Genomic DNA, 41,948 nt, shown 5'->3' with positions numbered 1-41,948 from the left:
CAGCGGGAGCCCCCTCCGCCCTCCTCTCGCCCCGTCGGCATTGCCCACGCGCCCGCTTCGGCCAACGTTGGCCGAAGACACCTCCAGGTGGCATGCGCCAACGGCCGGCTTAACCGACACCGCCGGGACAGGACACAACGAGGCCGCACCGGCCAAAGAAATGGCGGAAGACCCCTGCCGGGCCTTCCGCCTTGCGCTTCCTGCCGTGACATTGTTCCGAGACCCCAGTCCTCCCATGACAAAAGGCCAGGGACGTCCCGACGTCCCTGGCCCTTGATCGGTTGCCGCCCGGAACGCTAGCGCGTCACAGCAGCGGCACCACCAGAATCGCCACTACCAGCGCCCAGATCAGCGCCCCGAACGAGAAGATGGTGTAGGCACGCGACAGCGTGGTCACCGACTCGTCATGCTGGAACCAGCCGTCCAGGCCGTGATAGATCAGTCCGCCGGAAGCCAGCAGGCCCAGCAGGGCGACCACCACGTTGAGCGCCGGCGACGGCACGAACAGCGACAGCGACGACAGCCAGATGGGGATCGGCGCATACGCCGCCAGGCGGAAGCCGTCGCGGTACTCGAGCGGGTGGTCCCGGCTTTCCACCGACTGGATCAGCCAGCCCATGGCAAACACGCAGCCCCACTCCACCACCAGGAACACCAGCGAAATCCACACCCAGTTCATCAGCGTGGTATCCGGGGCGTATACCGCTCGGTGCCAGGTGGCGGCGTAGAGGATCATCGCCACCGGCAGCAGCGACAACGGCAGCACCACCTTGAAAAAGGTTGCCATCACGGAAGGGTGTTGCCTGGCCAATTCCGGCCAGCCCTCATGCGACGACCAGATCATTTTGGGAGCATTCATCAGATTCACGGCATTCCCTCCGGGTGACAAAAAACTGCACACATTACTTTAAAGCTAATGCAGCAGGTCACAAATTCAAGATCGACTCCGGGAATGCCGCGCCCTAGGTCTGCGACTGCAGATAGTTGGGCAGGCCGATCAGCTTGATCAGCCCCAGCTGCTGCTCCAGCCAATGGGCATGATCCTCCTCGGTGTCGTCCAGTTGGGCCTCCAGCAACTCGCGGCTGACGTAGTCGCCCTCTTGTTCGCACACGGCAATCGCCGCACGCAGCAAGGCCACCGTGTCGTACTCCAGCTTGAGGTCGTTGGCCAGCATGCTCTCGACGTCCTTGCCGATGTTGAGCTTGCCGGGGCTCATGGCCGGGGTGCCTTCGAGAAACAGGATACGGTTGATCAGCCCGGCCGCGTGCCCGGTCTCCTCTTCCATTTCGTGGTTCAGCCGCTCAAACAGCTTGCCGAACCCCCAGTCGTGGTACATGCGCGAGTGGATGAGATACTGGTCGCGCGCCGTGAGTTCACCGGCCAGCTGCTTGTTGAGCGCCGCGATAACGGCCTTGTTGCCTTTCATGGTCGGTCTCCTGAGGTGAGGGAATTCCACCTGCCGCAAGGCGCACCGGCACCCGCGCTCCGAGCGGAGGCAATCCCGTTACCGAAAACGGCACGCAGCGGGCGACGGCAGCAGGCGGCTCGCACGCAACTGCCGCCCAAGGAGTCGGCACGCCGCAGCCCTCCCCCGGAGCGGCGGAAATTCCGCATGCCGGTCTAGTCATGATGCTCAAAACGGTGGTCACAGCTCGGACACTTGGCCGCGGCTTCCACCGTCCAGAACACGTGGGTCACCGTCTTTGACCCGTCCGTGTTGTAGCGCTCGTACAGCGAGCTGCGGCCGTTCACCGACTGGCGCACCAAGGCCCCCCAGCTGCGCGGGTCGTCGGTGATATCGACCCCCGCCGAGGCCGCCGTGGTCGAGGCAACGGTAGTCGTGCTGTCGAGGTGAGCATAGATGATGTTCAACTCTTCGAAGTCATGGGCATTGGGGTGCGTGCTCAGCGTGCTGCCGGCGTTGCTGCCGGTGTTGGAGAAGTAGTCCATGCAGGTGTTCAGCGAGCTGCCGTCGGTGGACTGGTGGTCGAGACCGAAGGTATGCGCCGTCTCCTGGCAGATCACGTGCAGCTTCTCGTTGGGATTGTTGTAGGTCGCCAGGTTGAAGTACGAGTCGTTCATCTTGGCGGTGCCCTGGGTGATGTGGGTGCCGCCGGTGATGTTGATCGAGGCCAGCCCGAGCCAGCCGTTGTAACCGTACTTGCCGTTGCACACCTGGGTGGTGCCGCTGACCATCGAGCACCGTTTCGTCGACTGTCCGGCAACGACGGCGGTGAGCAGCGGGGTCGAGCTCGCCCCGAAACTGGTCGGGCTGTTCCAGTCGCTGGACGCCTGATGGAGATAACTCACCCAGTCCGCCGCGGTCAGGTTGTTGCCGAGCGACAAGGTGAACTGGGCGCTCGTGCGCGCCCAGTGGTAGCCGCCCCAGGAATGGGTCGCCATGGCGGCCCCCGGCAGCGCCGCCAATGCCGACCCCATGGCCAGCCACAACAGTGAACGTCGATACGTCGCGTCGAACATGGTGCTCCCCCGATGGTTTCAGCGACAGCGGCCGGCCCCGTTACCGGGGCGCCGGGCTGGCGCGCATTCTTCCCGGCAAGCCGTTCCGCCGCCGTCGCGGCGATCACGGCTCTCCATGTTCAATAGTTATAGTGGGGTGCCTGCAAAATCCAAACTGCAAGTGCATACCGTGACACGATGCGGCCGTTCCTCTCTTCCTGACACGAGACAGGGCCGCCGCGTGCGTACCCCGGAATGAAAAACCCCCGCCCTCCTCTCGGAGCGGCGGGGGGCATCGTCATTCGCCTTCGGCCAACCTTGGCCGAGGCGTCAACGCATCAGGCCTGAGCCTGGCTCATGCGGCGCAGCACTTCGTCCTTGCCGATCAGCGCCAGCACGGCGTCGACCGACGGCGTCTGCGTGGTGCCGCACACCAGCACGCGCAGCGGCATGCCGAGCTGGCCCATCTTGATGCCTTCGGCGGCGCAGAACGGCTTGAACAGGTGGTGGATCGCCTCGGCGTTCCACTCCGTCAGCGCGGCGAGTTGCTCGGCGAAGCGCGCCATGCGCGCCTTGCTGTCGTCGGCCAGGTGCTTTTCGATGTCGGCGGCGGCCGGCTCGCGCGTCTTGTAGAAGTAATCGCACTCGGCGGCCAGCGCGTTGAGATCCTGCACCCGCTCCTTGACCAGCGCGATGACGTCGCTCAGGCACGGGCCGCAGGACGGATCGATGCCGGCCTCGGCCAGTTTCGGGGCGATCAGTTGCGCCAGGCGCAGGTTGTCAGCGGCCTTGATATGCTGGGCGTTGAGCCACAGAAATTTCTCGTTGTTGAAGCGGCTGGCCGAGGGGCTGACGTCCTTCAGGTCGAACCATTCGACAAACTGTTCCAAGGAGAAGAACTCGTCGTCGCCATGGCCCCAGCCGAGGCGCGCCAGGTAGTTGAGCAGCGCTTCCGGCAGGATGCCCTTGGCGGCGTAGTCGACCACGCTCACCGCGTCGCGGCGCTTCGACATCTTCTGGCCGTCCTCGTTGAGGATCATCGGCAGATGGCCGTACACCGGCAGCGGCGCGTTAAGCGCCTGCAGGATGTTGATCTGGCGCGGGGTGTTGTTGACGTGATCGTCGCCGCGGATGACGTGGGTGATGTTCATGTCCCAGTCGTCCACCACCACGCAGAAGTTGTAGGTCGGGCTGCCGTCCGGGCGGGCGATGATCAGGTCGTCCAGTTCCTCGTTCTGGAATTCGATGCGGCCCTTGACCGCGTCGTCCCACGCCACGCTGCCGGTGAGCGGGGTCTTGAAACGCACCACCGGCGGCACCCCCGCCGGCGGTGCCGGCAGGGTCTTGCCTTGTTCCGGGCGCCAGCGGCGGTCGTAGCGCGGCTTTTCCCCCTTGGCTTCCTGCTCGGCGCGCAGGGCGTCCAGCTCATCCTTGCTGCAGTAGCAGTAATAGGCATGGCCGGAAGCCAGCAATTGCTGGATCACCTCTTTGTAACGGTCGAAGCGCTGGGTCTGGTAGAACGGGCCTTCGTCGTAGTCGAGACCAACCCAGTGCATGCCGTCCAGGATGGCCTTCACCGATTCCGGCGTGGAACGTTCGAGATCGGTGTCTTCGATGCGCAGCACGAAGGTGCCTTGGTTCTTGCGGGCGTAGGCCCAGGAAAACAGCGCGGTGCGCACGCCGCCGATGTGCAGGAAGCCGGTCGGGCTGGGGGCGAAACGGGTACGGATCATGATGGCCAGGGTCTGACGAAAAGACGAAAGCGCTATTGTACGCTGCCCGCAAAAAAGCCCGCAAACGCGGGCTCGATGATAGCGGCAGGCTCTGGCCCCCTCACACGAACGGCACGCCGTCCAGCGCCCCCGCCGGCAGCTTGTCCGCCACCAGCCACAGCGCCATCCCGGCCAACAGGCTCGCCATGATCCAGTTGAACGCCGCCAGCCGGCGCGGCGAGCGCAGGAAGCGCGCCAGCGCCACCCCGCCCCAGGCCCACACCCCGATGCACGGCAGCGCCACCATGAAGGCCACCACGGCGAACAGGCCGCCCGCCTGCCACAGCGGCATGCCGGAGGGCAGGAACAGCAGCGCCAGGTTGACGCCCATCAGCCAGACGTTGGGATTGAGCCAGTTGAACAGCACCCCGCCGGCAAAACCCATCGGTCGCGCCGCGTCGCCGGCTTCACCCGGCTGGCCGGCACGCGTCATCTGCCACGCCAACCACAGTAGGTAGCTGCAGCCGGCCAGTGCCAGCCACAGCTGCAGGTCGGTCATCAGTTCCTTGATATGGCCCAGCGCCACCGCCAGGATGGCGATCTGGCAGGCCAGCCCCAGCGCCATGCCGAGCAGCGCCGGCAGGGTGCGGCTGAAGCCGAAGCGCACGCCGGACGAAGCCAGCACCAGGTTGTTGGGACCGGGGGTGATGGTCATCACCATCAGGTAAAGCGTCAGCGGGACGAAGTTCATGCGGGTTCCAGCAAAAAAACAAGGTTTTTCGATGGAGACATGGTAGCGAGCCCGCCATTACAATAACAGATTCAAAAAAATCGTATTGCAACCATAACAGTTTGGACAATTCCCAACTGTTATGGTCGAGTCAGCCGCCAACTGTACCGCTTGACGTCAACGGAGCCCCCATGAATCACGAGCCGCTCTACCAGCAACTGGTCAACGAATGGATCACGCTGATCCAGAACGGCGTGATGCGCCCGGGCGAGCGCCTGCCCTCGGTGCGCCAGGCCTGCGCCATGCACAAGGTCAGCCCGTCCACCATCCTCGCCGCCTACCGCGCGCTGGAAGACCGTGGCGTGATCGAGGCGCGGCCGCAGTCGGGCTTCTACGTCAAGTCTTCGGCCAACCTGCCGCTGCCGCGCATGCGCCGCCAAAGCACGGCGCTGCCGACCAGCGACGACGTGCTCGACCACATCGAGGCCTTCATGGCGGCGCAGACCGGCGAAGACTTCATCGATCTGTCGCTGGCCAGCCCGCGCGGCAGCGACTTCTACCCCACCGGCCGCGTCAAGCAGATCCTCAACCAGCTGATCCGCCAGCACCCCGAACTCGCCACCGACTACCCCTTCCCGCCCGGCTCGGCACGCCTCAGACGCCAGATCGCCCAGCGTGTGGTGAGCTGGGGCTGCGTGCTGGCGGCCGAGGATATCGTCATCACCAACGGCTGCTCCGAGGCGCTGTCGCTGGCGCTGCGCGCGGTGTGCAAGCCGGGCGACACCGTCGGGCTGGAATCGCCCACCTACTTCGCGCTGGTTCCGCTGCTCAAGAGCCTGGGCTTGTCGGCGATCGAGATCCCCACCCACCCCACCACCGGGCTGTCGCTGGACGCGCTGGAGCTGCTGCTGTCGGAACAGCGCCTCAACGCCATCGTCGCCATGCCCACGGTACACAACCCGCTCGGCTGCAGCATGCCGCTGGAGGCCAAGAAGCGCCTGGCGCAGCTCGTCAACCAGTACCGCGTGCCGCTGATCGAGGACACCCCGCACGCCGAGCTGTTCTACGGCCAGGCGGTGCCGGACGCGGTCAAGGCCTACGACCGCGACGGCTGGGTGCTGCTGTGCTCGAGCTACAGCAAGACGCTGGTGCCGGGCTTTCGCATCGGCTGGATCGCGCCGGGGCGCTACCTGAAGGAAGTCACGCGGCTCAAGGTGGCCAGCACGCTGGGCCAGCCGCGGCTGCTGGAAGAGACGGTGGCGGAATACCTGGAAAGCGGCGGCTACGACCACCACCTGCGCGGCCTGCGCCGCCACTTCATGAGCCAGATGGAACGGCTGCGCGGCATGGTGGCCAGCCACTTCCCGGCCGGCACGCGCGCCACCTCGCCCTCGGGCGGCTGCCTGTTGTGGGTGGAACTGCCCTCCGCCACCGACACCCAGCAGCTGTTCCGCGCCGCGCTGGCCGAGCGCATCACCGTGGCGCCGGGCACCATCTACTCGGCCAAGGGACGCTACCGCCACTGCCTGCGGCTCTCCTGCTGCTACCCGTGGAGCGACGCCTTCGAGCGCGCGCTGGTGCGCGTCGGCGAGCTGGCCGGCCAGAGCCGCAACACGACGGCATGAAAAAAGCCGCCGCCTCGATGGCAGCGGCTTGTTGGCAAAGAACGGCGGCGCTCACACCTTGGCGGGCTTTTTCGCCGGGCGCGGCTCTAGTTTGTTGACCGTCTCCGGCGCGGCGGGAGCCGTTTCGGACGGCGCCAGCTCCGGCGCCTTGCTGCCGCCACTGAGCCAGCGCAGGGCCGACAGCTCGCCGCTGATGCGAGCCTTGTCGGCCGACTTGCAGCTCAGGCACACCGGCTTGCCGTTGCGCTCCCTGAGCGCCACGTCCACGCGCTTGCCGTGCACCGCCACCTGGCGGCTGGACTGCCACGCCAGCAGCACCTGGGCCAGCTGCTTGAACGACGGATCGTCGTACTTGTACGGATTCTTCAGCGCGGTCAGCCACAGCTCGCCGGCGGCATCCTCATTCAACAACACGGTCTGGTAGGCCACCGTCACCGCCGCTCCCGGCGACACGGTGCTGGCCAGCTCGTCGATGTCCTCGTTCTTGAGCCGCACGCAACCGTGGCTGCGGAAGCCCGGCACGCTGGTCGGAACGTTGGTGCCGTGCATGCCGAGCCCCAGCCGCGGGTCGCCAAAGCGCACGAAGGCGTTGCCGAGCGGATTGTCCGGCCCCGGCGGCACCGAGGTCAGCACCGGCTTGCCCTGCTGCTTCATTTCCTCCTGGATCGACTTCGGCACGTACCAGATCGGCTTGGGATAAATGCCGGTCACTGCGTAGGTGCCGGTCGGCGTCTGGGTCAGCATCTTGCCCACCGCCACCGGGTAGGATTTGAGCAGCGTACCGTCGCGATACACGAACAGCCGGGTCTGCGGCAGGTTGATCACCACGTGCAAGCCGCTGCCGTTGATCAGCACATCCGGCGCCGGCACCTGGGCCCGCGCCAACGCCGCAGCCACCAGCATTGCCGCCGCGACAACCCGCTTACTCCTTGCACCCACCATACCCATTCGTTCCATCAATTATCCGGTCGCGCCATTTTAGCAGAAACCCCGCCGTACACCCGCTTGCAAAAAAGCCAGCGCGGCACGGCGTATTTTGCGAAAATTACCGTTTTACCGTTTTGATTTGACACGGAAAACGATGAATCCATCCCAACCAGTCGCCCTGATCGAATCCCTCGACTACGAAGGGCACGGCGTCGCCCATGTAGAGGGCAAGACGATCTTCATCGATGGGGCGCTGCCGTACGAAACCGTCAGCTACAGCTCCTATCGCAAGAAACCCAGTTACGAGAACGCCGACACCTGCGCGGTACTGAAAGAAAGCTTCCTGCGCACCACGCCACGCTGTCCACACTTCGGCGTTTGCGGCGGCTGTTCGATGCAGCACGTCGAATTCTCGGCCCAGGTCGCCATCAAGCAGCGCGTGCTGGAAGACAGCCTCAAGCACATCGGCAAGGTCAGCGCCGAACGCATGCTGACGCCGATCGCCGGCCCGGCCTGGGGCTACCGCCACCGTGCCCGCCTCTCGGCGCGCCTGGTCGAGAAGAAAGGCGGCGTGCTGGTCGGCTTCCACGAGAAACGCTCCAGCTACATCGCCGAGATGAGCGAGTGCCACATCCTGCCGCCGCACATCTCGGCGCTGATCGTGCCGCTGCGCGAAATGATCTACACGCTGTCGATCCGCGACCGCATGCCGCAGATCGAAGTGGCCGTCGGCGAAAAGCTCGACATCCTGGTGTTCCGCAACATGGACGCCATCAGTGCTGCCGACGAGGCCATCCTGCGCCGTTTCTCCGACACCCACTCGCAGCCGGGCCGTCCGCTGCAGATCTGGCTGCAGCCCAAGGGGCCGGACACCTGCTATCCGCTCTACCCGCTCGACGCGCCCAAACTGACCTACACGCTGCGCGACTTCAGCGTCGAGATGCCCTACTACCCCACCGAGTTCACCCAGGTGAACCCGGAGATCAACAACGTCATGGTGACGCGCGCCTTGAGGCTGCTCGACCCGCAGCCCGGCGAGCGCATCGCCGACATGTTCTGCGGCATCGGCAACTTCACCCTGCCGATCGCCCGCTCCGGCGCCGACGTGCACGGCATGGAAGGCAGCGAAGCGCTGGTCAAGCGCGCGGTGGAAAATGCCCGCCACAACCGCCTCGAGCATAAGGTCAGCTACGAGATGGCCAACCTGTTCGACGTCACCGAGGAGAGCTTCGCCGCACTCGGCAAGTTCGACAAGATGCTGGTCGACCCGCCGCGCGACGGCGCCGTGCAGTTGCTCAAGGCCCTCACCGACGACACCGCGCCGCAGCGCATCGTCTACGTCTCGTGCAACCCGGCGACGCTGGCGCGCGACGCCGGAATCCTGGTCAACACCAAGGGCTACACGCTGAAGGCGGCCGGCATCATCAACATGTTCCCGCACACCGCCCACGTCGAGTCGGTGGCCTGGTTCGAGAAGACCGGCCCGTGCAAGTCCAGGAAGGAAATGGACGAGATGGAAGCCGCCGAAACCGCCGCCCGCGAAGCCGCCAAGGCGGCCAAGAAGGCGCGCGAAGCCGAGGCCGCCCGCAAGAAGGCCGAGGAAGAGGCCGAGCGCGCCGCCAAGAAGGAAGCGCGCCGTCAGCACTACCTCGCCAATCAGGCCTACTACGACGCGCGCAACGCGACCAAGAGCGACAGCGAGCAGTAAGCCGGTCACGGCAGCCTCCCGGCGCAACGACGGGTTGGCTGCCGGCCCCTGGGGCGGGCAGCGCCAAGGACCGTGCCGCACTCGCGGCGCGCTTTCACACCGGTCCGGCATTGTTTTGCCGCCACCCCGCCTCAAACGGCTGTTTTGCCCGATAATAGCCATCCTTTAGCGACGCCGATCACCATGAGCCACAAACCCCTCACCGACCGCGACTACCAAAACCTGGCCACCACCCTGGCCCGCTTTCGCGCCCAGCACTGCATGGGCCTGGAGCAGCTCGACGGCTTCTTCGCCGCCCTGCTGTGCGGGCCGGAACCGATCAAGCCGAGCGAGGTGCTGCCGCTGATCCTGGGCGACGCCTTCGACGACGAGACCGCCTTCAGCTCGCAGAAGGCGCTGGAGCAGTTCGTCTCGTTGCTGATGGGCCATTGGCTCGACATCGCCGACACACTGCACTCGGGACGCGAGTTCCACCCCTGGCTGGAGCCGGACGAGCACGGTGTGGTGCACGGCAACGACTGGGCTCAGGGCTTCACCGCCGGCATGGAGCTGATGAACGAGGACTGGGGCTTGCTGTTCGAGGATGAAGAGCAGGCCGAGGCGCTGGTGCCGATCATGGCGCTGGCGTTCGAACACCACCCCGATCCGGAAATGCGCCCCTACGTGGACAATGCCGACGCCGGACAGCGCGAGCAATGGCTTGCCGGCATCTCGCCGGCGGTCGAGGCGATCTACCGCTTCTTTGCCGCCATGCGCCGGCAGATGGAGCAGGAGAGCGTGGCGGCGGAACAGGCAGAGACGGCGAAACCCGCCCAGACCCCGCGCCCGGTACGCCCCGGCAAAAAAAGCAAGGACGGCGGCCGGCGCTGAGCCGGTACGCAACCACGCCACCCGGTCCACCCGGGATGGCGACAGGCCGCCGGCGAGCGGTCCGACATAACCCAAAGAATCACGAGAAATGACGATACAGGAAGCAAGAAGACCGGAGCAGCGACTGCCGCCAACGCTGGCGCGGCGCGCCACGGCGATCATCGAGATGCCGGACGGGGTGCTGGTAGCTGCGACGCGCGGAGGGCGCTACCAGCTGCCGGGGGGCAAGGCCAACCGTGGCGAACTGCGCTCGCAGGCACTAATCCGCGAAGTACGCGAAGAAACCGGCCTGCGCATCAATTCGATGCTGTACCTGTTCGACCACATCACCCCGCACGCCGCGCACAAGGTCTACCTGGCGATCGCCCAGGGCCAGGTCAAGCCGCAGGGCGAAGTCGAGCGCATCGCCCTGGTGACCTCGCCGGACAGCGAGCTCGACCTGATGCACGACGCGCGTGCCATCCTGCGCCGCTACGCCCGCGTGCGCAGCGACACCACCCCCAAGGGCGAGGCCTTGCGCGCCTTTCTCGGGCTGGCGCGCTACATCGCCAAGGTGGAATGAGCAACGCCATCCTGCCCTGGCTGGAACTCGACGAGTTCCGCTTTCACCACATCCTTCCCACCCTGCCCGGGGCCACGCTGGTGCTGTTCGGCCAACCCCATTGCAGCGCCTGCCGGGTGTGGCACGCCAGCCTGCCCCGGCTGGTCCCGCCCCGCATCCGCCAGCTGTGCTACGTCGACATCGCCGTCAGCAGCGCGCTGGCGCACGAATTCGAGCTGTTCCACCTGCCGGCGCTCGCCCTATACGACAACGGCGCGTTTCACACCATGGTGAACGCGCCGTTGGAACGGGCCAAGTTGGCCGAAGCGATTCAGATCGCGTTGGCGTCGCCGCCGTCGGAAGCCCCCTGAGCCGCATCCCCCTGGTTCAGCTCAAGCCCCAGCTCGGGCGGCACCTGCACCCAGTCGAGCGACGCCGCCAGCGACAGCGTAGAGCCCATCAGCATCATCGCCAGCGGCGAGAACAGCAGCACGCCGACCAGCACGCGCAGCCGCGACACCCCGGATACCGCGGTCAGGGCATGCACCAGGATGGTAATGGTGAGCACCGACAACGCGAAGGCCCCGATCAGCGCCGCGTCGTCCGGCAGCCAGCTGGTCAGGGGCTCGAGAATCTGCACGCTGTTGGCCGCCACCACCAGCCCGAACAACGAACCGCTCGGCTTCCACTTGCCCAGGCGCAGCCACAGCCCCATGAACTGGGTGAACAACAGCGTCTCCAGCCAGGTGAACAGCAGGAAGAACGCCACGCGCCCCTCGACGTTGTCACCCAGGCCGTCGGCGCCGGCGCTGGCGATGATACCGAGCGCCGTCAACAACAGCGCCGGCTGCCAGAACGCATACTGGTAGTGCTGTAGCGGCCGGACACGGAAACGCACCAAGTCCAGGGCATCGTCAAAGAGGATACGCATGTCTTAATCGAACACCACGGTTTTGTTGCTGTAGGACAACACGCGATCGTCCAGGTGCCAGCGCACCGCGCGCGACAGCACCACCTTTTCCAGATCCCGCCCCTTCTGCACCAGGTCCTCGACGTCGTCACGGTGCGAGATGCGCGTGACCTCCTGCTCGATGATCGGACCATCGTCCAGCACCTCGGTCACGTAGTGACTGGTGGCGCCGATCAGCTTCACCCCGCGCGCGAACGCACGATGGTAGGGCTTGGCGCCGTCGAACGCCGGCAGGAAACTGTGATGGATATTGATCACACGGTTCGGGAAACGTTCCACGAAACGCTGCGACAGCACCTGCATGTAGCGCGCCAGCACGATCACGTCCACCCCGGCTTCCTCGAGCAAGCGCCACTGCTCCGCCTCGGCCTCTTCCTTGTTGACCTGCGTCACCGGCACCACGTGGTAGGGGATGCCGTTGAATTCGGCCATGCGGCGGCAGTCCTCGTGGTTGGAGATGATCAGCGGAATGTCGCAGTTCAATTCGCCGATGCGCCAGCGGTGCAGCAGGTCGACCAGGCAGTGCTCGTATTTCGAGACGAAGATCGCCATGCGCGGCTTGCGGCTCGACAGCGACACGCGCCAGGTCATGCCGTGCTTGTCGGCAATCGGCTGGAACGCCGCGGCGAAGCTCTCCATCGGCAGCGTGAAGCCGTCGAGGCTCCACTCGATGCGCATCAGAAACAGGTTTTCGCTGACATCCTGATGCTGGTCGGCATGCATGATGTTGGCGTTGTAGGTCATCAGGAAGTTGGCGATGGCCGCCACCAGCCCCTTCTTGTCGGGGCAGCTGATCAGCAGCGTGGCCGAATTCTTGTTATGACTCATTGTTCACTCCCAGAAACGAAAGCCGATGTGCCGGCGGCGGCATTCCGCGCGCCAGGCAACACCGCATGTCTCACGGCAGGGGCAGTGCACGCGAAGGAGATAAACCAGCGCGCCGCACCGTCACGCCGCCGCTACGGCTCGGCGCCCCCTGCCCGCAGACCTCAGGCGTTCAGGTTGGCCGAATCCAGCGTGTTCTGCAGCAGCGTGGCCACGGTCATCGGACCCACCCCGCCCGGCACCGGAGTGATGAAGGCGGCACGTTCGCTGGCGGTGGCGAACTCCACGTCGCCGCACAGCTTGCCGCTGTCGAGGCGGTTGATGCCCACGTCGATCACCACCGCACCCGGCTTGACCCACTCGCCCTTGATGAAGTTGGGGATGCCCACCGCGGCCACCACGATGTCCGCCTCGGATACTTCCTTGGGCAGGTCGGTGGTGGCGCTGTGGCACACCGTCACGGTGGCGCGCGCCAGCAGCATTTCCAGCGCCTGCGGGCGGCCGACGATGTTGGACGCGCCGACGATCACCACCTTCTTGCCCTTCGGATCGATACCGTACTCTTCCAGCAGGGTCATCACGCCGCGCGGGGTACACGGACGCAGCAGCGGCATCTTCACCGCCAGACGGCCCATGTTGTAGGGGTGGAAGCCGTCCACGTCCTTCTTCGGCTCGATGCGCTCGATCACCGACTGCGGATCGATCTGCTTGGGCAGCGGCAGCTGCACCAGGATGCCGTCGATGCTGGCGTCGGCGTTGAGCTGGTCGATGATCCCCAGCAGCTCTTCCTGCGAGGTGGAAGCGGGCAGGTCGTAGGCCACCGAGCGGATGCCGGCCTTCTCGCACGAGCGCTTCTTGTTGCCGACGTACACGCCGGAGGCCGGATCGTCGCCGACCAGGATGACGGCCAGTGCCGGAGCACGCTTGCCCGCCTTGAGGCGTGCATCCACGCCTTCGCGTACGCGCCCGATCAATTTTTCTGCTACTGCTTTGCCATCAATGAGTTGTGCCGTCATGCTCTGTCCCGAAACCAAACCAACCAAAAACGGCATTTTCTCATTTTTCACCCCCTGAGCTCAACGGGTATTGACAGCATTATGCTCGATCCGTATAGTTGCGCTCTCTGTCGTCGGGGTGTAGCGCAGCCTGGTAGCGCACCTGATTTGGGATCAGGGGGTCGAGAGTTCGAATCCCTCCACCCCGACCAGAAACTCCGCGCACTCGGTGCAGGATGCGCCCGTAGCTCAACCGGATAGAGCACCGGCCTTCTAAGCCGGGGGTTACAGGTTCGAGTCCTGTCGGGCGCGCCAGTGGTACAGCAGTAAGACAGTGGTGGATATAGCTCAGTTGGTAGAGTCCCGGATTGTGATTCCGGTTGTCGTGGGTTCGAGTCCCATTATCCACCCCAGTCTTGCAAAAACCGGCCCGAGGGCCGGTTTTTTTGTTGCACGTGCTCCTGCCGGCCGCAGTTTCACTTGTCTCCCCTGCCCCGCTCCGTAATAATTGAATACATTTGTATGTATCCGATTGACTGACAGAGCTTCCACCCCATGACCACCCTGCAGCCGATCAAGCGCCAGACGCTGACGAGTGCCGTAACCGAATCCCTGCGCCAACGCATCCTGTCGGGCGAGTTTGCCGACGGCCAGCAATTGCGCCAGGAAGCGCTTTCCAATGAATACGGCGTGAGCCGGGTGCCTGTGCGCGAGGCGCTGCGCCAGCTCGAGGCCGAAGGCCTGATCCAGATCATCGACCACAAGGGTGCCCTGGTATCCAAACTGTCGCTGGACGACGTGCTGGAACTGCTGGACATCCGCGCCATGCTGGAAAGCTCGCTGCTGCGCGCCGCCATCCCGCGCCAGACCAAGGCCGACCTGGCCATGGCCGCCGACACCCTGAAGCAGTTCGAGATCGCGCTGCAGACCAACGACATCCGCCACTGGGGTGAGCTGAACTCGCGCTTCCACCTGGCCTTGTACCGTGCCGCCAAGCGCCCCAACACGCTGGCGCTGATAGAGCAGTTGCACAACAAGACCGATCGCTACACGCGCATGCAGATCCTGTTCACCCAGACCATGGAACGCGCCCACGCCGAACACACCAAGCTGCTGGAGCTGTGCCAGCAAGGCGCGGCCGAGGAAGCGGCCGAGTTCATCCGCTTCCACATCCTGTCGGCCGGCAACGCGCTGGAAAGCTACCTCAAGAACCAGGGTTCGCCGCGTTAAAAACGCTTCGGCCAACCTTCTAAGGTTGGCCGAACGCGGCAGCAACTCACACAGACTTACTTCATGCCCTTCAGCCTGTCCTCGCGATAGGCATGCACCACTTCTCCCCCCGCCACCTTGCCGATCACCGGCACGGTTTCGTCGATCGCCTCATGACTAGTCGGGCTGAACGGACGCCGGTAGCGCGTGATCACGCCGTCGACCGGCCGTTGCAGCTGCTCCAGCGCCCGTCGGATCGCGGCCCGGTCGGTACTGCCGGCCTGCTGGATCGCCGCCGCCAGCAGCAACATGGCGTCGTAGCCCTGCGCCGCGGAAGGCGGCGACGCAATGCGCCGGCCATGGCTCAGCGCCAGGTAGGCGTCGATGAACGCCTTGCGCCGCCCGCCGGCCCCCTCCGGAATGAAGGTCTGCACCATGCGCGTGCCGTCGGCGTTGGGACCGGCGTTGTCGATGAAATTCGACATCGACAGCGTCCAGCTGCCGATCAGCGGTACCTGCCAGTCCATCCGCGCCATGCCGTTGGCGATTTCCACCAGCTCCGGGCCGATGGCATAGGTCAGAATGACCTGGGCCCCCTGGCGCGCCGCCTTGCGCAATGGCTCGTCCATGTCGCGCTCGTGCAGGTCGAAGCGTTCCACCACCACCGGCCGCACGCCGTAGCGCGCCAGCGCGGCGGTCAGTTCCATCACCCCTTGCTCGCCGTAGCGGGTGGTGTCGGCGAAGATGGCGATGCGGCGATAGCCGGCACGTTCCACCGCCTCGCGCGCGATCAGCCGCGCCTGCACCGTATCGGACAGCGCGACGCGAAACACATAGCCGTCGCGCGCAGGCTGGGTCAGCTTTGCCGCCGTGGCCACCGCAATCACCAGCGGCACACGCGCCTCCTGGTAGAGCCCCACCACCGCTTCGGCCACCGCGGTATTCACCAGGCCGACCGTCGCCACCACCGGCTGACGGATCAGCTCGGCGTTGACGCGCCGGCCGCGCAGCGCGTTGCCGCCGTCGTCGCGCTCGACCAGCTGCAGCGGCCGCCCCAAGACGCCGCCACGGGCGTTGATCTCCTGCGCCGCCAGCCGGATGCCGTTGCGCATGCTGAGTCCCATCGGCGAGGACCCTCCGGTATACGCCCCCGGCACACCGATGCGGATCGGCTCGACGGCGCCGGCCAGCGTCGCCCACAGCAACCCCGCCAGCATCAGAGCGCGCTTCAAAATAGTTGTTTTCATTGTCTCTTTTCTCCGGAGCGCAAGCTTAACGGGGCGCACGCCAATCAACAAGCCCGACGCTGCGGGCTAACCCGTCTTATCTTCGGCGTCGGCTTGGCCTACACTCACGTTCTGTTGCCGGCACCACGCCGGTGGTACAGGACCACCTCGTCCGGACACCTTACGCATGCTTCGTTACCACTCCACCGCCCAGCGCCAGCGCCCGAGCTGGTACCGGCTGTTCCCCAACGCCAGCATCGTGCTGTTCTTCCTGACCATGGCAGTGATGCTGTGGGCGCTCGATTCGCGCGAAGCCGAGCAGCTGCGTACCGCGCTGGCGCGCGACGCGCTGTGGGCGGAACAGACGCTGCAACTCCACCTCGAAGACAATCTCAACCAGCTCACCGAACTCGCGCGCGAAGCGGGGCGCGACGATCTCGACGAAAGCGGCTTCCAGCTCCAGGCGGCGCAATTCATCGGCAACACCCCGGAACTCTTGGCGGTGGTGCGCGCCGACACCGGCATGATCCTGCGCTGGATCGCCCCCTATGAAGACGGCCCGCTGACGCTGGGCGACGGCCTCTCGGGCCCCAGCGCCGACGCCTTCGTCAAGGCGCGCATCGAGAGCCGGCCGGTCTACAGCCGGCCCTACCAGAGCGCGGACGGCCAATGGCGCATCGAATTGCACGTGCCGGTGCTGCGCAACGGCCAGTTTGTCGGCACCATGATCGCCGTGTTCAACACCGGCACGCTGATCCGCCGCCTGCCGCCGTCGTGGTTTGCCGAGAAATACCAGCTCGAGCTGATCGACGCCGAGGGCCGTGACATCGGCCACAACGCCCAGCAGCGCCTGAGCGGCACGCTCTCCGAAAAGCTCGACCTGCCCGGCACCGGGCTCGCCATCATCGCCCGCCCGGTAAAGACGGCGACCAGCCCGAGCCGCGTCCTGCAACTGGGGCTGATCGTCGGCCTGACCCTGCTCACCCTGATGAGCCTGCTCAGCCTCAACCGCCATATCCGCCGCCGCGTCAGCGCCGAAGAAGAGCGCGACCGGGTGTACCGCCTGTCACAGGATCTGCTCGGCATCATCAGCCCGGAGGGCACCCTGCTCGAGGTCAACCCGGCGTTCGAAACCGTGCTCGGCTACTCGCAAGCGCAACTCATCGGCACCTCCTTCCTGAGCTACCTGCACCCCAGCGAGCGCGACATGCTGAAGGAAGGTTTTTTCGACATGCTCGGCGCCGACCAGAGCCATCGCTACGTCGAGACCCGGGTGCTGACGCGCGAGGGCGCCACGCACTGGATCGTGTGGGCGCTGAGCCCGCTGCCGGAGAGCGGCGTGATCTACGTCTCGGGGCGCGACATCACCGCCAAGAAGGAAGCGCAGGAAGCGCTCTGGCAGGAATCCACCTTCCGCAAGGCGATGGAAGATTCGCTGGTGGTGGGGCTGCGCGCCATCGACCTCGAAGGGCGCATCACCTACGTCAACCCGGCCTTCTGCGACATCACCGGCTACCGCGAGCAGGAACTGCTGGGCCAACTGCCGCCCTACCCCTACTGGCGCTCCGGCGAAGCCGCCGAACTGCACCAGCGCCACATGGCGGCCGCGCTGACGGGAAACGCGCCACAGGATGGCCTCGAGACCCAGATCCGGCGCAAGGATGGCAAGGAAATCCACGTCAACCTGCTGATCTCGCCACTCATCGACCACGACGGCCAGCACACCGGCTGGATGACGGCGATGACCGACATCACCGAGCGCCAGGAGGCCAAGCAACGACTAGAGGCCTCGCACGAGCGTTTCGTCACCGTCATCGAGGGCCTGGACGCCGCGGTGGCGGTGGTCGACCCGGCCAGCCACGAGCTGTTGTTCTGCAACCAGCACTACCGACAGTGGTTCGACCCGGACAACGTGCTGGGGCAGGAGGAGAGCGCGAGCTGCTGCGACCTGCGGCTGGCCTTCCTGATGCGCGACGCCGAACGCTCCGAACTGGACCTCCAGTTGCAGCTGGCCAACCCGCCGCGCTGGCTGTCGGCGCGGCGCCGCCAGGTGCGCTGGGTGGACGGCCGACCGACGCTGATGGTGATCCTCACCGACATCACCCAGCAGCACGAGGCGGAGCAGCGCTACGAACAACAGATGGAGAAGTTGCAGGCCACCTCGCGCCTGGTCACCATGGGCGAGATGGCCTCGACCCTGGCCCACGAGCTGAACCAGCCGCTGTCGGCCATCGCCAACTACCAGGCCGGCTGCATCGAACGGCTGCGCCAGGGCCGCGCCAGCGCCGAATCGCTGCTGCCGGTGATGGAAAAGATCACCGCCCAGGCCGAACGCGCCGGCAAGATCGTGCGCCGTGTGCGAGAATTCGTGAAACAGAGCGAACCCGACCGCAAGCCCTGCCAGTTGACGGATATCGTCGAGGCCACGCTCGCCATCGCCGACATCGAGGCGCGCCGCTACGCCGCCACCATCGACCTGCAACTGCCGCCACGCCTGCCGGAAGTCTGCGTCGACCCGATCCTGATCGAGCAGGTGCTGCTCAACCTGATCAAGAACGGTATCGAGGCGATGCAGGACACCGAACCCGCCCGACGCCAGCTCATCGTCAGCGCCGACGTGCTCAATCCGCGTCGGGTCGAGGTCGCCATCGCCGACCGCGGCCACGGCGTGCCGGCGGATCTCAAGGAGCGCCTGTTCGACGCCTTCTTCACCACCAAGAAGGAAGGCATGGGCATGGGGCTCAACATCTGCCGCACCATCATCGAATTCCATCAGGGTCAACTCTGGGTGGAAGACAACCCGGACGGTGGTAGTATTTTCCGCCTGACCCTGCCGGTGACCGAAGCATGAACATGACCAAGCAAGCGCCCATCCATATCATCGATGACGACGAACCGTTCCGCGACTCCCTGCTCTGGCTGCTGGAAAGCCACGACTACCCGGTGGAGTGCCACGGCAGCGCGGAAGCTTTCCTGGGCCGGGTGGTGCCGTCCGGCGTCGGCTGCCTGATCGTGGATATCCGCATGCCCGGCATGAGCGGGCTGGAACTGTTCGAGGAACTGGGCCGGCGCGGCAATCCGTGGCCGGTGATCTTCATTACCGGGCACGGCGACGTGCCGATGGCGGTACAGGCGGTCAAGCGCGGTGCCCACGACTTCCTGGAAAAGCCGTTCAACCAGCAGGCCCTGCTCGACGCCGTGGACAGCGCGCTGGCGGCCTGCCGGCAGCGCCTCGACAGCACCGCCAGCCTCAGCAAGATGGCGGAACGGCTCGATTCGCTCACGGTGCGCGAGCGCGAGGTGCTGGAAAAGGTGATCGAGGGCAAGATGAACAAGGTAATCGCCGACGACCTCGGCATCAGCATCAAAACGGTGGAAGCGCACCGCGGCAAGATGATGGACAAGATGGGCGCGCGCTCGATCGCCGATCTGGTGCAGGCGGTGGTGGCCTATCGCCAGCAGAAGGGCTGACGCCCCATAGAGCCGCTAACAGAACCCTCTTGGCGTTGTTGCGCGGCCTGGCCGTACTACCTTGTACTGTCTGCGGCCGCGCGCCTAGCCAAGACCGCTGCGCTGGGTTTTGTTAGCGACTCTTGATACTCAAGCCGGAGCGCACAAGGCCGCCCGTCACCGGGCGGCCTTGTCGTTTACAGGCGTCTCGCCAGTTGTCGGGCTAGACGCTTTCGCTCCCTCTCAACGCGTCGCGGAAGGAGTGCCCACCCCACCTACACGGCGCACCGCATCCTTGCCCGGCTCCGGAATCGGCTCGATCTTGCCCAACAGGAACACGAAGGCAAACACGCCGATCACCAGCACCACGCCGGCCACCAGGAAGGCGTTGGAGAACGACTGCGTGGCGCCGACGATATAGCCGGTCACGATCGGCGCCACCGCGCCCATCATGTTGTTGGCGAAGTTCATGATGCCACCCACCGTGCCGGTGCCGCCGTGCGGGGCGATCAGCGACGGCAGCGACCAGCCCACCGGCGCCGCGGCGGCCAGGCCGCTCAGCGCGATGGTGATCCAGACGATGGCGACGTAAGGATCGGTGGTGGTGGTGGCGCCGAACACGGCCAGGCCACACAGCATGCCGGCCACCAGCACGCCCTTGCGCACCCGCGTCTCGTCATGCCCCTTGGCGATCAGGTGGTCGATCAGCCAGCCGCCGACCAGGAGATCGGACAGCGTGGCGAACAGCCAGGGGACGGCGGCGAACGTCGCCGACTTGAGGATGCTCATGTGCATCGCCTGCACCAGGTAGCCCGGCAACCAGGTCAGAAACAGGTAGAACACGTAGCCGTAGGCGGCAAAGCCGATCGACAGCCCCCAGATTTTGCGTTGCTTGAGCAGGTAGCCCAGCATGTTGAGCGGACTCTCCTGGCTTACCCCTTCCGGCGTGGCACCACCCTGGACGATGTAGTCGCGCTCGGCCCGGGACAGCTTGCTGTCGGCGCTGGGGTCACGATAGAGCAGGTAGAAGGCCAGGAAGTAGCACAGGCTCAACAGGGCGGACAGGCCAAAGCCCCAGCGCCAGCCGAGATGCACCACGGTCAGGGCGACCAGCGGCACGCCGATCACGTTGGAGAACTTGGCGGCGGCGTCGAACAGCGCAGTCGCCATGGCACGCTCGCGGCGCGGGAACCAGTAGCCGGTGGCCTTCGAGCTGACCGGAAAACCCGGCGCCTCAGCCACCCCCAGCAGGGCACGCGCGGCGAACACGCCACCGAAACCGCCGGCACAGGCGGTCAGCGTGGCGGCGATGCCCCACAGGAACGCCCCCCAGCGCCCAACTTTGGTGACGCCGAAGCGGTCGAGCACCACCCCGGTCGGAATCTGCAGCAAGGCGTAGGCCCAGAAGAAGGCGCTGAACAAGAGGCCGATATCCCCGGTAGTGAGGTGGAATTCCTGCTGCAACTGCGGCGCCGCCACCGACAGGCTGATGCGGTCGAAATAGTTGACCAGCACGCCGATGCCGAGCAGGGCGCCGATGCGCCAGCGGCGCGTCGGCACGCGGGCGGTGGTGTTGTGGGTCGTCATTGTGTTCTCCTCCGTGTAGTTATGACGTGTTTGGGTGCTACTTGCTGTGCAACTGCTCGAGCACGCGATCACGCAAGCTGGCGAGCGGTTGCTGAATGTCACAGACGATGGCCTGCTCGTCCGGCTGCAGCGCCTCCAGGTCGCTGAACTGGCTGTCGATCAGGCTCTGCGGCATGAAATGGGCGGAGCGAGCGGCCATGCGCTCGGCGATCAGGCTGCGCGAGCCGCTCAGGTGGACGAACAGCAGCTCGGGGTCGCCCTCGCGCAAGGCATCGCGATAGCGGCGCTTGAGCGCCGAGCACGCCAGCACCATGCGCTCTCCCCCTGCCCGTCCGCTGGCCAGCCGTGCCGCCAGCACGCCGAGCCAACTGGCGCGGTCGGCATCGGTGAGCGGGATGCCGGCGGACATGCGGGCAATGTTCTCGGCGGGGTGAAAGGCGTCGCCTTCGATGAAAGTGGCGCCGAGGGTTTCGGACAGAGCCTCGCCGAGACTGCTCTTGCCGCAACCGGCAACCCCCATGACCACGATGTTCGGCATTTTCATGTTAGCGCTAACATTTCAGATTGAGAAAAACGCCTGCGGTGAGCGCGGGCGTTGGCTGTTTTTCGGATGTTAGCGCTAACAAATCGAAGCAGGCAAGAATTTGCTTCATGCCGCAGACAGAGTGCGAGCGGGTGTTGCAAAACTGCCCACGCTGGCGCAGGCAGCCGGCACGACTGGAAACGGTTGTCGGCTGCTACGAGCTGGCCCGTGGCATGACGGTGAAACCCAGGTCATGACAGGTTATGGCATCGGCTTCGCCGGCGATGCTCGCCAGCAGCAGCCTGGCCGCTTCGGTGCCGATGCGGTAGCGCGGCGTGGCCACCGTGGTCAGTGGCGGCGTCACCCAGCCGGCGGGTTGCAGATCGTTGAAGCCGGCGATCGCCATACGCTGCGGCACCGCCAGGCCGAGCCGCTGGCAGGCGGCGAGCGCGCCGATGGCGAGGTCGTCGTTGCAGCAGAACACGGCGTCGCAATCGGGATGGGCCTGCAGCAAGCGCGTCAGCGCATCGGCCCCCATCTGCATCGTGGACGGCGCCGGGTCGAGATCTTCCAGTGCCGCGTCGTAGCGGCCGGCGGCGTGCAGCGCCTTGCGGTAGCCGTCCAGGCGCTTGAGCACGCGCTCGTCAAGCTGCGCCCCCATGAAGGCGATGCGCCGGCGCCCGCGCTCCAGCAGGTGGCGGGTGATCGCTTCGCCCGCGTCTTCCTGGGAAAAGCCGACGCAACGGCGACCATCCGCAGTGAGGTCCATCATGTACACCGCAGGAATCCCCTGCCGCTCCAGGGTCTGGGCGAATTCCGGCGGCTGCGACAAACCAGTCACCAGCACCCCGTCCGGCTGGTGCTCGAGGTAGGCGCGCAGCAGCTGCATCTCTTCGCCCGCGCTGTAGTGGGTATTGCCGATCAGCATCTGGTAGCCGGCGGGGCGCAGCACGTCCTCGATGCCGGCCAGGGTGTCGATGAAGACCGTGTTGGTCAGCGAGGGGATCAACACCAGCACGGTCTGCGAGCGCGCCGAGGCGAGCGCGCGTGCCGAGCGGTTGGGCACGTAGCCCAGCCGGTCGACGGCTTCCAGTATCTTGCTGCGGAGGGTATCGGAGACGCGCTCCGGCGAGTACAGCGCGCGCGATACGGTGATCGCGCTGACGCCGACGGCCAGCCCGACATCGTGCATGGTGACGCCGCTTCCGGAGCGTAGGCGCGGTTTTCTAGACATGGTTGAACGGCTTGATTCGGTGAACGGGAGGCGGCGCGGCCGCCTTGCCGTGGCAGTGTATCAAACCACACTGCCGCCGCCCTATGCCTTTTGGCTGCGGCCCGCCCCGGCGGCGCCTGCCGCTTCACGGGTCACTTTGGGAAGAGTCAAAAAAAACCCGGCCAAATGACCGGGTTAAGCAGAGTGCACACGACTTTACAATTCAGCAATACACGAAATGGGCGCGCTTGACGTTGCAGAGCAGCTCGTAGGCGATGGTGCCGGCCTGCGCCGCCACCTCGTTGACGTTGACGCTGTCGCCCCACAGTTCGACCTCGCTGCCGATGCCGGCAGCCGGCAAGTCGGTCAGATCGACGGTGATCATGTCCATCGACACGCGGCCGATGATGCGCGAGCGCACGCCGTCGATCGCCACCGGGCTGCCGGTGGAGGCCAGCCGCGGGTAGCCGTCGGCGTAGCCGCAGGCGATCAGGCCGACGCGGGTCGGACGCTCGGTTACGAAGGTGGCGCCGTAGCCCACCGGCTCGCCGGCAGTGAGTTCGCGCACACCGAACACCCGGCTGGTGAGACGCATCACCGGCTTGAGCGCGGCGTCCTGTGCGTAGCCGGCCGGCAGCGGGGTGGCACCGTACAGCATGATGCCGGGACGGCCCCAGTCGCGCCGGGTGCGCTCGTGCACCATGATGGCGGCGGAGTTGGCCACGCTGACTTCGCCCGGCAGACCGGCGCAGGCGGCATCGAAGGTTTCCATCTGCTGCGCAGTGGCAGACAGCGCCGGTTCGTCGGCGCGGGCGAAGTGGGTCATCTTGACGATGCCGTCCACCTTGCCGCTTTCGGCCAACCTTTGGTAGGCGGCCGCGTAGTCCTGCGGGAAGAAACCGGCACGATGCATGCCGGAGTCCATTTTCAGCCACACCCGGTAGGGCTTGGCGGGTTGGCTGGCGAGCAGCATGTCGAGCTGCTGCTGGCTCTGCACCACCAGCCACAGGCCATGCTGCTCCACCTCGCGCAATTCGGCCGCCTCGAACACCCCTTCCAGCAGCAGGATGGGCAGGGTCAGGCCGGCTTCGCGCAATTGCAGCGCCTCTTCCAGGCAGGCCACGGCGTAGCCGTCGGCGATGTCGGCCACGGCCTGGGCGCAACGTACCGCGCCGTGGCCGTAGGCGTTGGCCTTGACCACGGCCAGCGCGCGGCCGCCGTGCTGGCGGCGTGCCAGTTCATAGTTATGACGGAAGTGCTCGAGTCGGATCGAGGCAATCAACGGACGCATGCGAACCTCAGTGGCTGGTGACGATACGGGCGGTCGGTACCACCAGCTTTTCGCCGCCTTTGGCGTAACGCTGCATGGACAGGCCGTCGACGCTGATTTCCGGCTTCACGCCGATGATCAGGTCGGCCAGTACCTTGCCGGAACCGGCGCTCATGGTCCAGCCCAGGGTGCCGTGGCCGGTGTTGAGCGAGAGGTTGGCGAAGCGGCTGCCGCCGATGATCGGCGTGCCGTCCGGCGTCATCGGGCGCAGGCCGGTCCAGAATTCGGCCGCCGGGATGTTGCCGCCTTCGGGGAACAGATCGCCCACCACCATTTCCAGCGTTTCGCGGCGGCGCGGGTTCAGGCTCAGGTCGTAGCCGGACAGTTCGGCCATGCCGCCGACACGGATGCGGTTGTCGAAGCGGGTGATCGCCACCTTGTAGGTTTCGTCCATCACGGTGGACACCGGGGCGGCACTGGCGTTGGTGATCGGCACCGTCAGCGAGTAACCCTTGACCGGGTAGACCGGGATGTCGATATCCAGCGTCTTCAACAGATCGCGCGAGTAGCTGCCGAGCGCCACCACGTAGTGGTCGGCACGGTGTTCCACGCCGTTGGCGCGCACGCCGGTGATCTTCTTGCCGTCGTGCTGGATGGCGTCGATGGTCTGACCGAACAGGAACTTCACGCCCTTGGCGCGCGCCAGTTCGGCCAGACGGGAGGTGAACAGCTGGCAGTCGCCGGTTTCATCGTTGGGCAGCTGCAAGCCGCCAACGATCTTTTCCTTGACCCGTCCCAGCGCCGGCTCGGCCTTGACGCAACCCTCGCGGTCGAGCACGTTGAACGGCACGCCGGTTTCCTTCAGCACGGCGATGTCCTTGGCCATGCCGTCGAGCTGGTACTGGGTGCGGAACACCTGCAGCGTGCCCATTTCGCGGCCTTCGTAGGCCAGCCCGGTCTCGGCGCGCAGTTCCTTGATCTTGTCGCGGCTATACTCGGCGAGTCGCACCATGCGAGATTTGTTGGTGGCGTAGGCGGCTTCGGTGCAGTTGGCAAGCATTTTGCTCATCCACTGCCACTGGTACAGGCTGCCGTCCGGCTTGAAGGCCAGCGGGGCGTGACGCTGGAACAGCCACTTGATGGCTTTCTGCGGAATGCCCGGTGCGGCCCACGGGGCGGAATAACCCGGAGAAATCTGGCCTGCGTTGCCGAAGCTGGTTTCCAGTGCGACGCCGTCCTGGCGCTCGATCACGGTCACATCGCAGCCAGCCTTGGCCAGATACCATGCAGTGGAAACACCCAGGACACCACCGCCCAGCACGATAACCTTCATGTTCTCTACACTCCCGAGGTAGGGTTTGAACGTTTAGTGATTTCCGGTAGTATATTTACTTTAAGGCAGTTTTATTTACTGTTTTTTTACAAAAAAACAAATAAATTCAACAAAATATAGACAATGCACAGGAAATTATGAGAGACAAACAAGTAGTGGAGCGCCCGCTCGACAAGATCGACTTGAGGATACTGAAATACCTGCAAAACAACGGCCGCATGTCGATGACCGAACTGGCCGACAAGGTCGGCCTGTCGACCACGCCCTGTACCGAACGGGTACGCAAACTGGAGCGTGACGGCATAATTGAAGGTTACTACGCCCGCCTGAATCCGCAAGCGATGAACTCCTCGCTGTTGGTATTCGTCGAAATCAAGCTGGCCGCCAAGTCCGGCGACATCTTCGACTCCTTCCGCCGCGAGGTGCAGAAGCTGCCGGAGGTGATGGAGTGCCACCTGGTGTCCGGCGAGTACGATTACCTGCTCAAGGCGCGCATCTCGGACATGTCGATGTACCGCAAACTGCTGGGCGACATCCTGCTCAAGCTGCCGCACGCCAACGAGTCGCGCAGCTACGTGGTGATGGAAGAGGTCAAGGAAACGTTGGCGCTGCCCATCCCCGACTGACCTGACCGCCATGGCATCGGTGAAACGATGCCGACGCACCAAAACAGAACGCACCAAATGAAGTCACGTGCACCATGACGTGATCTCATTTGGTGCGATTTGACTTGAGTCGCCGTGAAATTCTCTCGTCGCGACGCCTTCCTATCCCCTCCCATCGTCCCGATACGCCAATCCGGTGCAGGCATGCCCCGTCATGCATCACGTGCACCATGAATTGGCACTGCTTTTGCTACAAGGCGAAGCACAAAAATATCTTTGGGACCGTTCATGACTCACTCCTCGACTTCCGACGTGCTGTTCCTGCTGCTGGGGGCGGTGATGATCCTGGCCATGCACGCCGGCTTCGCCTTCCTCGAACTGGGGACGGTACGCAAGAAAAACCAGGTCAACGCGCTGGTGAAGATCCTCACCGACTTCGCCGTCTCCGCCATCGCCTACTTCTTCATCGGCTACGGCGTGGCCTACGGCGTGCACTTCTTCCAGCCCGCCAGCGTGCTAGGCGCCGAAAGCGGCTACGGCCTGGTAAAGTTCTTCTTCCTGCTCACCTTTGCCGCCGCCATCCCGGCCATCGTCTCCGGCGGCATCGCCGAGCGCGCCAAGTTCCATCCGCAGTCGGCCGCGACCTTCCTGCTGGTGGGCTTCGTCTACCCGTTCTTCGAGGGCATCGCCTGGAACAACCACTACGGTGTGCAGGACTGGCTGACGCACGCCTTCGGCCAACCTTTCCATGACTTCGCTGGCTCGGTGGTGGTGCACGCCGTGGGTGGCTGGATCGGGCTCGCCGCCGTGCTGAACCTGGGAGCACGCCGTGGCCGCTACAGCAAGGAAGGCCGCATCGCCGCGCACCCGCCGTCCAGCATCCCGTTCCTGGCGCTGGGCGCCTGGATCCTGATCGTCGGCTGGTTCGGCTTCAACGTGATGAGCGCGCAGAAGCTGGAAGGCATTTCCGGCCTGGTGGCGATCAACTCGCTGATGGCCATGGTGGGCGGCACGCTCACCGCAATGTGGCTCGGCAAGAACGACCCCGGCTTCATCCACAACGGCCCCTTGGCCGGACTGGTGGCGGTGTGCGCCGGTTCCGACCTGATGCACCCGGCCGGCGCCCTGGTGGTGGGCGCCATCGCCGGCGCGCTGTTCGTCCAGCTCTTCACACTGACGCAGAACCGCTGGAAGATCGACGACGTGCTGGGCGTATGGCCACTGCACGGCCTGTGCGGCGCCTGGGGCGGCATCGCCGCCGGCCTGTTCGGCCAACCCTGGCTGGGCGGCGCCGGCCATGTCAGCCTGATGTCGCAGCTGATCGGCACGCTGGGCGGCATCGCCGTCGGCTTCGGTGGCGGCTACCTGGTGTACGGCCTGCTCAAGCGCAGCGTCGGCATCCGCCTGAGCGAGGAAGAAGAGTTCAACGGCGCCGATTTGTCCATCCACCAGATCACCGCCACGCCGGAGCGCGAGAGCAACTGGTAGGTGCGGCCCGGCAACGTTCCGGCAAAGACAAGAGCAACACCAGCGAAAAGCCCACCTGAAGGTGGGCTTTTTGCCAATCGTGACACCGCCGTCCTGGCCGTTCAGCTGTGGTTGATATCCAGTAGCTCCTGCAATTGGCGCAGTGTCGAGTCATCCTTCACCACATGCTGCAGCCATTCTTCCAGGCTCATTTCCGCCCAGCGTGCAGCACGCTCGGCCAGCAACGCCACCGGGCTGTGCGGTTCGTTGTGACGAAAGTAACGGGCGACCTCGGTCAACATCTGTACCGCCTGCTGGCGGCTACGGACTTGGCCGTCGAAAGTGGGCTCCGGTGCCGTCACTGATGGAGTTGTCGGAATGGCAGAAGGCATGGCGGTGTTCTCCGGCAGCGCGGTATGGGAAGGCGCGGCGCTGGGGGTAGCGACCGCCGCAGCGCCGCCCAGTTGCTGGCGGTAACGCAGCACCAGCTCCTGGCAGGCGTAAATGGCGTTGCGCACCTCGGCAAGACTCGGTGCTTCATCGCCGAAACGCTCATCGAGTCGCTTGTCCAATGCCTCGCAGGCACTCAGCGACGCCAACAGCAGCTCGGCCTGGCTGGCGAACCAGGCATGACCCGACAAGGTGGCTGCCTTGTCGAAGTCCTCCCCGGCAAGCTTTCCCTCGGCCAACGCCGCCAGTTTCGCCTCCGGATCTTTCAGGCCCAGATTATCCACCTCGCGGGACTGCCTCCACTGCTGCCAGCTGTAACCGCCATGCTCGGGCTTGACGAGTGGGCTACTGCGGATAGCCACGCCGAGTTGCAGGTTGAGCCACTCCAGCTTGCCCACCCGCTCATCCAGATCATACGGAGCGAACTCCGGGTAGCCACTCTCCCAGTAATGCTCCAGCCAGTCGGCCAAGGCTGCCAGCCCCTGCGCCAGCCCGGCCAGACCATGTACCTGCACTTGGGCTTCGGCATACCAAACCAGCAGTTGCAAATCCTTGCTGCGCTGGCTCAGGGCCTCCTCGCACAGGCGGATCACCTTGGGCCATTCGGCCACTTTCAAAGCCTGCTCCCAGTCGCCTTGGGACAGCAACGGATCATCGCTGCGCCGGGCCTCGCGGATCTGGTCGAACAAGGGGGAATAAGCCAGGTCTTCCCCGGCGGGATGACCGCCCGGCAAGGGGGCCAGCAAAAGCGCAACAGAAGGGTTCTGCATCGTTGTGGTGATATCTCGGAAAGAAAAAGGAAAACGGAACGGACTAGCCCTTGCCCAACTCCGGCAGGGTGGCGATCAGCGTGGCGCCGCAGCTGACCTTGTGGCCTTCCAGCGCCACCGGCTTGCCGCCGACCAGCCAGCTACTGTCGCCCTCCACGATGGTGCAGTTGCTGTGCCCCTGCTGCGGGCAGGTGACCTGATCGCCCAGCAAGGCCACCGGCTTGCCGAACAGCACCGTACTGGAGGCGGCGCTCACCACCATGCCGCCGTGGCTGGTCGGGTCCCCCAGACGAATGACGCGTTTCATGCGAGGTTTTCCTGTACTGCCGGCCGGGCCAGCGCCAGCGCGGCTTGATCGTGGTGAAACTGGGTGATGATGGCCGGTGCCTGCAGCCGGGCGCTGTGCGTCACCGCCAGTGCCGCCAGCATGGCGGGCGCGGCGGCCCCGACATCCCCCCAGTCACGCACCAGGTTGCTGGCGTCATCGATGGGGTGCAGGCCCACCTGGTAACGGGTGAGACTGCTGGAGATGGCGGCCAGGCGCGTGCCGCCCACCTCGACATCGCCGCAGTTGTGCACCAGCCAGGCCACACTGTCAGCCTGGTTGCGCTTCGGGTCGGCCTCCTCGGTGCTGAACGGATAGTCCAGCAGTGCGGCATTCACCAGTGCATTGTCCAGCAAGGGCTGCAGTTGGCGTGTCAGCTGCAAGGTGCCCTGCCGCTGCACCTCGCCGCTGCTGGACTGGGCCAGGCGGGCCAGGTGCGGCAAGGCTGCCAGCGCCGCCCGGGTGTGTTCCGGCACTCGCCCCCAACCGGCGGGAGACGTCACGCCCTCGCGCTCCCAATACGGCAGATAAGGGTCGCGCCCTGCTTCCAGTGCACTGTCAGTCGAAACGGCAAGCCCGTCGCGCAAGAACAGCAACAGCACCACGGCGGCCCCCGGGCGGCCCAGTTGCAGCCATTGGGCCCGAATCGCCGCATCCGGCTCCTCCTCATCCGGCCAGGCCGGTGGGGCGTCAGCTGCCAGCACCACAGCCCCCGGCAACTCCGGGTCTTGCGCCAGGAACTGCATCACGCGGTCGGCCACGGTGCCGCTGCCGGGCAGGAAACGGCAATCGCTGGTGGGCAGGGGCCCCTCCCCCTGAGCGGTCAGCCACGCCACCTCCTGACACTGCCTGACGCGGCCGACCTGTTCGATCCCCGACACCCGCGGCAACACCTCCAACAGCAGCGGCAGCGAGGCGGCCCCCGGCAGCTCGGCGTACAAGGCCTGCAAGCTCTCTTCCAGCCACGGCATCAGGCCGTCCAGCACCTCGTCGCCAGGCTCCCACTCGTCGCGCGTCCGCACCATCCACTGGCAGGCGGGTGGCAACTCGTCCAGCCAGGCCGGCTCCTCTCTCTGCACTACAGCCTGCACCGACAACCAGCGGCAGCTCACCATCTGTTGCCGTTCGCGCAGCACGGCCAGATGCGTCTCCCGGGCTTCGTCACGCCGGGCCTGCTGCGCCGCGGCCTCCGACTCGGCTTGCGCCTGGGCGGCGGCCTGCTCGCGTTTTTCCTGATGCAATCGCCAGGCATACCCCAAGGCGGTGAGCAGCAAGGGCGGCAACAGGTGCGCCAGCAACATGACGGTGGGGCTGATCTGCTGCCACTCCACTGGAATCAGCAGCCACAACGCCCCCCACCACAGCAGGAAGATCAGGGCCAGTACGGCCAGCAGTTTCAGCATCTTGCCCCCCCTAGCTGATGCGAACCTTGAGCTGCTCGCCCTTGAGCGCCACGGCGATCTTCTTCACCGGTTTGCCGCTGGCCATGCGGGCGAGTAGGTCGCTCGAAATCTGTGCCAGCAACGTGCGTGTGAGGATGGCGTCGGCGTTGCGCGCACCGCTGTCCACGTCCAGGCAACGCGCCGCCATGACGCCTGCCAGCTCATCCGGAAACTCCACCTTGGCACCGTGGTTGTCCGCGATGCGCTGGCGGATTTTGTCCAGCTTCAGACACACGATGGCGTGCAACACCTCGTCGTCGATCGGGAAGTACGGCACGATGGCCAAGCGCCCCAGGAAGGCCGGTTTGAACACCTGCTGCAGGGTGGGTCGCAGGATTTCCACCAGATCGTCCGGCGTCGGCTCGCGCGTCTCGCCTTCCACCGTCACACCGTGCTCGCAGGCCCGCATCACCAGCTCGGTACCGGCGTTCGACGTCAACAGAATGATCGTGTTCTTGAAATCCACCTCGCGCCCTTCGCTGTCCTCCAGCCCCCCCTTGTCGAACACCTGGAAAAACAGCTCCAGCACGTCCGGATGCGCCTTCTCCACCTCGTCCAGCAACACCACCGAATACGGCTTGCGGCGTACCGCCTCGGTCAGCACTCCACCCTCGCCATAGCCGACATAGCCCGGCGGTGAGCCCTTGAGCCCGGACACGCTGTGCGCCTCCTGGTATTCCGACATATTGATGGTGATGAGATTGCGCTCGCCGCCGTACAAGGCCTCGGCCAGCGCCAGCGCGGTCTCGGTCTTGCCGACGCCGGATGGCCCCACCAGCAGGAACACCCCCTTGGGCTTGCCCGGGTCTTCCAGGCCGGCCTTGGCAATCTGCACCCGCTCGGCGATCTGCTCGAGCGCGTGATCCTGGCCGATCACCCGTTCCCCCAACAGCCGCGCCAGCTGCTGTACCTGAGCCAGCTCGTTGCTGACCATGCGCCCCAGCGGGATACCGGTCCAGCCGGCGATCACGTCGGCGATCACACTCTCGTCGACGCACTCGAACGCCAGCGGCTGCTGCTTGTGCAGCTCACGCAAAGCCTGGCGCTTGGCCTGCAGCGGGCTGACCTTCTTGCCCTTGGCCGGCTTAACCTCCCCCTGCTGCTGTTTCAGCTCGTCGATCTCGGCCACCAGTTGCTGCTGCGCCTCCCAGACCGTGTGCAGGCGCTCCAGGTCGGCCTGCAACTCGCCGCACCGAGCCTCCAGCTCGGCGATACGCTCGGCGTGGCCCTCCTCGCGCTGCAAGGCGGCAATCTCGCGCTCGGCATTGGCGATCAGCACCGCCACGTCCTCGATCGGTCCCGGCTTGCCGGCGCGCGACAGCGCCACGCGGGCGCAGGCGGTATCCAGCACGCTGATGGCCTTGTCCGGCAACTGGCGGCCGGTGATGTAGCGACTCGACAGATGCACGGCGGCGGCGACCGCCTCGTTGAGGATTTCCACCTGATGATGGGCGGCCATGGCGTGCGTCAGCCCGCGCACCATCTGCACCGCTACCTCCGGCGCCGGCTCCTCCACCTTCACCACCTGGAAGCGGCGCGCCAAGGCGGCGTCCTTCTCGAAATACTTCTTGTACTCGGCCCAGGTGGTCGCCGCGATGGTGCGCAGCTCGCCACGCGCCAGCGCCGGCTTGAGCAGGTTGGCCGCGTCGTTCTGACCGGCCGCGCCGCCGGCGCCGATCAGCGTGTGCGCCTCGTCGATGAACAGGATGATGGACACCGGGCTCGCCTTCACCTCGTCGATCACCTGACGCAGACGGTTTTCGAACTCCCCCTTCACACTGGCACCGGCCTGCAACAGCCCCAGGTCCAGTGTGCGCAGACAGACACCGGCCAAGACCGGCGGCACCTCGCCGTGCACGATCTTGCGCGCCAGCCCTTCCACCACCGCGGTCTTGCCCACGCCGGGCTCGCCGGTCAGGATGGGGTTGTTCTGTCGGCGGCGCATCAGGATGTCGACCATCTGGCGGATCTCGCCATCGCGCCCCAGCACCGGATCGATCTTGCCGGCACGCGCCTGGGCGGTCAGGTCGATGGTGTATTTATCGAGTGCCGCGCTGCCGCGAACCTTGCCGGCCGGCATCTCCGCCGGCTGATCGGGCTCGGTGACCGCCACCGGCCCGCCGCCCTCCCCGCCATGCTGGCGCAGCGCGGCGTAAGCCGATTGCAAACGACCCGCCTCGATACGCAACAAGGCAGGGCAGCCGCTTTGCACCGCCGGACGCAGCGATTCATCACGCAACAGCGCCAACAGCAGATCCAGCGTGGACACGCTCTCCTGCCCGAACTCCGCGCTGGCCAGCAGCCAGGCTTTCTCCAGCCACTTGGGCAACCAGGCCGACAGCACCGGGTTGCGGGTATTACCGGTGCGGAAGCTATCCAGAGCGGCTTCCAGCCCCCGTTGCAAATCGGCCAGATCGATGCCGGCCGCCTGCAAGGCGGCGCGGGCGGCATTCATGTCTTGGTCGAGCAGGGTCAACAGCACATGCTCGATCTCGATCTCGTAGTGGGTGCGGGACAAGGCGCGGCTGGCGGCCTGCTCTACACTCTGCCGTGCCAGCGGCGTCAGGCGCTCGATCAGGGATTTCAGGGATACCGACATAGTGTTTCCATCAGATAAAGTGAATAAGGTCGGGTCAGGCTAGGCGCCATGCCAGGCAAGGCTCAGTGCAACAGCGCATAGCGCACGTCGTCCGGGTCGGCTGCCTGCGCCCCCAGCCAACTGCTGGCCCCCAGCCGCAATGGGGCATCTGCATCCAGCCGTGCCGGCGGCACATCGCGCTTGTCGAGCACCAGGCAGACATCCACCGCCAGTTGGTGCCCCACGGCAAACTGCATCAGCGCTTGCAAGGCGCGAGCTCCATCTCCCCCCGGCAGCAAGGCCTCGAATTGCGCACGACGCAAACACCCCAGGCGCAATTGCAGCTTGGTCTGGCGATCCCACTGCCGCTCGCCGGCGAACAGCGACTCCCCCAGTTCGCAGGACTGGCCACCCAACTGGCTTTGCTCGGCCAACGGCACCTCCAGCCACAGCCCCGCGAACTGCTGCAACTGGGCACGGGTGCCGAACAGCCCCTCCACCAAGGTTTGCAGCGTCAGGGCCGACAGCGGCTTCTGGCTCAACAGGCCTGCGTAATAAATGAACAGCCGCTCATCCAGCAGGCCGCCCTGCGCCGCCTGCCCACGCAACCGGCCCAAACCGACCCCGGCCAGATCCAGCAGGTTGTGGCTGAAGCCATCCTGCTCGCCGGCCTCCTCGGCCAGCCAGAAGCGGTACTTGCGCCAGGCCGCGTAGAACAAGGCGATGGCGCGGTGGCTGAACAGGTCGAAGAAGGCATGCAGGGTGGTATCGCGGTACTGCTGCCGCCGCTCCAGCAAGAGCTCGGTATACGCCGTCGGCAACACCCCGCTGGGCCCGGTCAACCCCATGAAGCTGACCGTCATCTCGGCGGGAGCCGTGCCCTCCGCCGCCGCTGGCTGGTACTGCACCAGCTCGCTGGCCGGAAACGACAGCGACGCCAGGGTGCGGAAGCGCAACTGCGCCGGCAGCGTGCGCCGCTGGCGGCGTGAACCTTCGCACAAGCCCAGGAGACGCACCGCCTGGAAAAAGCCGAACTGGCTGGCATCCCTGGCCAGCGCCAGCTTCAGATCACGAGGGCTTCGCCGGCTCGGGCTGGCCATGCCGCCACCTCCTCGTCACGTTGCACCGTCCTGACACGCAGGCGGGTAAAACTGTTGGGCGCGCAGTACAGCGCGAAGAACCGCTCCAGCAGGGAGGCGAACAGGTGCACGCTGCCGCCGACGTAGTAATCGGCATCCAGCGTCAGGGTGATCTCGGTGCCGCGCACGAAACCGGAGAAATGGCGGCCGTTGACACGCTGCACCACCGCTTCGCTGCGGATGCCGACAATGCCCTGAATCTGCCGCACATTGGCCGCCGCATCGCCCAGGTTGTACAGCGTCAGCATTTCCTGCAGCGCCTCGCGTCCGGAATCGACGATGGACATGTAATTGAGCGACAGGTGCGAGATCAGGCGCCACTGCACCGCCCGTCCCAACGGACTGCGCTGGCTGGCACCGGGCTTGCGCAACAAGCGTACCCGCTTCACCACCGAATGCCCCGGCAATTGGAAATCCGTGCGCTGGGTAGCCTGGCTGCCGCCGAAAGGAATCTGCTCCGGCAGATCGCGGTTGCTGCACAACAAATCCAGGCTCAGTACCTCACCGGCCGGGCGCACCGCGTCGAACTGCAGATCCACCAGGTGCAGCGCCATGTCGGTGCCACGGTCACCCTGCCGCACCGACGGCTCGCGGCTGGCATGCCAGTAAAAACGCGGCGCCGGCCCGCTGCCATGGCGCGTGGCGTAGAACGGCGGCACCTCCTCGCTGCTGTCGCCCTCGCCGGATTTCTCCACACGCACCACGCGGCGGATTTGCACCACCTCGTAGGCCTGTTGCTTGCGCGCATCCGCTAGCACCGGGTAACTGGCCTTCTGATGCGTGACACGGATCGGCTCGCCCGGCTGCACGAACAGGTTGATCAGCGGCGTGCAGCCCAGTTTCAGATGCGAAGGCTGCAACTGGCTTTGCAGCCGGTGATGGCGCTCGCTGTCCGGGTAATCGCGCAGGTGCAGACGCAGCAGCACGGTATCACCGCTCAGCCGCGCCGCCACCGGGGCCAGCCCCAACAGATCGACGAACAAGAACTTGTCCGGATAGCAGAAATACTCAGAGAGCAGCCGGTAGCCCATGAACGAGCGCTCGTCGTATTCCAGCATCCCCTCGTCGCGACCGAAGCCCACCGGCTGCAGGCAATCCGCGTTCAGGACACGCGTGCGCGCCGGATTCTCGCTACCGTCGCCAGCCTGCACCCTCAGTACGTTGGATAGCAGCATCTCGTACAGCAGATGCATCAGCGCTGGCTCACCATCCAGGAAAAAGCGCAGCGACTGCAGATCGATGGCATCCACCCCTACCCCGCCCTGGGTCTGCAAGCGCAGGGTCAGCACCGCCGCCGCATCCGGCGCCAGGCTGCGCAAATAGGGCGAGCCGCTGGTCAGCTCCAGCTTCGCCTCCTGCAATTGCAAAGGATAGAGATCGACCGGATACACCGTGCGGAACTTGCAGCTCACGCCCTGGATCGACGGCGCCTGCACGGCCTGCCCACGCTCGACACGGTAGCGCTTGCCGATCTCCGCCCGCTGCGCATCGCACTCAAACTGCACCACGGTGGCCGCCGGCATCGGCTGCAGATAATGCGGATACAGCACGTCCAGAAAGCTGGTAGCCACCTCCGGGTAGTCATCGTCCAGCTTCTTGTGCACGCGCGCCGCCAGAAAGGCGAACGCCTCGATCAGCCGCTCGGTATGCGGGTCTTCGCACTGGTCGCCTTCCAGTTGCAGCCGGCCGGCGATCTTGGGGTAACGGCGGGCAAACTCGCCCGACAGCTCGCGCAAATGGCCGAGCTCGCGTTCGTAATAGGGGAGGAGGGATTCGAGCATCTAATCGCCCAGCAAATAATATTTTTTCAATTCTCAACCAAACAACTAGCCACTAAATTCTTATTCGCGCTCAGTACCAAATCACATTATCAATATCAATTCGCCACTTTTTCATATTGCACCACTGTCATTGTTAGTGGCTCGCGAGCTATTAATGTGCCATCTTCCGCCTGCCCGAAAATCAGCTCCGGCACCATCGGCTTAGTCAACCCTCTATCATTAATGGCAATACCCACAATACGATCCTGTCGCCGCTCAATGGGCATTTCCAACCAAACCCAAGGATCGCGACTCTTTGCACGCCGCACCGCCACCCGTGACCACTTGTCGGCATTGCCTTTCCATTTCAGGATGGCATCGCCGGTTCTATCGCTTACTGCACTACCTACAACCTTTCCATTTACTTCAAATTTGGTCTCTATACCATCTGCCCCGCCAACCCCGGGAATACCGACAATCGCTATCAACTCGTCAGGCAGCGCCTGCTTTACAACATTAAGTTCTTCTTTAGCCATTAGATGATAAACAGGAACTTCACTAGGCATGTGATTCGTCATTCTCAAGAAACCATTATCAACACTCCACACCCCTTCTAGAATGTACTTATCCCGATTCATGGTTTTCCACGTAGCTGTATGATCCTCTTTCAATACCAATTCTGGCTCATAGGAAAAATCCACTGCCTTATAGCGCCCAACAAGCTGCTGCTCATTCAGTTGCTTACTCTCTTTACGATATTCCAGAGTTTCATATTCAGAAATCGGCAAATCCAGCGCTGGCTGCGACATCTCCAAATTGCCGCCCCCCGCTAGCGTCAACTTGGATTCACGAAAAACTGGGGCTACCAAGTTTGCATTTACCAACCTGAAACTCATCATATTGATAGCCCGATCCGAGTCACTGGCCGAAAACCACTGCCAGGGCTGCTCAGACCCTCCCTGGCGTAATCCAATACGACGCCACACTCCCCAATTTTCAGGCAGCTCTGCCACAAAAAAACCTGGCAGCTTGGTTTGTTGTGATGACTGCCGCTGCCCCTTGTCGTTCTCAAAAAGAACTTCGCTATTTTCCATTCCTCTACGGCCAACACCTACGACATACGCAGCAAGAGTATGCCCGCTATCTTTTCTGGGTGTTGCCGGCGCACTGTCAGCGGCGGTTTTTTGATAAACAGCTTTCCCCTTATATTCATCCGCTCGCAAAATAATATTTCCTTCTTTCACACTCCAGGAGCCACTTACCCAATGCTCACCATAACTCTGCATATACCACGCAAAATTACCAGACGGTGACAAAATCAAACTACTTGGCACCCAGCTACTGTCAGACAATACATACCTACCCGCGAGTTGACTGAGCATCACATCCTCTGCAATTGCTGGCTTTATAATGAGCATATTCAAGGCACAACATAAACAAACCAACCATCTATTCATTTTTATTACCTTCACGAGTATCTCAAAAGCTAATCTGCGTATGAGGCCCGCTGCAGTAGCGCTTACCGATCTCCGGCCGCTGCGCATCGCACTCAAACTGCACCACGGTGGCCGCCGGCATCGGCTGCAGGTAGTGCGGGTACTTCACGTCTAGAAAGCTGGCAGCCACCTCCGGGTACAGGCAAGCTGCTGTTCCAGATGGTTGGCAATGGCCATCAGCGCGCTGGAGACTTGCGGCTGACGGGCCTCTGCCAACGTTGGCCGCAGCGGCAGGAGCCGGTGGCATGGACGACGCAAACTCATGGCTGCCCCGTAGTGGTTGCAGGTATGCCGGTGGCCGGGTTCAAGCCCTTGGCCTTGGCCATCTCGGCAATGCGTGCTTCGCCAGGCAGCGGCGGCGGCACATTGCTTTCCCAGTCCGTCAACCACTTGATCTTGCCATCCCACGGCGGCAGCTTGGCCGGTGGCAAGGGCACAATATCGTCGATGTCTTCTACCGTAGGGTGGAGGTAGGAGTAGCGGCCCAGGATGTCGGACAGGATGTTGTAGCGACGGGAGCGCTCTTCGTCCTTGGCCAGCGCCAAGTAATCAAGTTCGTCGCTGGGCGGAGGGGCGAGAAATACCTTCCCCAGCTTGAAGGCCGCTGTTTCATCACCGGCTTTTACTGCCAACTGGTAATACTTGAGAGCTACGGGGTAGTTTTTGTCATTTTTTTGGTTGGTCGCATACTCGATAGCGGCTTCGCTGTGTCCTTGGTCTGCCGCGCAGCGCTTCATATCGAGTCCTGCCTTGAAGGCTTCCGGATAGCCAGAGCCCATCATGAAAAGCTTGTCGCCGATGTAATACTGCGCATCCGGACTCCCCAGATCGGCTGCATGCCGCATGTATTGCAAGGCCTGTCCTTCGCTCCCCTTTACGCCATGACCCTGGTACAGCAACACGCCCATGTCGTAGTAACCCAGCGGCAGCCCGCGATCCACCAGCCCCTGCACCAGATCCACGCTCTCGGTGACCGGCAGTTCGCTGGCGCTCTGGCCACGCATCAGCATCAGCAGCAGGTTGTGTGCCGCCTTGTCGTGGTCCCAGGCGGCGGCAATACGGTACAGCCGCTCGAAGGCCGGGTATTTCGCCGCATCGTTCTTCAGCAGATTTTTCTTCTGCAGCCAGCGCGCATGCTGGAACAGCTGCTCGGCTTCCGGGTCGCGTTTCGGCGTGCGCGCCTGCTCGTAGGTGCAGCTAAAGGCCAGCTGTTCTTCCAGCCGGGTGGGTAGGGTATTGATGGTGTCCATGTCCGGGCTCTTGATGGTGCTGCCGCCACAGGCGGCCAGCAGCAGGGTGGAGAGGAGTAGCAGGTGGCGCATGGGCTAGTCCTTGTCCGAGATGGTGGGGTCGGTACGCAGGAAGCCGCGCAGCGAGGCGTAAGGGAGCTGTTTGCGAACAGATTCGCGGTCTTTGTTTTCCTTGATGATATCCCTCCACGAATTGAACGCCTGCCCCACATCCGCCTGTGCGCCCTTGCCAGCGGTGTGGATATTCCACAAGTCCAGGCGCGCCTTCCGCGCCACCTGCGGGTTGCAGTGGACGAGGTTGAGTTCGCTGTCCACCTGCATGCTGCGGGTGTTGATATTGCTGCTGCCCAGGGTCATGAAAGTGTCGTTGACGATCATCAGCTTGCTGTGGATGTACACCTCCTGCCATTGCTTGCCTTCGCGCTTGACGCGACGCGCGGTCATCGGGTAGACCATTTGCACGTAGTAGCTGTCGGGCGACGGCGGGGTGTCCGGCGGCACCAGGGTGCAGATATGCACCTTGAGGCCGGGTACTTCCTGCGGGGTGATGACTTCGTGGTCTTTCTTGCTTTTGTCGGCCAGCTCGTCGCGCTGCCGCTTCAGCTCCTGCACTTTTTGCTCCGCCTGGCGGTATTGCTCGGCCTGTTTTTGCCAGGCTGGCGGGTACTTGCCACCGGGGTAGAGCACCGGGTTGGGCAGGCCGGCGGCGGCGCGCCGTGCCTGGCCTTCTGCCTGGCGGATGCCGGCATCCAGGTTTTCGATGCGCTTGGTGCGCGCCACACCGGGAATGGTGTCGGCACGGCCCAGCTTGTCCAGCATCTGGTAGCTTTTCAGGGTGCCGGAACCCATGCCGTCGTTGCTGCTGTTGGTCACCACGAACAGGTGCAGCGAGCCGTGCTTGCCCGGGTCGCGCCCACCGCCAGTCTGAGCTTGTGCCGCCTGGCAGATGGCATCGGCCAGCGGTGGCCAGCGAAAGTACTGGTTTTCGATGTAAATGCTCTGGGTGGCGTTGTTCACCGCCTGCAGGTAAGCCTGCTTGATGTCTTCCACCGCCTTGCCCTGGCTGCGCACCTGTTGCTGGGTGCGCACGATCTGGCATTGCAATGTCTGACCGCGCTTGTCGTGCAGCGGGTAGTGGCTGGTATCGATCTCCGGCAGCGCCTGCCCGGCTGCCTTTTGCCAAGCTTGCCGGAAGTTGCGATATACATCGCCACATGCTGGGCCACTGAGACGGCTGGACAAGTCCTGCCGTGGCAGCAGGCCATTTGGCCCCAGCCAGGGGGCATGAGGTTGGCGCTTCTGGATGCTATGCGCGCTGGTATCCCAGTAGGCATCCAGCATGTTGTGCCCCATCACGAAGGCCAGGTGATCAGCCGGGCTCTCGATGTCGACCAGCACGGTTTTCTGGTGGTGACTGGGAGTACCCGCCAGCACATAGCGCATCGTGCGGCTGACATGCTTGTCGGTATAGTCATGCGCCAGCAGGAACGCTCGATCCTGATCGGTGAAGTCCCGGCTGTAGAACTGCAGATTTTGCATGGTGACGTCCGACTTGGCCTGCTTGGCATTGCGCGCCATGTCGGCTTTTTCCTGCTTGTGGTCGTAGCGCTCGTACCACGCAATATCGTATTCCTGCATCTGATCGGTGCTGGTGGAGGGCTGATCCGACAGGCGCAGATTGTGCCGTCCCGGGGTGTTGGACTCTCCCAGACCTGCCTTTACCCCGGTGACGTTGACGTAGGTCTTGTCATCCGTGGCGGCGCCTTTTTCCGCACCGACAACAGCACCACCTACGCCCCCCCTGGCACCCTTGGCGCTTTCCCGTGCCATGGTGGCCGCCCGAGCGGGAATGTCCTCGAAGGCGTAGCACAGCACCTTGACCTGCACATTGTTGCGGGCCTTGTATTCCAGCAGTTTTCCGATCTGTGCCGGCACTGCTTCCGGCAGCTCGTCATAGCGGATGTTTTCTGCCCCTTTGCGTACGAAATACATCGACGGCTGGAAACCCCAGCAGATGATGTACACCGACTTTTTGGCCAGGGCGATGGCGCTGTGCACCTCGGCAAACGCGCGCTCACCATTGATCAGGAAGTCGAAAGTACCGTTCAGCGGGCAGTATTCCGATTGCTGCACGAACCACGGCGGAGTGATGGTGCATTGCAGGCCCTGGTTGGCCGCAACCGGCGTCGTAATTTTGTTTCCCATGCTTATTCGCCCTTGCCGGCCGGTTTGAACAGCGCCAGAAAATCTTCACGTGCCGATGCCTGCAGCTTGTTACGGCCGCCGTCTGGTGCAGCTCCGGCAGTGTGTTTGTGAAAACCGGCATTCGCCGCCTCACCCTGCGCCGGGTTGTGGTAATCCACAGCAACTGGAATGTCGTACACCACGCCATTAGCCAGTTCCAGCTTGTATTTCTGTACCAGTACGCGGTGCGGCACCTGAATGTGCCCTTGTTCGTCTATCACGCCTTGGCCCTGCAAGGCGCCATCGGCATACAGCTTGTAGGGCATGCCGCTCCAGCTGCTTTTCACCCCCAGCGGCGACTGGTCCACCTTGATGCTGAGCGGGAATGCCGGTGCATGCTGTGGAAAGGATGGATGTGTCGGGGACATCTTCGCCGGCCCGCTCCAGTCGTGGCTGCCGCCCTTGAAGCTCACCTTGCCCGGTGCATGCAGTTCGATCTTGCCGTCCTTGATGCGGATGTAGGCACCGCTGCAAGTCAGCAGCACTTCTTTCTTGGCGTTGAACAGCTGGCTGGCGCTCAGGCTGCTGATGGCCACATCCTTATCCGCCGTCAGCTCCATCGCATCGCTCTGCGCCTGGACCTGCACCTTGCCCTTGGCCGCGATCAGCTTGAGCGCAATCCGGTCCTTCACCCCGGCCACGAACAGGCTGATGTGCTGCCCCACGTTGTGCAGCCAGCGCCGGCCCGAGGTCTGTTGGGTATCGCGCTGGGCGATTTGGTCGATATTCGTCCCAGCCGCCAGGGTGAGGCTGTTGTCGGTGGTTGCGGCGAGGCCGGCCGGGGCGGACAGGACCATCAGCGGTTGTTGGCCTGCCTGTCCCGCGCCGTTGGGGGAGTTTTTGCCATCTTTATTGGTATTGGTTCCGGCCTCCCAGGCCTTCAGCGCCTGGACGTGGTGCTGCAGGTGGCCGTCGGCTTTATTCGCGCCTTTGCCATTGCCTGGCTTGATTTCCGCCGGCCCGGTCTCCAGCGTGTCAGCCAGCTGCGCGGTGGCGGTCTCGCCGAGGGACTGGCTCAGGCTCAGGGCCGCATCAAGCTGGCTTTGCGCGCCGTCGCGCGCCAGTTGTTTGCCACCAGCACCGTTCTGCGCTTCGGTGCTGAGCAGCAGGCCGTGGCCGGCGCGGATCGCGCCGTGGCGGTCGGTGCGCAGTTCGAAGCCGTCCCCACGTGGCGTGGCCTTGCCGTCGGCACGCGGGTGGACGAGGTAGCCCTGGTTGAGCTGGGTGGCGCCGTGTTCGGACGACAG

The 41,948-nt window shown here is 64.4% G+C and carries 36 protein-coding genes and 3 tRNA genes; 13 read left to right on the top strand and 26 right to left on the bottom strand.

Features of this window, described 5'->3' with window-relative positions:
• Positions 1-304: 304 nt before the first annotated feature.
• From AC3WG5_RS16445 to AC3WG5_RS16425, 5 genes are all read right to left on the bottom strand, one after another.
• On the bottom strand, positions 305-844 hold the full coding sequence (locus AC3WG5_RS16445; protein ID WP_492569651.1) for a YIP1 family protein: 540 nt from the start codon (positions 842-844) through the stop codon (positions 305-307).
• A 118-nt stretch (positions 845-962) separates the two neighbouring features.
• On the bottom strand, positions 963-1,427 hold the full coding sequence (gene bfr, locus AC3WG5_RS16440; RefSeq protein WP_492569648.1) for a bacterioferritin: 465 nt from the start codon (positions 1,425-1,427) through the stop codon (positions 963-965).
• Positions 1,428-1,621: 194 nt separating this feature from the next.
• Complete coding sequence (locus AC3WG5_RS16435) at positions 1,622-2,482, bottom strand: hypothetical protein (protein ID WP_492569646.1); 861 nt, start codon at positions 2,480-2,482, stop codon at positions 1,622-1,624.
• 317 nt (positions 2,483-2,799) lie between these two features.
• A complete protein-coding gene (gltX, locus tag AC3WG5_RS16430) occupies positions 2,800-4,197 on the bottom strand; it encodes a glutamate--tRNA ligase (protein ID WP_492569650.1) in 1,398 nt (465 codons plus the stop codon).
• 97 nt (positions 4,198-4,294) lie between these two features.
• A complete protein-coding gene (locus AC3WG5_RS16425; protein ID WP_492569644.1) occupies positions 4,295-4,924 on the bottom strand; it encodes a LysE family translocator in 630 nt (209 codons plus the stop codon).
• Between the two features lie 170 nt (positions 4,925-5,094).
• On the opposite strand from AC3WG5_RS16425, the gene AC3WG5_RS16420 reads away from it, so the two are divergent.
• Positions 5,095-6,528, top strand: coding sequence for an aminotransferase-like domain-containing protein (locus tag AC3WG5_RS16420; RefSeq protein WP_294864522.1), 1,434 nt, complete (start codon positions 5,095-5,097; stop codon positions 6,526-6,528).
• Positions 6,529-6,579: 51 nt separating this feature from the next.
• Here AC3WG5_RS16420 and AC3WG5_RS16415 read toward each other — a convergent pair whose 3' ends face one another.
• Positions 6,580-7,485: a L,D-transpeptidase gene (locus AC3WG5_RS16415; RefSeq protein WP_492569641.1), complete on the bottom strand. Its 906-nt coding sequence runs from the start codon at positions 7,483-7,485 to the stop codon at positions 6,580-6,582.
• Between the two features lie 124 nt (positions 7,486-7,609).
• Here AC3WG5_RS16415 and rlmD point away from each other — a divergent pair, with 124 nt between their 5' ends.
• The 4 genes from rlmD to AC3WG5_RS16395 all read left to right on the top strand — a co-directional run bounded on the left by rlmD (position 7,610) and on the right by AC3WG5_RS16395 (position 10,945).
• A complete protein-coding gene (gene rlmD / locus AC3WG5_RS16410; protein ID WP_492569639.1) occupies positions 7,610-9,163 on the top strand; it encodes a 23S rRNA (uracil(1939)-C(5))-methyltransferase RlmD in 1,554 nt (517 codons plus the stop codon).
• 183 nt (positions 9,164-9,346) lie between these two features.
• Positions 9,347-10,033, top strand: a complete 687-nt coding sequence (locus tag AC3WG5_RS16405) for a YecA/YgfB family protein (RefSeq protein ID WP_482582985.1) — start codon at positions 9,347-9,349, stop codon at positions 10,031-10,033.
• A gap of 88 nt (positions 10,034-10,121) precedes the next feature.
• Complete coding sequence (locus AC3WG5_RS16400; RefSeq protein ID WP_014086405.1) at positions 10,122-10,595, top strand: NUDIX domain-containing protein; 474 nt, start codon at positions 10,122-10,124, stop codon at positions 10,593-10,595.
• Positions 10,592-10,945: a YbbN family protein gene (locus AC3WG5_RS16395; RefSeq protein ID WP_492569637.1), complete on the top strand. Its 354-nt coding sequence runs from the start codon at positions 10,592-10,594 to the stop codon at positions 10,943-10,945. Before AC3WG5_RS16400 ends, AC3WG5_RS16395 begins: the two co-directional genes overlap by 4 nt.
• On the opposite strand, the gene AC3WG5_RS16390 is transcribed toward AC3WG5_RS16395, so the two are convergent.
• The 3 genes from AC3WG5_RS16390 to folD form a co-directional block, all read right to left on the bottom strand.
• Positions 10,906-11,505, bottom strand: coding sequence for a hypothetical protein (locus AC3WG5_RS16390; RefSeq protein WP_008955295.1), 600 nt, complete (start codon positions 11,503-11,505; stop codon positions 10,906-10,908). The genes AC3WG5_RS16395 and AC3WG5_RS16390 overlap by 40 nt on opposite strands.
• 3 nt (positions 11,506-11,508) lie before the next feature.
• The gene (gene purU, locus AC3WG5_RS16385) at positions 11,509-12,372 is read right to left on the bottom strand and encodes a formyltetrahydrofolate deformylase (RefSeq protein ID WP_492569635.1); all 864 of its coding nucleotides are present in this window, start codon (positions 12,370-12,372) and stop codon (positions 11,509-11,511) included.
• A 161-nt stretch (positions 12,373-12,533) separates the two neighbouring features.
• Entirely contained in the window at positions 12,534-13,385 is an 852-nt protein-coding gene (gene folD / locus AC3WG5_RS16380; RefSeq protein ID WP_041703339.1) for a bifunctional methylenetetrahydrofolate dehydrogenase/methenyltetrahydrofolate cyclohydrolase FolD, read from the bottom strand.
• A gap of 114 nt (positions 13,386-13,499) precedes the next feature.
• Between folD and AC3WG5_RS16375 the strand changes: the two genes are divergently transcribed.
• The 4 genes from AC3WG5_RS16375 to AC3WG5_RS16360 all read left to right on the top strand — a co-directional run bounded on the left by AC3WG5_RS16375 (position 13,500) and on the right by AC3WG5_RS16360 (position 14,594).
• A tRNA-Pro gene (locus AC3WG5_RS16375) sits at positions 13,500-13,576 on the top strand.
• Between the two features lie 26 nt (positions 13,577-13,602).
• Positions 13,603-13,679: transfer RNA gene (locus AC3WG5_RS16370), tRNA-Arg, on the top strand.
• 22 nt (positions 13,680-13,701) lie between these two features.
• Positions 13,702-13,777: transfer RNA gene (locus AC3WG5_RS16365), tRNA-His, on the top strand.
• Between the two features lie 142 nt (positions 13,778-13,919).
• Positions 13,920-14,594: a GntR family transcriptional regulator gene (locus tag AC3WG5_RS16360; RefSeq protein WP_008955298.1), complete on the top strand. Its 675-nt coding sequence runs from the start codon at positions 13,920-13,922 to the stop codon at positions 14,592-14,594.
• A 56-nt stretch (positions 14,595-14,650) separates the two neighbouring features.
• Here the strand turns inward: AC3WG5_RS16360 and AC3WG5_RS16355 are convergent, their stop codons facing one another.
• Positions 14,651-15,820 carry an ABC transporter substrate-binding protein gene (locus AC3WG5_RS16355; protein WP_492569633.1) on the bottom strand — a complete coding sequence of 390 codons (1,170 nt, stop codon included), beginning with the start codon at positions 15,818-15,820 and terminating at the stop codon, positions 14,651-14,653.
• Positions 15,821-15,986: 166 nt separating this feature from the next.
• On the opposite strand from AC3WG5_RS16355, the gene AC3WG5_RS16350 reads away from it, so the two are divergent.
• Together AC3WG5_RS16350 and AC3WG5_RS16345 are read left to right on the top strand one after the other, a co-directional pair.
• Complete coding sequence (locus tag AC3WG5_RS16350; protein ID WP_492569631.1) at positions 15,987-18,650, top strand: PAS domain S-box protein; 2,664 nt, start codon at positions 15,987-15,989, stop codon at positions 18,648-18,650.
• Positions 18,647-19,270 (top strand): response regulator transcription factor, encoded by a 624-nt coding sequence (locus AC3WG5_RS16345; RefSeq protein WP_492569629.1) that lies wholly within the window; start codon positions 18,647-18,649, stop codon positions 19,268-19,270. The genes AC3WG5_RS16350 and AC3WG5_RS16345 overlap by 4 nt, the downstream gene beginning before the upstream one ends.
• Positions 19,271-19,492: 222 nt before the next feature.
• Here the strand turns inward: AC3WG5_RS16345 and AC3WG5_RS16340 are convergent, their stop codons facing one another.
• The 5 genes from AC3WG5_RS16340 to AC3WG5_RS16320 all read right to left on the bottom strand — a co-directional run bounded on the left by AC3WG5_RS16340 (position 19,493) and on the right by AC3WG5_RS16320 (position 25,175).
• Positions 19,493-20,836, bottom strand: coding sequence for an MFS transporter (locus AC3WG5_RS16340; protein WP_492569627.1), 1,344 nt, complete (start codon positions 20,834-20,836; stop codon positions 19,493-19,495).
• A gap of 37 nt (positions 20,837-20,873) precedes the next feature.
• Positions 20,874-21,380, bottom strand: coding sequence for a gluconokinase (locus tag AC3WG5_RS16335; protein ID WP_492569625.1), 507 nt, complete (start codon positions 21,378-21,380; stop codon positions 20,874-20,876).
• A gap of 193 nt (positions 21,381-21,573) precedes the next feature.
• Positions 21,574-22,593, bottom strand: a complete 1,020-nt coding sequence (gene gntR, locus AC3WG5_RS16330; RefSeq protein WP_492569623.1) for an HTH-type transcriptional regulator GntR — start codon at positions 22,591-22,593, stop codon at positions 21,574-21,576.
• 202 nt (positions 22,594-22,795) lie between these two features.
• Positions 22,796-23,863: an alanine racemase gene (gene alr, locus AC3WG5_RS16325; RefSeq protein WP_492569621.1), complete on the bottom strand. Its 1,068-nt coding sequence runs from the start codon at positions 23,861-23,863 to the stop codon at positions 22,796-22,798.
• A 7-nt stretch (positions 23,864-23,870) separates the two neighbouring features.
• A complete protein-coding gene (locus tag AC3WG5_RS16320; protein ID WP_014086395.1) occupies positions 23,871-25,175 on the bottom strand; it encodes a D-amino acid dehydrogenase in 1,305 nt (434 codons plus the stop codon).
• 137 nt (positions 25,176-25,312) lie between these two features.
• Here AC3WG5_RS16320 and AC3WG5_RS16315 point away from each other — a divergent pair, with 137 nt between their 5' ends.
• Complete coding sequence (locus tag AC3WG5_RS16315) at positions 25,313-25,801, top strand: Lrp/AsnC ligand binding domain-containing protein (protein WP_008955307.1); 489 nt, start codon at positions 25,313-25,315, stop codon at positions 25,799-25,801.
• Positions 25,802-26,068: 267 nt separating this feature from the next.
• A complete protein-coding gene (locus AC3WG5_RS16310) occupies positions 26,069-27,268 on the top strand; it encodes an ammonium transporter (RefSeq protein ID WP_492569619.1) in 1,200 nt (399 codons plus the stop codon).
• 101 nt (positions 27,269-27,369) lie between these two features.
• Here AC3WG5_RS16310 and tssA read toward each other — a convergent pair whose 3' ends face one another.
• The 11 genes from tssA to AC3WG5_RS16255 form a co-directional block, all read right to left on the bottom strand.
• Positions 27,370-28,467 (bottom strand): type VI secretion system protein TssA, encoded by a 1,098-nt coding sequence (gene tssA, locus AC3WG5_RS16305; protein WP_492569617.1) that lies wholly within the window; start codon positions 28,465-28,467, stop codon positions 27,370-27,372.
• Between the two features lie 43 nt (positions 28,468-28,510).
• Positions 28,511-28,774, bottom strand: coding sequence for a PAAR domain-containing protein (locus AC3WG5_RS16300; RefSeq protein WP_492569615.1), 264 nt, complete (start codon positions 28,772-28,774; stop codon positions 28,511-28,513).
• On the bottom strand, positions 28,771-30,195 hold the full coding sequence (locus tag AC3WG5_RS16295) for a hypothetical protein (protein ID WP_492569613.1): 1,425 nt from the start codon (positions 30,193-30,195) through the stop codon (positions 28,771-28,773). The genes AC3WG5_RS16300 and AC3WG5_RS16295 overlap by 4 nt, the downstream gene beginning before the upstream one ends.
• A 10-nt stretch (positions 30,196-30,205) precedes the next feature.
• Positions 30,206-32,833 carry a type VI secretion system ATPase TssH gene (gene tssH / locus AC3WG5_RS16290; protein WP_492569611.1) on the bottom strand — a complete coding sequence of 876 codons (2,628 nt, stop codon included), beginning with the start codon at positions 32,831-32,833 and terminating at the stop codon, positions 30,206-30,208.
• A gap of 62 nt (positions 32,834-32,895) precedes the next feature.
• Entirely contained in the window at positions 32,896-33,912 is a 1,017-nt protein-coding gene (tssG, locus tag AC3WG5_RS16285; protein WP_492569609.1) for a type VI secretion system baseplate subunit TssG, read from the bottom strand.
• The gene (gene tssF / locus AC3WG5_RS16280; protein WP_492569607.1) at positions 33,876-35,732 is read right to left on the bottom strand and encodes a type VI secretion system baseplate subunit TssF; all 1,857 of its coding nucleotides are present in this window, start codon (positions 35,730-35,732) and stop codon (positions 33,876-33,878) included. The genes tssG and tssF overlap by 37 nt, the downstream gene beginning before the upstream one ends.
• Before the next feature lie 95 nt (positions 35,733-35,827).
• On the bottom strand, positions 35,828-37,183 hold the full coding sequence (locus AC3WG5_RS16275) for a hypothetical protein (RefSeq protein WP_492569605.1): 1,356 nt from the start codon (positions 37,181-37,183) through the stop codon (positions 35,828-35,830).
• Positions 37,184-37,190: 7 nt separating this feature from the next.
• Positions 37,191-37,454 carry a type VI secretion system baseplate subunit TssF gene (locus AC3WG5_RS16270; RefSeq protein ID WP_482582995.1) on the bottom strand — a complete coding sequence of 88 codons (264 nt, stop codon included), beginning with the start codon at positions 37,452-37,454 and terminating at the stop codon, positions 37,191-37,193.
• Positions 37,455-37,467: 13 nt separating this feature from the next.
• Positions 37,468-38,457, bottom strand: coding sequence for an SEL1-like repeat protein (locus AC3WG5_RS16265; RefSeq protein WP_492569603.1), 990 nt, complete (start codon positions 38,455-38,457; stop codon positions 37,468-37,470).
• 75 nt (positions 38,458-38,532) lie between these two features.
• The gene (locus tag AC3WG5_RS16260; protein ID WP_492569602.1) at positions 38,533-40,662 is read right to left on the bottom strand and encodes a phospholipase D-like domain-containing protein; all 2,130 of its coding nucleotides are present in this window, start codon (positions 40,660-40,662) and stop codon (positions 38,533-38,535) included.
• A gap of 2 nt (positions 40,663-40,664) precedes the next feature.
• Positions 40,665-41,948, bottom strand: a 1,284-nt coding sequence (locus AC3WG5_RS16255; protein WP_492569600.1) for a DUF2345 domain-containing protein, incomplete at its 5' end; no start/stop codon positions are given.

Source organism: Pseudogulbenkiania sp. FW507-F1 (assembly GCF_058781125.1).
Note: the sequence above shows the minus strand (reverse complement) of the source record. Positions and strands in the feature narration are given on the sequence as shown.

What these genes read in the sequence shown, in the direction of transcription:
- AC3WG5_RS16445 (WP_492569651.1), bottom strand. Translation starts at nt 844, where the DNA reads ATGATCTGGTCGTCGCATGAGGGCTGGCCGGAATTGGCCAGGCAACAC.
- bfr (WP_492569648.1), bottom strand. Translation starts at nt 1,427, where the DNA reads ATGAAAGGCAACAAGGCCGTTATCGCGGCGCTCAACAAGCAGCTGGCC.
- AC3WG5_RS16435 (WP_492569646.1), bottom strand. Translation starts at nt 2,482, where the DNA reads ATGTTCGACGCGACGTATCGACGTTCACTGTTGTGGCTGGCCATGGGG.
- AC3WG5_RS16425 (WP_492569644.1), bottom strand. Translation starts at nt 4,924, where the DNA reads ATGAACTTCGTCCCGCTGACGCTTTACCTGATGGTGATGACCATCACC.
- AC3WG5_RS16420 (WP_294864522.1), top strand. Translation starts at nt 5,095, where the DNA reads ATGAATCACGAGCCGCTCTACCAGCAACTGGTCAACGAATGGATCACG.
- AC3WG5_RS16415 (WP_492569641.1), bottom strand. Translation starts at nt 7,485, where the DNA reads ATGGAACGAATGGGTATGGTGGGTGCAAGGAGTAAGCGGGTTGTCGCG.
- rlmD (WP_492569639.1), top strand. Translation starts at nt 7,610, where the DNA reads ATGAATCCATCCCAACCAGTCGCCCTGATCGAATCCCTCGACTACGAA.
- AC3WG5_RS16405 (WP_482582985.1), top strand. Translation starts at nt 9,347, where the DNA reads ATGAGCCACAAACCCCTCACCGACCGCGACTACCAAAACCTGGCCACC.
- AC3WG5_RS16400 (WP_014086405.1), top strand. Translation starts at nt 10,122, where the DNA reads ATGACGATACAGGAAGCAAGAAGACCGGAGCAGCGACTGCCGCCAACG.
- AC3WG5_RS16395 (WP_492569637.1), top strand. Translation starts at nt 10,592, where the DNA reads ATGAGCAACGCCATCCTGCCCTGGCTGGAACTCGACGAGTTCCGCTTT.
- AC3WG5_RS16390 (WP_008955295.1), bottom strand. Translation starts at nt 11,505, where the DNA reads ATGCGTATCCTCTTTGACGATGCCCTGGACTTGGTGCGTTTCCGTGTC.
- purU (WP_492569635.1), bottom strand. Translation starts at nt 12,372, where the DNA reads ATGAGTCATAACAAGAATTCGGCCACGCTGCTGATCAGCTGCCCCGAC.
- folD (WP_041703339.1), bottom strand. Translation starts at nt 13,385, where the DNA reads ATGACGGCACAACTCATTGATGGCAAAGCAGTAGCAGAAAAATTGATC.
- AC3WG5_RS16360 (WP_008955298.1), top strand. Translation starts at nt 13,920, where the DNA reads ATGACCACCCTGCAGCCGATCAAGCGCCAGACGCTGACGAGTGCCGTA.
- AC3WG5_RS16355 (WP_492569633.1), bottom strand. Translation starts at nt 15,820, where the DNA reads ATGAAAACAACTATTTTGAAGCGCGCTCTGATGCTGGCGGGGTTGCTG.
- AC3WG5_RS16350 (WP_492569631.1), top strand. Translation starts at nt 15,987, where the DNA reads ATGCTTCGTTACCACTCCACCGCCCAGCGCCAGCGCCCGAGCTGGTAC.
- AC3WG5_RS16345 (WP_492569629.1), top strand. Translation starts at nt 18,647, where the DNA reads ATGAACATGACCAAGCAAGCGCCCATCCATATCATCGATGACGACGAA.
- AC3WG5_RS16340 (WP_492569627.1), bottom strand. Translation starts at nt 20,836, where the DNA reads ATGACGACCCACAACACCACCGCCCGCGTGCCGACGCGCCGCTGGCGC.
- AC3WG5_RS16335 (WP_492569625.1), bottom strand. Translation starts at nt 21,380, where the DNA reads ATGAAAATGCCGAACATCGTGGTCATGGGGGTTGCCGGTTGCGGCAAG.
- gntR (WP_492569623.1), bottom strand. Translation starts at nt 22,593, where the DNA reads ATGTCTAGAAAACCGCGCCTACGCTCCGGAAGCGGCGTCACCATGCAC.
- alr (WP_492569621.1), bottom strand. Translation starts at nt 23,863, where the DNA reads ATGCGTCCGTTGATTGCCTCGATCCGACTCGAGCACTTCCGTCATAAC.
- AC3WG5_RS16320 (WP_014086395.1), bottom strand. Translation starts at nt 25,175, where the DNA reads ATGAAGGTTATCGTGCTGGGCGGTGGTGTCCTGGGTGTTTCCACTGCA.
- AC3WG5_RS16315 (WP_008955307.1), top strand. Translation starts at nt 25,313, where the DNA reads ATGAGAGACAAACAAGTAGTGGAGCGCCCGCTCGACAAGATCGACTTG.
- AC3WG5_RS16310 (WP_492569619.1), top strand. Translation starts at nt 26,069, where the DNA reads ATGACTCACTCCTCGACTTCCGACGTGCTGTTCCTGCTGCTGGGGGCG.
- tssA (WP_492569617.1), bottom strand. Translation starts at nt 28,467, where the DNA reads ATGCAGAACCCTTCTGTTGCGCTTTTGCTGGCCCCCTTGCCGGGCGGT.
- AC3WG5_RS16300 (WP_492569615.1), bottom strand. Translation starts at nt 28,774, where the DNA reads ATGAAACGCGTCATTCGTCTGGGGGACCCGACCAGCCACGGCGGCATG.
- AC3WG5_RS16295 (WP_492569613.1), bottom strand. Translation starts at nt 30,195, where the DNA reads ATGCTGAAACTGCTGGCCGTACTGGCCCTGATCTTCCTGCTGTGGTGG.
- tssH (WP_492569611.1), bottom strand. Translation starts at nt 32,833, where the DNA reads ATGTCGGTATCCCTGAAATCCCTGATCGAGCGCCTGACGCCGCTGGCA.
- tssG (WP_492569609.1), bottom strand. Translation starts at nt 33,912, where the DNA reads ATGGCCAGCCCGAGCCGGCGAAGCCCTCGTGATCTGAAGCTGGCGCTG.
- tssF (WP_492569607.1), bottom strand. Translation starts at nt 35,732, where the DNA reads ATGCTCGAATCCCTCCTCCCCTATTACGAACGCGAGCTCGGCCATTTG.
- AC3WG5_RS16270 (WP_482582995.1), bottom strand. Translation starts at nt 37,454, where the DNA reads ATGCCACCGGCTCCTGCCGCTGCGGCCAACGTTGGCAGAGGCCCGTCA.
- AC3WG5_RS16265 (WP_492569603.1), bottom strand. Translation starts at nt 38,457, where the DNA reads ATGGACACCATCAATACCCTACCCACCCGGCTGGAAGAACAGCTGGCC.
- AC3WG5_RS16260 (WP_492569602.1), bottom strand. Translation starts at nt 40,662, where the DNA reads ATGGGAAACAAAATTACGACGCCGGTTGCGGCCAACCAGGGCCTGCAA.